Here is a 51,676-nt window from a genome sequence, read left to right as displayed (position 1 = left end):
CCGCGGAGCGATCGGCCTCGGCGGCCAGCTCGTCGTCCGCGACAGGGCGCCCCGACAGCGGCTGGTAGGCCGAGCGGGCGGTGCCGGCGAGGGCGCCGCCCTGCGCGGGTCCGGCGGGGCCGCCCTGGCCCGACGGGCCGGGGTTGCCCTGACCCGACGGTGCGCCGCCCGGGTTCGCGCCCGACGGGGGCTGCGGGCGCTGCGGCGGCTGGGATCCGGGGCCGCCCTGCGGCGGCACGACGGGGAACTGCGCCGTAGGTGCCGCGGGCGGGGGCACCGGCCGCTGGGGAGGCCGGGGCTGGGACGCGCCGCCCTCGGGGTGCGACGGTCCGCCCGCCCCGTTCCGCTCGTCCGTGCCACCCGGGTTCGTCACCGCTGGTCTCTCCGCTCGTCTTCCGTGTCGATCTTCGTTCTCCGCGCGGGGCCGTGCCCCGCCCCGGTCATCCGGGCGCCGCGCGTCTCTTGCGCTTGGGCCGCGGCGGCAGCCCGGCGACGTACGACTGGACCAGATGATTCCAGTTGCACGACCTGCAGACTTCCACGACATGCACGGAGAACTCCACCCGTGCGGATTCGAGCTCGGACAATTCGGCCTCGGTCCGCGCCGACCCGTTCGCCGTGCCCAGGGATTCCCCGAACACCCAGGAGACCAGTGTGAGCTGCTCCTTGCGGCAGATCGGGCACAGCACGTCCGACGGGCGGCCGTGGAATTTGGCCGCCCGCAGGAGATAGGGGTCCGCGTCGCACACCGACTGGACCGCCGTGCGCCCGGCGTTGACCGACGCGAGCAGCGATCGCCGCCGCAGCGCGTAGTCCACCGTTTGCCTCTGCGTCCGCACGGATCCAATGTACGTGGCCGGGCGCCTCATCGCCTCGACAAGGGCATACCGCCCTTCGCACGGCTCACGATCGCAACGACGACGATCCGTGGTGGCCCGGCGGCCCGGCGGCCACGATGCGAGCCCGATCACGCCACTGGGGTATCGTCGTATATATCGGCTCGATACAACTGTCGATCGATTCAGTAGATAGATCCACTCGCGTCAGCCGCGCCGCGGCTCGTCGCCGGAACGAAGGGAGGTGCGGTGCTCGAACTGGCAGTTCTCGGGTTGCTGCACGACTCCCCGATGCACGGCTATGAGATCCGCAAACGGCTGACGGAACTGCTGGGTCCGTTCCGCGCGTTCTCCTACGGTTCGCTGTACCCCGCCCTGCGCCGCGCGCAGGACGCCGGATACATCGCGGAAGAAGCCGCGCCGGGCCCCGTTGCGACCACTCGGAAGCGCCGCGCACGCCGTGTGTACAAGCTGACCCCCGCCGGCCACGATCGGTTCTCCGATCTGGTCGCCGATACGGGCCCGCAGAACTACACGGACGACGGGTTCGGCGTACATCTCGCCTTCTTCACCGCCACTCCCGCCCACGCCCGGCTGCGCATCCTCGAGGGTCGCCGCCGGCAGGTCGAGGAGCGGCGGGAGGAGCTCCGTCGGGCCCTCGCGGCCGGGGGCGTCAGCGAGACGTACACGCGGCAGTTGCACGAGCTGGGACTTGAAACGACGGAGCGCGAGGTGAAGTGGCTCAACGAGCTGATCGCCGCGGAATCCCGCTCCGAAATCCAGGATCGGCCCGGCGCCGACCGACTCACACCGACAGAAGGGAAGAACGGTGACTGACAACTCCACCACGGTGCGCGTTGCGATCGTCGGCGTGGGCAACTGCGCCTCGTCGCTCGTGCAGGGCGTCCACTACTACAAGGACGTGGCCGACGATGCCGAGGTCCCGGGCCTCATGCACGTCAAGTTCGGCCCGTACCACGTGCGCGACGTCGAGTTCGTCGCCGCGTTCGACGTGGACGGCAAGAAGGTCGGCTTCGACCTCTCGGACGCCATCAACGCCTCCGAGAACAACACCATCAAGATCGCCGACGTGCCCCCCACCGGGGTCACCGTCCAGCGCGGCCACACCCTCGACGGCCTGGGCAAGTACTACAAGATGACCATCGAGGAGGCGCCGGGTGAGGGCGTCGACGTGGTCCAGCAGCTCAAGGACAACGAGGTCGACGTCCTCGTCTCCTACCTGCCGGTGGGCTCCGAGGAGGCCGACAAGTTCTACGCGCAGTGCGCCATCGACGCGGGCGTGGCCTTCGTCAACGCGCTGCCCGTGTTCATCGCCTCCGACCCGGAGTGGGCCGCGAAGTTCCGCGACGCGGGCGTCCCGATCGTCGGCGACGACATCAAGTCGCAGGTCGGCGCGACCATCACGCACCGCGTGATGGCGAAGCTGTTCGAGGATCGCGGCGTGGTGCTGGACCGCACCTACCAGCTCAACGTCGGCGGCAACATGGACTTCAAGAACATGCTCGAGCGCGAGCGCCTGGAGTCGAAGAAGGTCTCCAAGACCCAGGCCGTCACCTCGAACCTGCGCGGCTCGCTGGCCGGCAAGGTCCAGGACCGCAACGTGCACATCGGCCCGTCGGACTACGTGGAGTGGCTCGACGACCGCAAGTGGGCGTACGTCCGCCTCGAAGGCCGCGCCTTCGGCGATGTACCGCTGAACCTGGAGTACAAGCTCGAGGTGTGGGACTCCCCCAACTCGGCCGGCATCATCATCGACGCCGTGCGCGCCGCGAAGATCGCCAAGGACCGCGGCATCGGCGGCCCCGTGATCCCCGCCTCGGCGTACCTGATGAAGTCCCCGCCGGAGCAGATCGCCGACGATGTCGCGCGCGCCCAGCTCGAGGAGTTCATCATCGGCGCGGACTAGTCCGCATCCGGTCCTCGCAGGCCCGTCACCCTGGTGGTGGCGGGCCTGCTGCGTCGTCCGCCGTCCGACGCGCGGCGGCGACAGCCTTTCACCCTGGGCGGAAAGTCCGGTTTCTTCAGTCTCCTGTAAGCATGCGGCCACGCTCCGTCGGTAGCGTCGGGTCATGGAATTCCTGCTCGTCATCGTCCTGATCGCGGTCGTCGCGCTGGTCGTCGTGAGCGTTTCGCGGGGCCGCCGCGCCAAGGCCGAGGCCCTCGCCGACGCCCAGGCCGACGCCCGCGCCGCCATCGAGCGCCTCTCCGGCCAGGTGAACAACCTCGTCGGCTCCAACGAGGCCGCGCAACAGGCCCTGGCCGACGCCGGGGAGCGCTACAACGCCGCCGGTTCGCAGATCGCCCAGGCCACCACGCCCGCGCAGGCGGGGTTGGCCAAGCAGACCGCGATCGAGGGCCTCTACTACACGCGCGCCGCCCGGGTCGCCATGGACATGGATCCCGGGCCGGCGATCCCCGAGCTCGACGGCCAGCGCGCCGCCGGCACCGTCGGGGAGGACCGTTCCGTCGAGGTGGAGGGTCGCGAGATCGCCGCGTCTCCGGCGCCGTCGGACCGCACCCCGAACTACTACCCCGGCGGCATGGTCGCGGGCCGCCCGGTGCCCGCGGGCTGGTACAGCGAGCCGTGGTGGAAGCCCGCGCTCGTGGCCGGCGCCTGGGGCGTGGGCAGCTACCTGCTGTTCAGCTCGCTGTTCGCCGGTATGGCCGGTGTCGGTCCAGCCGTCATGGCCGACGGTGCCGGCGCGGACGGCGGCTTCGACGGTGGCGACGCGGGCGGAGACGCCGGCGGGGACTTCGGTGGCGGAGACTTCGGTGGTGGAGACTTCGGGGACGCGGGCGGCGGCTTCGACTTCGGCGGCTTCGACTTCTGACCGCCGCTGCTGCGGCCCTTCCCGCGATCCCCGACTGCTCCCGCGATCACCGACTTCTCCCGCGACGCTTCCCGCGATCCCCGGCTGTTCCCGCGATCTCCATGGTGATCGCGGGAACAGTTCGCTGTCGCGGGAATCGGTGTCCCGTGGTGCCACTCACGTAGTGTGACGATGCATGAATCCGTTGTCCGTCGCCCTGGTGACCGCGGGCGCGACCGCGCTGGGCTCGATGATGACCGTGCTGGCCGGGATGGTGCAGGCCCGCGCGAACATCCGAATCGAGAGCCAGAAGCTCACGACGCAGGAGCGGCTCGCGCAGCAGGAGCGTTTCACCGCCCTGACCGCCGAGCGCCGGGCCGCCCTCGTCGACTTCGCGCAGAAGCTGCAGCAATTCGTGAACAAATCACGACCTGTGCGCCGTGCCCATGAAGCCGGCACCACACCGACGGAGGTCCGGGCCGCCGCGTTCGAGGACGCCTGGACTGATCTGACCCTCAGTCGTTCCGTGATCGAGACGCTTCTGCCCCACCGCATCCTCGGCGACGCGCTGCGCAGCACGAAGAACGCTCTCGCCGACTACCGCGATGCCTTGACCGCGGTGATCGAGGACCCTTCACTCCGGAACCCTGGCGACATCGACATCCTCGTTCGCAGAGTGATGATCGAGAAGAGGTACCTGGTCAACGTCGCCGCGCAGATTCTGGCGGGCGAGGAGTTCTCCGACGACGCCGACCCCGGATACGTGGCATTCGCGAAGGAGTCGCGCCGCGCCGAGATCGAGCGGTTGACTGAGGACTGACTGCTCGCGGCGCTTCCCGCGATCCCCGGCTGTTCCCGCGATCCCCATGGTGATCGCGGGAACAGCGGACCGCCGCGGGAATCGTTCCCGCGGCGGTCCGACGCCGGTGTTAGGCCTCCGTGGCGGCGATCTTCTTCGTCCGCAGGTACAGCACGGCCAGGATCCCCGCGAAGACGACGACGCCCAGCGCCTCGCCCCAGTGCAGGTAGCCCTCGCCGATGAACGGCAGGGCGAGCGGCTCGTCCTTGCCGGTGGCCACGACGATGCCCGCGTAGATCACGCCGAAGATCGACTCGCCCACGATGAGGCCGGTGGCCAGCAGGGTGCCGAGGCGCTTGCGGCCCTCGGCGTCGGACGACTTCTCGGCCCAGCGGTTGTAGTACCAGCCGATGAGGGCGCCGACGGGGATCATCAGCGTGACGCTCATGGGCAGGTACATGCCCATGCCCACGGCCAGCGGCGGCAGGCGGAACTTCGAGGTGCGGGAGAGCACCTCGTCGATCACGATGACCACCGCGCCGATGATGGCGCCGAGGCCGATGAGCCCCCAGTCGAGGTCGCCGCCGAACACGCCCTCGGACAGCTTCGCGAGCAGCGAGGCCTGCGGCGCGGCGAGGGCGTTCTCGCCCGCGCCGGGCGCGCCGGCGAAGCCGAAGCCGCTCTGCAGCAGGTCGAGCACCGGCGGGATGATGGCCGAGCCGAACGCCACACCGAGCACCAGGGCCACCTGCTGCTTCCACGGGGTCGCGCCCACCAGCTGGCCGGTCTTGAGGTCCTGGAGGTTGTCGTTGGAGATCGTGGCGATGGAGAAGATGATCGCGGCGGTGAACAGCGTGTACGCGACGAGCGCGGTGGCGGTGTCGCCCTGCGCCGGCCCCCACACCACGCGGATGAGCAGCGCGGCGGCGAGCACGACGAGAATGCCGACGCCGGAGACGGGGCTGTTCGAGGCGCCGATCAGGCCGGCCATGTAGCCGCAGACCGAGGCCACGACGAGGCCGAGCACCAGGATGAACACGAGGCTGAGCGTGATGATCCCGCCCGCGCCACCGTCGAGCGCGGTCCCGGAGGTGAACAGCCACAGCAGCACGCCGATCGGCACCATCGACACCAGCACGACGGCCGCGACGATGGGGAACGGGATGTCGCGCTCGGTGATGTCGACGATCTCGCCGTCGCGCCGCTTGCGCGAGGAGGCGATGGAGTCGGCGATGCCGCGCAGCACCGGGCCCAGGATCTTGATGAGCGTCCAGATGGCGGCCACGGCGATCGCGCCGGCGCCGATCAGCCGGATCTCGGTGGCGAACACGCCGGAGACGGCGTCGGCGATGTCGCCGGTGTCGGGCAGCTCGCCCGCGGTCCACATCGGCAGGAGCACGAAGTAGGAGATGACGAGGCCCACGATCATCGCGAAACCCACGGTGACGCCCACGAGGTGGCCCACGCCGATGAGCGCGAAGGAGAGGCCGGGCACGAACATGGTGCCGCCGTTGCCCACCCGGAAGGTGGTGGAGAGCCCCTCGGCGACGACCTTCATCTTCCCGAGCAGCGCGTAGGCCGCGGCCGCGAACGAGCCGAGCAGGATCAGCCGCAGGCCGCGCTTGTTCTCCTGCGCGCCCTCGGCGGTGTCGCCCACCTTGAGCACCTCGGCGGCGGCGACACCCTCGGGGAACGGTAGATCGGACCCCGTGACCAGGGCGCGGCGCAACGGGATCGAGTACATGACGCCGAGCACGCCGCCCACCAGGCAGACGAGGGTGGTGGTCCAGTACGGGAATCCGCTCCACCAGCCGATCATCACGAGGCCGGGGAGGATGAACACGATCGCGGACAGCGTGCCGGCCGCCGAGGCGATCGTCTGCACGATGTTGTTCTCGACGATGGAGTGGTTCGCGAAGTAGCGCAGCAGCGCCATCGAGATGACGGCGGCGGGGATCGACGTGGCGAACGTGAGGCCCACCTTGAGGCCGAGGTACGCGTTGGCCGCGGTGAAGACCAGGGTGATCACGGCGCCGAGGATCACTGCGCGAGTCGTGAACTCGCGGACGCCGGATTGCGGCGCGGCGGCGGGTGCCGGTGTGGACATGAGGTTGTATCCCTTCAAGGAAGCGTGGCCCTGTAGGACCGAACGAGCAAACCCTAGGACCAAGCAGGTGATCGTACGCCGCAAACGCGCAAGGTCCGTAGGCTGGCTACGTGAAATTCGGTGTCGTGATCCTTCCCCAGTACCCGTGGCCGGAGGCGCGCCGGCGCTGGCGCAAGGCCGAGGAACTCGGCTTCGATCACGCCTGGACGTACGACCACCTGTCCTGGCGCACGCTGGCGGATCAGCCGTGGACGGCGACGATCCCGCAGCTCACGGCCGCCGCCACCGCGACGGAGTCGATCCGGCTGGGAACCTTCGTCACGTCGCCCAATTACCGGCATCCGGTTCCGTTCGCGAAGGACCTGGCGGGGGTGGACGAGATCGCGGGCGGGCGGTTCCTGCTGGGCATCGGCTCGGGCGGTACCGGTTTCGACGCCTACGTGCTGGGGCAGGATCCGCTCACGCCGCGCGAAAGGCACGAGCGCTTCGAGGAGTTCACGCGGGACCTCGACGTGCTGCTGCGGTTCGAGCAGAACGGCCCCATCTCCTTCGACGGTCCGCGGTACCGCGCCGTGGACGCCCGGATGGTGGGCGAACCCGCGCAGTCCCCGCGTATGCCGTTCGTGTTGGCGGCCAACGGCCCCAAGGGGGTTCGGCTCGTGGCGGAGCTGGGGCAGGGCTGGGCGACCACCGGGCCCGACGGTGACGGTGGCGAGGCCTGGTGGTCGAGGGTGGCGGAGCTCTCGAGCCGGCTGGACGACGCGCTCGACGCGGTCGGCCGCGACCGCGGCGCCGTGGACCGGTACCTCTCGATCGACTCGGGCGGCACCTACAGCCTCAGCTCGCCGGACGCGGCGGACGATGCGGTGGGACGCGCCGCCGAGCTCGGCTTCACCGACGTGATCCTGCACTGGCCCCGCCCCGACGAGCCGTATCGGGGCACCGAGGACGCCCTCGACGCCTTCGCCGACCGCCACCTGGGGAGGTGACCGGAAACCGGACTCGTCGTGGGCTTATGCGGCGGCGCGGCACGGTGGGGCGTAGGTTCGATGGGCGAACGAGCGCCGCGCTGAGCGGCACCACCCCAGAGAAAGGCCCCCGTGTTCCTGCGGACTTTCGGAGTCTCCATCGTCGTGACGGTGCTGTCGCTGATCGCGGCGTTCCTCTACGGCGGCCCCCAGGCGCTGATCCTCACGGCGATCCTCGGCGTGCTGGAGGTCAGCCTGTCGTTCGACAACGCGGTGATCAACGCGACGATCCTCGGCAGGATGAGCCAGTTCTGGCAGACCATGTTCCTCACGGTGGGCATCCTCATCGCGGTGGTGGGCATGCGGCTGCTGTTCCCGCTGGCCATCGTGTGGATCACCGCGGGCCTCGATCCGGCGCACGCGCTGCAGCTGGCGCTGAACCCGCCCACCGACGGCTCCCCCACCTACGAGGAGCTGGTGACCGCGGCGCACCCGCAGATCGCGGCGTTCGGCGGGATGTTCCTTCTCATGCTGTTCCTCGACTTCGTGTTCGCCGACAAGAGCATCACCTGGCTCAGCTGGATCGAGAAACCTCTGGAGCGGATCGGCCGCCTGGACCAGCTCTCGGTGATCATCGCCGCCTGCGCGCTGCTGTACACGGCGATGTTCATCGCCCACGACGGGGAGCAGACCACGGTTCTCGTGGCCGGGCTGCTGGGCCTCGTGACCTACCTGCTGGTCAACGGCCTCGGCGAGATGTTCCACGTCGAGGAGGACGGCGAGATCGCCGATCTCGAGGGCACCGCCGAGGTGCCGGGCGGCGGCGGACCGTCGGAGCTCGCCAAGGCGAGCGGTAAGGCAGGCTTCTTCCTGTTCATGTACCTCGAGGTGCTCGACGCGTCGTTCTCGTTCGACGGGGTCATCGGCGCGTTCGCGATCACCGCGGACCCGATCATCATCGCGCTGGGCCTGGGCCTCATCGGCGCCATGTTCGTCCGGTCGATCACGGTGTACCTGGTGCGTCAGGGCACGCTCTCGGACTACGTGTACCTCGAACACGGCGCGCACTGGGCGATCGGTGCGCTCGCGGTGATCCTGTTGTACTCCATCGGAACTCCGGTCCCGGAAGTGGTGACGGGCCTCATCGGCATCGTGTTCATCGTGTCGGCTCTGATCTCCAGCGTCCTGCGCAACCGCAGGCTCAAGGACGCGGGAACCCCCGCGACCGTCTGACACATCCGCTCCCCGCGTTCACCGAGGCGTTGCCTGCTGATCACGTTGCACTTCTACATTGACGGCGATCAGCTCAGCCCACCCCCGTTCAGCCCGAGGGAGCACCATGCGTCTCAACCTGCGTCTGTTGGCCGACCACGACGGAAAGTCGGCCCGCTCGCACACCACCTGCAAGTACAAGTGCGGCAACCAGTGCTTCCGCGAGCACGACAACCAGTCGGACAACGAGTACTTCGGTGACATCACGCGCCGCACCGTGCTCCGCGGCGCGGGCATCGCGGTGATCGGCGCGGGTGCCGCGTCGGCGCTCGCGGCGTGCGGTGACTCGGGCAGCGGCTCCGCCGGCTCGTCGTCCTCGGCCGCGTCGGGCGCGGCGGGCGCGGCGGGCGGCGCACCGTCGGAGAACGTGAACGCACCCGGCCTGAACTTCCAGGCAGTGGCGCCCAACAAGACCGACGCGGTGACGGTGCCCGAGGGCTACGAGCAGGCCGTGGTCATCCGCTGGGGCGATCCGGTGGTGCCGGGCGCCCCCGAGTTCGACTTCGACAACCAGACGCCGGAGGCGCAGGAGAAGCAGTTCGGTTACAACAACGACTTCACCGAGCTGCTCCCGATCGACGGGAAGCCGAACGCCTTCCTCCTGGTGTGCAACCAGGAGTACACGACCGGCGAGCACATGTTCAAGGGCTACAAGGAGGGCGACCCCACCGAGAACCAGGTGCGCGTGGAGATGGCCGCGCACGGCCTCTCGGTGGTCGAGGTCAAGGGCGAGAACGGTTCGGGCAAGCTGACTCCCGTGCTCGGCGAGTACAACCGCCGGATCACCGCCACCACCCCGTTCGAGCTGCGCGGCCCGGCCGCAGGCACCTTCTTCACGAAGACCGCGGCCGATCCGGCGGGCAACCGGGTGCTGGGCACCATCGCCAACTGCTCCGGCGGCGTGACTCCGTGGGGCACCGTGATCTCCGGCGAGGAGAACTACACCAACTACTTCTCCGGCACCGAGAAGCCTCCGCTGGACGGCCTCGCCGAGGGCTGGAAGCGCTACGGCGTGGGCAAGGACGAGGACAACCACCACTGGATGAAGTTCGAGGACCGGTTCGACCTGTCCAAGGAGCCCAACGAGATCAACCGGTTCGGGTACCTCGTGGAGATCAACCCGCACGACCCGAAGTCGACCCCGGTCAAGCACTCCGCGGTGGGCCGGATGAAGCGCGAGGGCGGCAACATCTTCGTCACCCAGACCGGTGACGTGGTCACCTACTGCGGCGACGACTCCAAGTTCGAGTACATCTACAAGTTCGTCTCGTCGCGGAAGATCCAGCAGGGCAAGGGCGCCGCCGCCACGGAGGCGAACATGCGGATCCTCGACGAGGGCACCCTGTACGTCGCGAAGTTCGAGGGCGCGGCCGTGGAGAACGGCAAGGTGCCCGAGGGCGGGTACAAGGGCACCGGCACCTGGATCCCGTTGCTCACCACCAAGGCCGACGGTTCCGCGGAGTCGCACGTCGACGGGATGCCGGCGGAGAACGTCGCGCTGTGGACCCGCGTCGCGGGTGACAAGGTGGGCGCCACCAAGATGGACCGCCCCGAGGACATCCAGCCGAACCCCAAGACCGGCAAGATCTACTGCGCGCTGACCAACAACAGCGACCGCGGCGTCAAGGAGGGCCAGCCGGGCATCGACACGGCGAACCCGCGCGTGAAGAACAAGAGCGGCCAGCTCCTGGAGATCACCGACGATCACACCGGCACCTCGTTCTCCTGGGACCTGCTGCTGGTGTGCGGCGATCCCGCGGCCGCCGACACCTACTACGGCGGCTTCGACAAGACCAAGGTCTCGCGGATCAGCTGCCCCGACAACGTGACCTTCGATGCGCAGGGCAACCTGTGGATCTCCACCGACGGCACGAACGACACCTTCGACAGCAACGACGGCCTGTTCGGCGTCGTCCTCGAGGGTAAGGACCGCGGCCTCACCAAGCAGTTCCTCACCGTGCCCTTCGGCGCCGAGACGTGCGGCCCCGTCGTCACCGAGGACCGCGTGCTGGTGGCCGTGCAGCACCCGGGCGAGACGGACGACGCGGACGCCGAGAAGCCGTCCTCGCACTGGCCGGACGGCGGATCGTCCGAGCCGCGCCCCTCCGTTGTTGCGGTCTGGAAGAAGGGTGGGAAGGTCGGCTCGTAAGGGCCCCTTCGGTTTTCGTGGTTCGACGGTGCCGGGCCCACCTCCGGGTGGCCCGGCACCGGCCGTTCACCGCCTACTATCGACCCATGGCCCCCGCGTCCGAACTCTCCGGCGCACCGTCGACCCCGACGTCCGACGGTGCCATCGCCGACCTCGCCGCGCACCTGCGCTCGCCCCTGCTCCAGCTGCACTACCTGGTGAAACGGAACACCCCGGGGCCCGATCTGACGCCGGCACAGCAGGCGGCGCTGCAGAGCCTGCTGCGACTCGGACCCGTGCGGATGGGTGAACTGGCGCGGTTCCTGCGGATCCGGTTGCCCTCCGCGACGAGCGCGGTGGACGGCCTGGAGCGGCTCGGGCTCGCGCAGCGCAGCCCGGACCCCGACGACGGCCGCGCGGTGGTGGTGCAGCTGTCGGAGTACGGGCAGAAGCTCACATCGGAGCTCATCGAGGCGCGCAACGCCCTGCTCGCCGGATACCTGACCCAGCTGACCGACGAGGACCGCGCGCACCTGCAGGCCGCCGTGCCCGCCCTGGACAAGCTGCTGGAGCTGTACCGCGACGACGTCTGAGCTGCCGGTCCGCTGAGGAATGTGTCACAGCCGCTTGATCCGTGCCTCCCCTAATAGTTAGACTCTCGTAGTAATTCGAGAGGAGCCTGCACGTGACGACCACCGCCGCACCCTCGCAGTCGGACCACCAACACCCGAGTCTGCGTGACACCCTGTCCCATCAGCCGAAGGCGGTGTGGGTCACGGCCTTCGCCGCGGTGATCGCGTTCATGGGCATCGGCCTGGTCGACCCCATCCTGGAGTCGATCGCCAAGGGCCTCGACGCGACCCCGAGCCAGACCACCCTGCTGTTCTCCTCGTACCTCGGCGTCCAGGTGGTCGCCATGCTCTTCATCGGCTGGTTCACCTCGATGTTCGGCGCGAAGCGCACGGTGATCGCGGGCCTGCTGCTCATCGTGATCGCCTCCGGCGCGTGCGCGCTGGCCGGCTCCATCGGCGAGCTGGTGGCCTGGCGCGCCGTGTGGGGCCTGGGCAACGCGCTGTTCATCGCGACCGCGCTCGCCGTGATCGTCTCCGCCGCCACCGGCGGCCAGCAGGGCGCCATCCTGCTCTACGAGGCCGCGCTCGGCGTGGGTCTCGCGGTGGGACCGCTGCTCGGCGCCATCCTCGGTGACATCTCCTGGCGCGGCCCGTTCGCCGGCACCGCCACGCTCATGGCGATCGGCGCCGTCCTGTGCGCCACCATGCTCAAGCCCGATGCCGCGGAGGCGAAGCGCAAGCGCGCCGTGGAGGGCACCGTCTCGCCCCTGGCGCCGCTGCGCGCCCTGCGCCAGCGCGGCCTGTTCCTCACCGGCCTGGGCTCGGCCTTCTACACCGCCGCCTTCTTCACGGTGCTCGCCTGGTCGCCGTTCGTGCTGCACAAGAGCCCGTACTTCGTGGGCGCGGTGTTCGTCGGCTGGGGCCTGCTGGTGGCCGTGAGCGGCGTGTGGCTGGCGCCCAAGGTCGCGGCCACCCTGGGCGAGCGCCGGGGCGCGATCACCGCGGTCCTGGCGTACGGCGTGCTCCTGCTCATCGCCGCGATCGGGCACGAGAGCGTGGGCATCGTGGTGGCTGTCGTGGTGCTCTCCGGCATCCCGTCGGGAGTGCTCAACACCCTGTTCACCGGCACCGCGATGTCCATCGCCGACGCGCCGCGCCCCGTGGCGAGCGCCGGCTACAACTTCCTCCGCTGGCTGGGCGGCGCGCTGGCCGCGACCCTGGTGGCGCACATCGCGAACTGGCTCGGCAGCCCCGCCGCCCCGTTCTACGTCGGCGCGCTGTGCTGCGTGATCGCCGGCGTCGTGCTCACCCAGGTGCGCGACAAGGCCGCGGAGTCGCCGACGGTGCCCGAGGGCGCCGACCTCGTGGGCGAGGAGTTCTAAGCCTTCCGGACACGGCCGGGCCGCCCCGCAGGGACACGACGTCCCGGCGGGGCGGACCCGTTCTCGTGGGCCCGTTCCCGTGGGCCCGTCCGTCGTTTCCGCGCCCGACCGTTCCGCACCCGACCGTTCCGCACCCGACCGTTCCGCGGTCGACGGGGCGCCCGGTCAGGACAGCTCGGCGAACTCCTCGACGGCCTGCTGGCGCCCGGCGACGAGCAGCAGGTCGCCCGGCTCGATCACCGAATCCAGCCCCGCGGAGGTGAACTCGCCGTTGCCGCGCTTGATCGCCACCACGGTGATCTTGTACTTGGCGCGAAGGCCGCTCTGCCCCAACGGGACCCCGACCACCGACTGCGGCGCGCGGGTCTTCGCCATGACGTAGCCCTCCTCGAACTTCACGTAGTCGAGGAGCCGCTGGTCGCTCACCAGGTGCGCCACCCGCACGCCCATCTCCTGTTCGGGCAGGATCACGTGGTGGGCGCCGATGCGCTCCAGGATCCGCTGCTGCTGGGCGGTGGTCGCTTTCGCCCAGATGTCCGGGACGCCGAGGTCCACCAGCAGCGAGGTGGTGAGGATGCTCGCCTCCAGATCGGCGCCGATCGCCACCACCACGTGTTCGAAGGCGTCGATGCCCAGCTGCCTGAGCGCCTCGATGTCGGAGGTGTCGGCCACCGCCGACGCGGTGAGGATGTCGGAGTTCTGCTGCACCGCGGCGCGATCGGCGTCCACGCCCAGAACCTCGGTGCCCTGCTCCACGAGCTCGCCGGCGAGGGCGGCGCCGAAGCGCCCCAGTCCGAGCACCGCGACGCGGGCCGTGTCGTATACCTGTTTCCTAGCCAATGATCGGTCGCTCCTCCGGTCGGTCGAACCTGCGGGAGCGCTCGCGGAGCGCGAGCGCCGAGGCCAAGGTGATCGGGCCCAGACGCCCGATGAACATGAGCAGCACCAGGATCAGTTGCGCGGCGGCGGGCAGCTTCGGGGTGATGCCGGTGCTCAGCCCGACGGTGGCGAACGCCGAGATCGACTCCATCAGCACATCGTCGAGCCGGAACGGGGTGAGGTACTGCAGCGCCAGCGTCGACGCCATGACGGCACCGACGCCCATGAGCGCCACGGTGATCGCCTGCCGCTGCACGTCGGCGGCGATCTTCCGGCCCAGGATGTGCACGTTGGGCTCGCCGCGGACCTCGCTGTAGATGACGAACGCGAGCAGCGCGAACGTCGTGACCTTGATGCCGCCCGCGGTACCGGCGCTGCCGCCGCCGATGAACATGAGCACGTCGGTCACCAGCAGCGACTGCGTGTGCATGCCGCCGATGTCCACGGCGTTGAAACCCGCGGTACGGGGCGAGATCCCGGAGAACGTGCCCGCCACCAGCTTCGACCACACGTCCATGGGGCCGAGCGTGGCGGGGTTGGCCCATTCCGTGGCGGTGATCGCGGCGACGCCGACCGCCAGGAGCGCGAAGTAGGTGCTCAGCGTGAGCTTGGTGTGCAGTGTGAAGCGCCGCGGGGCGCCGGTGCGCGTGCGGGCGCGGGCCAGCGCGCGCAGCACCTCGAGGATCACGGGCAGGCCGAGCCCGCCCACGATGAGCGCGAACGCCAGGGGGCCGAGGATGAGCGCATCGCCGGCGAAGCCCATCAGGTTGTCGGAGAACAGCGCGAAACCGGCGTTGTTGTACGAGGAGACGGCGTGGAAGATCCCGAGATAGGCCGCGCGCCCGGCGCTCTCGTCGTAGTGCAGCCAGAACCGGAGCCCCAGGATCACCGCGACCGCGGCCTCCACAGAGAGGCTGATCGTCACCACCCGCAGCACCACGGTCCGCCCGCCGCCGAGCGTCGGGGTGCGGGTCTCGGTCTGCGCCACCATCTGCATCCGCAGGCCCAGGCGGCGGGCGACGACGAGGCCGAGCAGCGATGCCAGCGTCATGACGCCGAGGCCGCCGATCTGAATGAGGCCGAGGATCACGAGCTGCCCGAACACCGACCAGTGTTGCGCGGTGTCCACGACGGCGAGCCCGGTGACGCTGATCGCCGACGTCGCGGTGAAGAGGGCGGGGACGAAGCCCGTCGCGGTGCTCTCGGCGGAGGAGACGGGCGCCATGAGGAGCGCGGTCCCGAGCAGCAGGACCGTGCCGAAACCTGCCGCTATGAGCCGTGTGGGTGATTCCCTTCGTGCAGGCCAGCGCTGGCGCGACATCGGGTCACCTCCTCGGTCTCGGGGACAGCCTAGAGCCGCCGCTCCGGGATAGTACGGGTTCGCTACCGTGGGGCCATGACCGATCGCCCGATCGCCCTCGTCACCGGTGCCTCCCGCGGACTCGGCGAACAGATCGCCCGGCAGCTGGCGCCCACGCACGACCTGCTGCTCGGCGGCCGCCCCTCCCCCGCGCTCGACGCGCTGGCGTCCGAGCTGGGAGCCCGCACCTTCGCCGTCGACGTCACCGACCACGACGCCGTGGCCCGCGCCGCCTCCGAGATCGACCGGCTCGACGTGGTGGTGCACAACGCCGGCGTCGCCGCCATCGGCCGGATCGAGGACACCCCCGCCGCGGAATGGCGGACGATGTTCGAGGTCAACGTCCTCGCCGTGGTGGAGCTGACGAAGGCCCTGCTGCCCGCCCTGCGCGCCGCCTCGGGGCACGTCGTGCTCATCAACTCGGGCGCCGGCAAACGCGCCAACCCCGGCTGGAGCGCGTACGCCGCCAGCAAGTTCGGGCTCACCGCGTTCGCCGAGGCACTGCGGGCGGAGGAGCCGGACCTGCGGGTCACCAGCGTCTTCCCCGGGCGCATCGACACCCGGATGCAGGAGGGCATCTTCGAGGCCGAGGGGCGGAGGTACGCGCCCGAGGGGCTCCTGCGCCCCGAGACCGTGGCCGCGGCCGTGGCGCAGGCCGTACGCACCCCTGCCGACGCGCACCCCACCGAGATCGTCCTGCGTCCCCGCTGACCTTCACGTCCCCGCGGACCCGATCCCGGGCGTAGCGTGGCGGTGTGAGCACCGACGACGCGAACACCGAGAAGTGGTCCCGGACGGACGGCTACCTGGAGCGCACCGTCCTCCCGGATGCCGCCGAGCTGACGCCGATCCGGGACGCGCAGGCCGAAGGCGGCCTTCCCGACATCGCCGTCTCGGCCACCCAGGGCAAGCTGCTGTACCTGCTCACGACGATCGCGGGGGCGAGCCGGGTGCTGGAGATCGGCACGCTCGGCGGGTACAGCACCGCCTGGCTGGCGCGGGGCGTCGGGCCCGAGGGATCGGTGACCACGCTGGAGTTCTCCCCCGAGCACGCGGCGGTGGCGCGGGCCAGCCTCGACGAGGCGGGGCTCGGCGACCGCGTCCGGATCGAGGTCGGACCCGCGCTCGACACCCTGCCGTTCGTCACCGGGCCGTTCGGCCTCGTGTTCATCGACGCGGACAAGGCGAACAACCGACAGTACCTGGACTGGGCGCTGCGCCTCAGCGAGCCCGGCACGGTGATCGTCCTCGACAACGTGGTGCGCCGGCTCGACGAGGAGGGGCCCGACGCCGACGGTACGCGTGCCGCCCTCGAGCGCTTGGGTACCGATCCGCGCCTCGACGCCACCGCGTTGCAGACCGTGGGGATCAAGGGCTGGGACGGCCTGGCGATCGCGGTGGTGCGCTGAGAATCAGGTGTCGCGCAGGGTGATCGGCGATTTGTAGAGCGAGTTGACCCGCTCGCCGTCGAGCCACTCCCCCAGCCGCTGAGCCTCCTTCGCGAGCGCCCTTCTCGCCGCAACGGGCGTTCCCGGGCGCAGCACGAGGCCCACGTCGCCCGCATCGTCCTGGATGTACGCGCCCACGATCCGGCCGTCCCACCACGCGGTGGTCCCGGCGTTACCCGCCCGGTCGTAGATCTCCGGCGCGAACGCGCGGTCGAGGTAGAAGTCGCGCTCCTTCCAGCCCATGGGCGTGGGATCGAGCGCGGGCAGCAGAGCTGCCCAGGGCTCGACCGGCGGCACGGGATCCACGTCGTCCGGGAGGACCCAGCCCGTCTGCCCGCGTTCGAGTTCCACCTCGACCGCGGCCACGTCCCGCAGGGCCGCGCGCATCGCGGACTTGGTCGCGCCGAACCACCACACGACGTCCGTCTCCGTGGCGGGCCCGAAGGCGCGCAGGTACTCCCGCAGCAGGGCGGCGTAGCCCTGCTGCGGGTCCAGCGGCGCGATCGGGGCGCCGAACCACTCGTCGCCGCGGGCCCACAGGTTGCGGTTCACGCGCCAGTGCCCCGCGTTCCGGGCCCGCACAAGATCGCCTCGCGCGCCCAGCCACGTGAGGACGCGGGGCGCGAGATGCATGTCGCCGCCGTACTTCTTACCCTCGAACAGGGTGACCCGGCCCGCCAGCTCGGGCACCGTCTCCCGGAGCTCCGCGGCGCCCAGTTCCGCTCCCCCGGCGAGCCTCTCGAGCACCGCGGCGCGGGCGGTCTCCATCCATGCGGGGCCGTCCGGCGCGATGCCACCCGCCTCGGCGTCCTTTACCACCTTGGCGTGCTCCTGCGCGGCGACCCTGCTCGACGGTGCACCGAGCGCCGCGCCCAACAAGGCACGCGGGAAGACGAACATGGTGCGGCGCATCGCGAGTTGCTTGGCGTGCGAACGCCTCTCCCACAGCTCCTCCTCGTAGGCCGCGCGGGCGAAGCCGTCGATCCGGGCGTGCAGCGACAGGTACGGCGTGGCGGGTTCCGTGGCGTGCAGGGCCACCACCGAGCGGATGCCCTCCGCCACCGTGCCCACCCGGTGGCCCGGCGCGAGCGCGTGCCGCCGTGCGAGGCGGGCGCGCCGCTCCGCGTCGTCGATCAGCCGCATCGCCGGCCCTCCCCATGGAATCGTCGCGGGTATCGCTGGTCGATCATGGCAGCTCACGCCGCCTCGTGGGCGTGGGCCTCGCGGAGACGGTCGAGTTCCTCGTCGCGGCGACGCCGCCAGCGGCGCACGGCCTCCTCGTACAGCTCGTCCGGATGGTGCTGGTGATTGACGGCGCCGGGACTCCGCCCGCGCGTCCACACCGTGCGCCCCGCATACCGGTCCCCGGGCGGCGCCGCGGAGGTCGTCCAGCCCGGCGTTCCGACGGCCGCGCCGGGCGGTGGACGATCCAGGCTGTGGTGGTCGGCCGAACAGGCGAGCGTGAGGTTCTCGATATCGGTGGCGCCGCCTGCGGCCCACTCGTCGCGGTGGTGCACCTCGCAGTGCGCGCCCGGGCCGTCGCACCCGGGCGCCGAGCATCCGCGCTCGGATCCGAGGAGGGCCAGACGCTGGTCGGGGCTCGCGAGGCGCCGGGACCGGCCGAGCCAGAGCGGGCGCGACGAGGCGGACAGCAGCAGCACGTAGTACGGGTGGGTCCTGAGGATCTCCATCGCGTCCGGCACCGAGATCGATCCGCCGGTCGCGGTGGTGGCCACGCCGACCTCCGACTCGACCTGAGCGAGCGTCATGGTCACGATCGGGATCGCGGGCAGGCCGCGGTGCGTGCCCGTGATTCCCGCGTCGAGTGCGCCGGACAGAACCGCGACCAGCGCGTCGTGCCGGCGCTGCGCCGCGGAGCGATCGTCGCGGGCGGCGGCATCGGCCCGCAGCGCATCGTCGGACTCGTCCCCGGTCAGCCGCTCCTCGCCGTCCGCGGGGTTGTTGATTCCCCGCCGGGCGCCCTTGGCGAACACCGCTTCCAGGAGAGCCCTGAGCGGCGCGGTGATCACCCCGCCGAACTCGGAAGTGAGGTCCTCGTCGTCCTGCTTGCCGAGATCGAGCCCGCGCCTGGCCCGCGCGCGCCGGTCGTCGGGCTCCTCGCCCTGGGCGTCCAGCAGCGACAGCGCGTGCCGCCCCGCCCGCCAGAGCGCGAGTGGATCCGCGTCCTCCGCCGCGTCGACCAGGATCGACTCCATGAGCGCAAGGACCTCGGCGTCCGCGCCGGATCGGCGGGCCTTCGACAGCACCTTCTCGATCTCGGCGACCTGCGCTTCCGATACCGCGCCCGCTCGCTGCTCCTGCGCGAGCAACGGGTGCCGCGGCGGGCACACCGCGCCGCTCGGCTGCGGACGCGCGGCCCGATTCTGCACCCCGCGGACCCTGGCGGCCGCCTCTCCGCCGGTGAGCCGGAAGTGCCTCTGGAGCAGGAGCTTCAGATTGCAGTAGCCCAGCTGCCCCGGCACTCCGGCATCGTTCGCGGCCGCCGCGACGGCGATCTGTACCGCGGCGAGCCGCCGGGACACCGCCTCGATCCGCCCGAGCGCCTCCGTCAGTTCGCCCGGGGTCAACCGCGCGGGATCCTCCTGCAACGCCGCGCCGACGGCGTGTTCGAGCGATTCGATCGCCGCGACGTACGGATCGACATAGCTGCTGGTCATCGCCATCACCCCCCCCGGTGGATGACTCCATCCTACGCCTGATCTTCGCTCGTATCATCACGATTTGATAACGATATCGAACGTCATTCGAACGGGCTTCGAGCCGCCGACGACCCCGCCTCAAGCGCCCAGCAGAACCTTCAGCCCACCGGCGGAGACCGCAGCCACCTCCACCCAGCTGGCGGCGGCCCCCGTCAGGCCCCGAGGTTCCGGGTGAGGCGGTCCAGGCCCGGGCCGCGGAGGTCGGACAGGGCCGCCGGTCGCCCGGCCATCGCGAGCAGCACCGCCTCCGCGGGCCCGCGCACCTCGTCACCGCGCCCGAACGCCCAGTCGAGGTCGTCCGCCACCAGGCGCACTCCCCTGCCCCGCACCGCCCCGCGGATCGGCGGCGCCCAGACGGCGAAGTTCAGCGCGGGCCGGATCCGTTCCGCGGGAATCGTCCTCGGCAGGCCCAACGGCCTGCGGATGTCCTGCTGGTGGACCATGCAGTCCAGCAACGCGATCCGGCAACCGAAGCCGGTGGTCAGCCCCGTCGGGCGCAGGTGGTTCCGCACCATCTCCACGAGCTCGTCGGTACTCAGCGGCGCCATCTCGTCGATGAGCATCCCGTTCGGGCCACCCGGATGGGAACGGCCGGCGGCCATGCGCCGCACCGTCTCCCGTCCCGAGAGCACGTCGTACCCGACATGGTGCGCCACCACGTCGCGCACCCGCCAGCCGTCGCACAGGCTGGGCGCGAGCCACTGCTCCGCGCTCAGCCCCTCGATCAGCGCGAGCAGGCTCCGCCGCTCCTCGGTCGCTTCCTCGGCGACGGATCCGATCACGGCGGGCCTCCTCGGCTACGGAACGATGTTGACCAGCTTGCCGGACACCACGATCACCTTGCGCGGTGCGCCGTCGAGCAACTCGGCGATCTTCGGGTCCGCCAACGCCGCGGCCTCGAGCGCCTCGTCGGAGGCGTCCGCCCCCACCGTGATCCGCGCGCGGACCTTGCCCTTCACCTGCACCGGGATCTCGACGGTGTCCTCCACCAGCCACTGGTTCTCCGGCTGCGGGAACGGCCCGTGGGCGAGGGATCCCTCGTGGCCCAGGCGGTTCCACAGCTCCTCGGCGACATGCGGCGCCACCGGTGCCAGCATGAGCGCCAGCGGCTCGGCCAACGCCCGCGGGGCGCCGCCGGGGTAGGCCTTGGTCAGGTGGTTGGTGAGCTCGATGAGCTTCGCGATCGCGGTGTTGTCCCGCATCTCCGCGTAGTCCTCACGCACACCCGCGATCGTCTTGTGCAGCACCCGCATCGACTCGTCCGACGGCGTCTCGTCGGTCACCCGGACCGCACCCGTCTCCTCATCGATCACCGCGCGCCAGGCGCGCTGCAGGAACCGCTGCGCACCCACCACGTCCTTGGTGGCCCACGGGCGGTCCTGGTCCAGCGGGCCCATCGACATCTCGTACACGCGCAGCGTGTCGGCACCGTAGTCCCGGGCGATGTCGTCGGGCGCGACCGAGTTCTTCAGGGACTTGCCCATCTTGCCGTACTCGCGGTTGACCTCCTGATCGCCCAGGAAGTACCTGCCGTCACGCTCGACCACCTCGTCGGCCTGCACGTACACCCCGCGCGCGTCGGTGTACGCGTAGGCCTGGATCATGCCCTGGTTGAACAGCTTCCGGTACGGCTCGCGGGAGGTGACGTACCCCAGGTCGAACAGCACCTTGTGCCAGAACCGGGCGTACAGCAGGTGCAGCACCGCATGCTCCACGCCGCCCACGTACAGGTCCACGCCGCCCGGGTCCTTCGCCCCGTTGCGCTCCGGCCGCGGGCCCATCCAGTACGCCTCGTTCTCCTTGGCGCAGAACGTCTCCGAGTTCGTCGGGTCCACGTAGCGCAGCTGGTACCAGGAGCTGCCGGCCCACTGCGGCATCACGTTGGCGTCGCGGGTGTAGTCCTGCAGGCCGTCGCCCAGATCCAGGTCCAGGTGCAGCCAGTCGGAGGCCTTCGCCAGCGGGGGAGAGGGCTGCGAATCCGCGTCGTCCGGGTCGAACGAGACGGGCGCGTAGTCGTCCACCTCGGGCAGCAGCACGGGCAGATCCGCGTCCGGAAGTGCGTGCGGCGCACCGTCGGCGTCGAAGACGATGGGGAAGGGCTCGCCCCAGTACCGCTGCCGCGCGAACAGCCAGTCGCGCAGCTTGTACTGGACGGTGCCCTCGCCGGCGCCGGTGCGCTCCAGGTACGCGGTGATGGTCCGCTTGGCGTCGGCGACGGCCATGCCGTTGATGTCCACCTCGGCGTTGGCCGAGTTCACCGCCGGCCCGTCGCCGACGTACGCCTCGTCCTGCACCCCGGCCTCACTGCCGATCACCTCGATGAGGGGCAGACCGAACTCCGTCGCGAACTCGTGGTCGCGCACGTCGTGGCCGGGCACCGCCATGATGGCGCCCGTGCCGTAGCCCATGAGGACGTAATCGCCGATGAACAGCGGGATCTCGCGGCCGTCGACCGGGTTCACCGCGGTGCTGCCCAGGAAGACGCCGGTCTTCTCCTTGCTCTCCTGGCGCTCCAGATCGGACTTCGCGGCGATCGACGCGCGGTACTGCGCGACCGCCTCCGCGGGCGTCGCGGCGCCGCCGGTCCACCGCGGGTCGGTGCCCTCGGGCCAGGCCGCCGCGGTCAGGTCGTCCACCAGCGGATGCTCGGGGCTGAGCACCATGTAGGTGGCGCCGAACAGCGTGTCCTGGCGGGTGGTGAACACCTCGATCGTCCGGTCGCCCGACGGGAAGCGCACGCGCGCACCGTAACTGCGGCCGATCCAGTTGCGCTGCATGGCCTTGACCTTCTCCGGCCAGTCCAGCAGGTCCAGATCGTCGATCAGCCGGTCGCTGTACGCGGTGATCCGCATCATCCACTGCCGCAGCTGCTTCCGGAACACCGGGAAGTTGCCGCGCTCGCTCCGGCCGTCCGCGGTGACCTCCTCGTTGGCCAGCACCGTGCCCAGGCCCGGGCACCAGTTGACCAGCGAATTGCTCTCGTACACCAGGCGGAAGCCGTCCAGTACCGCGTTCTTCTCGGCCCGGCTCAGCGCGTTCCAGTCCCGGCCGTCGTCCAGGGCGCGTGCGCCCGAATCGAACTCGGCCTCCAGCTCGGCGATGGGCCGGGCGCGGTCCTGGGCGGCGTCGTACCAGGCGTTGTAGATCTGCAGGAAGATCCACTGGGTCCAGTGGTAGAACTCCGGGTCCGTGGTGGACACGCGGCGGCGCTCGTCGTGCGCCAGACCCAGGCTGCTGATCTGCTCCAGGTAGCGGGCCACGTTCTTCTCGGTGGTCACCCGCGGATGCGTGCCGGTCTGCACCGCGTACTGCTCGGCCGGCAGGCCGAACGCGTCGAAGCCCATCGTGTGCAGCACGTTGGCGCCGTTCATCCGGTGGTACCGGGCGTACACGTCCGTCGCGATGTAGCCCAGCGGGTGTCCCACGTGCAGGCCGGCACTCGACGGGTACGGGAACATGTCCAGGATGAACAGCTTCTCGGCGGGGAGCGGACCGTCGCCCTGGAGGGGCCCGACGGGGTTCGGGGCGTTGAAGACGCCCTTCTCGCGCCACTCGTCGCGCCACCGCTGCTCGATGGCGCCCGCGAGCTCCGCCGTGTACCGGTGGGCGGGGCTGGCGGAAGCGGTCTGTTCAACGTTCTGGGTCACCCCACCAGCCTAAATCCCCGTGCACCGATTCCCCCGCTCGGCCCCGCGCCGCCCCGGCGCAGCCCACCGGCGGCGGGTGCGCGCCCGATTTGCGCGGGTCCCTAGACTGGACGGGTGTTCGTGCTGGTTCTGATCCTCGCTCTGGCCGCCGTCGCCGCGATCGCGGTGGGCGTGGCGGCGTTCACCGGTCGCCTGCCGGAGAACGGCGTCGTCGGAGTACGCACCGAACAGACCCTCTCCGATCCGCTGCTGTGGCGCACCGCCAACCGCGTGGCCGGCCCGGGCCTCATCGCGGCCGGCGTGATCTTCGGCGGGGGAGCGCTCGCCGCGCTCGCGATCGACGGCCCCTGGTCCTACGTGATCGTCGCGGTGGTCGCCGTCGCCGGCGTCTTCCTCGCGGGCTTCGGCGCGCTGCAGGGTGCGCGGGCCGCGTCCATCCAGGCCCGCCTGCAGATGCCCCAGGCAACCTGCTGCAGCGAGGACGGCGCACCGTCGGGCGGCGCAGACGGCGCACCGTCGGACCCGGCCTCCGACTGCGGCGTGACCGGCGGATGCGGCGCCTGCGCCCTCAAGGGCATGTGCGACCACGAGGCGCACCCCGCGTAGCGCGATGAAGAAGCTCCTCGACAAGCTGTCCATCGACGGCTTCATCGTCGCGATCTTCGCGGCCGTCGGCGTCGCGGCCCTGTTCCCGGCCGAGGGCGGCGCGGTGCCCGTGGTCGACGGTGCCGTCACCGTCGCGATCGCGATCCTGTTCTTCCTCTACGGCGCGCGGATCCACCCGCGCGAGGCGATCGCCGGCCTCAAGCACTGGCGCCTGCACGCCGTGATCCTGGGCTTCACGTTCGTCGTGTTCCCGATCATCGGCGTGCTGCTGCAGTTCCTGCCCGAGGCCCTGCTCATGCCCAGCCTGTACGCGGGCGTGCTGTTCATGACGCTGCTGCCGTCCACCGTGCAGTCGTCGATCGCGTTCACGTCGATCGCGGGCGGCAACGTGCCCGGGGCGATCGTCAGCGCGTCCGTCTCCAACCTGCTGGGCGTGTTCGTCACGCCGCTGCTGGTGCTCGCGCTCATGGCCACCACCGGCGAGGTGCAGTTCCACAGCAGCTCGATCGTGGACCTGTGCCTGCAGCTCCTTCTGCCGTTCCTGCTGGGCCAGCTGCTGCGGCCGTGGATCGCGGAGTTCGTGACCAGGCACGCGGCGGCGCTGAAGTACGTGGACCGCGGATCGATCGTGCTCGTGGTCTACGCCGCGTTCTCCGCCGGCATGCGAGAGCACATCTGGAGCCAGGTGTCGTGGGTGGGCGTCGTCCAGCTCATCGTGCTGTCCGTGCTGCTGGTGCTGTTCATGCTGTGGCTCACCCGGTTCTCGGCCGAGCGGCTCGGGTTCGACCGCGCCGACATGATCGCGATCCAGTTCTGCGGCACCAAGAAGTCCATGGCCACGGGCCTGCCGATGGCCGCGGTCCTGTTCGCCGGGCAGCCCGTGGGCCTGCTCGTGCTGCCGCTGATGATCTTCCACCAGATCCAGCTCATGATGTGCGCGTGGCTCGCCGCCCGCTACGGTCGCGAGCTGGAACAGGAACCCGCCCGGGTCTAGCCCGTCACGGCACCGCCGGCTGGGTCTCCACCTTCGCCAGCAGCGGCTCCAGGCGCTCCAGGATCCACGCGCGGCTCAGCGACGTGGGCTGGTTCATCGAGACGATCGTGTGCAGGTCCGAGACCATCGTCGTGCCGCCGCGCACCTGGGGGAGGCCGGAGTAGCCGCCCAGCTTCGCGAGGTCGGCGTCGGTGGCGCCGTTGGGGTAGATGGCCATGAGGTTGGCGCCGATCGTCGGCAGCTGCTCGAGCGAGACGGGGGTGCGCCCGCCCTGCATGCCGGTGTCGCTCGAGAACGCGGGGTTCTCCCGGATCGACTTCGGCAGCGCCATGCCCAGCTCGGCGAAGAACCGGTTGGTCGCGTCCGCCGGCTGCGCGACCAGGTTGAACGAGTTCGACGACGCGAGGTACTGCGCCACGACCGCCGATTTCCCCTGCAGCCCGGGATGCCGCTGGCGGACCCGGTCGATGTTCGCCTTGTCGTCGGCGAGCACCTTCGCCGCCTCACCCTCCTTGCCGAGGATTCTGCCCAGCGCGTCCAACTGCGTGTCCCACGCCGACGCGGTGCCGTCCTTCTCGATGCCGCCGAGCACCTTCGTGATCGGCGCGAGCCTGTCGTAGTTGGTGTTCACCACGAAGTTGTCGCCCACGAACAGCTCGGGCCGGTACTTCGCGACCTCCTCGACCGGCACCGTCTGCTTATCGGGCATCCGGATGATCGGCACCCCGTCGAGCCTGTTCCCGTGCCACGGCGCCGGCAGCGGCACCTGGCCCTCGACGACGGCGGTGGGCTTGATGCCGAGCGCGAGCAGGTTGTCGATCGAGTAGCCGTTGGCCACGATCCGGGTGGGGCCCACGGGGAACTCGGTGACGCCCTTGACCTGGGTGATCGTCACGGTGCCCGACGGTGCCGCCCCGTCGCCCCCGGGATCGGCCGTGCCGCAGCCCGTCAGGACCAGGGCCGCCGCGCCCAGCGCGGCGAACAGCGACGCACGCCTCATCATCGACTCCCATCCGTAGGTGGAGGGGAGCCTAACCTAATGCGAACCGAGAGCGAAAGGCTCAGTTGGTGGAGACGTCCACCGGGTGGGTGGCGAGCAGCGAGGTGGGGTAGCCCTGCCGGCGGAGGACCTTGCCCCACAGGTCCACCCGCGGGGGAGTGAGAACGTCGGTGTGCACGGCACTGCAGGGGATCCAGTCGTCGCGCTCCAGCTCGTCGTCGAGCTGCCCCATGCCCCAGCCGCTGTATCCGGCGAACACCCGCACGCCGTCCAGCAGCTCGTCCATCATCTCCACATCGGAGTCCAGGTCCACCAGCACGATCCGTCCGGCGACGGGCTGCAGCCCGCGGATACCGCTCACGTCCTGCCCGGCCTTCGCCACACCCAGGCACAACGCCGCCGACTGATTCACCGGCCCGCCCACGAACACGGCCTTCGGCTTGGCGGCCAGATCGTGCCACTGGGGGAGCACCCCGTGCACCGCGGACTCGCTGGGCCGGTTCAGCACCACGCCCAGGCTGCCGGACTCGTTGTGCTCGATCAGATAGACGACGGTGCGCGCGAACGTAGGCTCGATGAGCTCGGGGGAGGCCACCAGGAGCGTGCCCGCGGACACGGAGAAGCGCGCCTCCGAGCTCTCGCCCGACGAGGCGTCCCGGGGGGCGGATTCGTTGGAGCGATCGGGACCCACGTCCCCATCATGGCACGCATCCCAGCTGCGGGGTTGCACAACCCGGCCGACCCTCCGGTCGATACGCTGAACGGCGTGACAGACAGCGGCCAAGCCGTGGGCCGCGGCGCCGGTCACGCCGCCTGGCGCTCTTTCCGCGACATCCCCGACCTGCTCAGGCTCCTCGGAGTGCGACTGCTCAGCCAGTACACCGAGGGCCTGTTCCAGGCCGCGCTGGGCAGCGCCATCGTGTTCAACCCCGAACGCAACGCGACGCCCGCCGCGATCGCCGGCGGCCTCGCGGTCCTGCTCCTCCCGTACTCGGCGATCGGGCCCTTCGCCGGCGCCCTGCTCGACCACTGGGACCGGCGCAAGGTGTTCATCGTCGCCAACCTGATCCGCACCGCGCTGATCCTGCTGTGCGCGGCCGTCCTCGGGGCGGGAGCGGGGGAGACCGCGATCTTCGTCGTCGCCCTCGCCGTGGGCGGGGCCGGCCGGTTCGTCGCGTCCGGGCTCTCCGCGGCGCTGCCGCACGTCGTGGACAGACCCCAACTGGTCGCGATGAACTCCGTGACCACCACCCTCGGTGCGGGCGCCACCGCCCTCGGCGCCGGCACCGCCGTCGGGCTGCGCGCGATCTTCGGCTCCGACGACGCAGGCAGCGGCGCCGTCCTCGGCTGCGCCGCCCTCGTCGCGCTGTGCGGCGCGGCGCTCTCGGCCCGCTTCCGCCCCGGCGTCCTCGGCCCCGACCACGACGTGAACCCGCCCGGCGTGCGGCCCACCGCGCTCCGCGACATCGGCGCCGGCCTGGCGCACGGCGCCCTCGCGGCGTGGCGCGCACCGTCGGTCACCGCGGCCCTGAGCGGAATGGGGGCGCACCGCACCGTCTTCGGGTTCAACACGCTGATGCTGCTCCTGCTCACCCGGCACCACTTCACCGACGGGACGCTGGGCCTCGCGGGCTTCGGCGCCGTCGCGGGCGCGACCGCCGTCGGCATGTTCGTGGCCGCCGTGATCACGCCCCTCTCCGTGGCCCGCTGGGGGCGGCGCACCACCGTGGTGGGCGCGCTCGTCGTGGCCTGCCTTACCCAGCTGACCGTGCTCACGCTCGACTTCCTGGTGCTCGTGATCGCCGCCGGCGTGCTCGGCGTCGCCGGGCAGGTGGTCAAACTCTCCGGCGACGCCGCGATGCAGCTCGACGTGCCCGACGAGCGGCGCGGGCAGGTGTTCTCGTTCCAGGACGCCCTGTTCAACACCACCTTCGTCGCCGCGGTCTCGTTCGCCGCCGCCGTCGTCCCGTTCGACGGGGCGAGCCGCCCCCTCGCCGCGTTCGGGGCCGTGATCTACGCCGTCTCCGTCGTGACGGTGCTCGCGCTGTACCGACGGAAGGGAACCCCCGCCCCCGCCGGCGCGTCCAATTGATATGGGGGACGAGCTGCTCGAGTACTGGTTCGGGGACGGGGCCGGGCCGGTCAGCACGTGGCGCTCGCCCGCGGTCCACGGTGCGGTGGTCCTCGATTTCGACGGGGACGGGCGCGTCGACGACGCCATGATCGACCTGGACTCCGACGGCCGGGCCGACGTCTCCGCCCTCGACCTCGACGACGACGGGACCGCCGAGGCCCGCTTCCGCGACGCCGGCGACGGGCTCTGGGCGCTCGCCGACGCGAAACCCGCCGAGCGGGGCGGCGCACCGTCGAGCTGCCCGGTGCCGGGCACCGGCGCGGCGTCCCCCGGGAAGGCCGAGCCCACACCGCCGGAACCTCCCGGGCCCCGCGTCACCGCGATCCCCGCGGAGCCGGGCCGGCCGCCGCGGCAGGCGGTCGTGGACGGCGACGGGGACGGCACGCCCGACGTGTTGCTGTTCGACACCGACGGCGACGGCACCGCCGACGGCGCGGTGCACAGCGGAAAGGAGCGACCCGAATGACAGCGCACCACGTCGCACCCTCACCCGACACGACCGGCGAAGCGCTACGCACGGAGTCCGGGCTTCCACCCCGCTGATCAGCCCCGGCGCTCGGCCCACCACTTCTTCAGCTCGGCCTCGGCCTCGTCGCGGTCGAGGGGGCCGCGGTCCAGGCGCAGCTCCTTGAGGAACTTCCACGCCGCGCCCACCTCCGGACCGGGCTGCAGCCCGAGGAGCTCCATGATCGCGTTGCCGTCGAGGTCCGGGCGCACCCGCGCCAGATCCTCCTTGGCGGCGATGTCGTCGATCCGGCGCTCGAGCCCGTCGTAGGTGGCCTGCAGCCGCGCGGCGCGGCGCTTGTTGCGGGTCGTGCAGTCGGCGCGGACCAGCTTGTGCAGGCGGGGGAGCAGGGGACCGGCGTCGGTGACGTACCGGCGCACCGCGGAATCGGTCCATTGCCCGTCGCCGTAGCCGTGGAACCGCAGGTGCAGGAACACCAGCTGCGCCACGTCCTCGGTCACGGCCTTCGGATAGGCCAGGGCCCGCATCCGCTTGCGCACCATCTTGGCGCCGACCACCTCGTGGTGGTGGAACGAGACGCCGCCGTTGGGCTCGTGCCGGCGGGTGGCGGGCTTGCCGATGTCGTGCAGCAGCGCGGCCCACCGCAGGATGAGATCAGGATCCGACTCCTCCAGGTCGATGGCCTGCCGCAGCACGGTCATCGAGTGCCAGAACACGTCCTTGTGCTGGTGGTGCTCGTCGATCGCGAGCTTCATGCCCGGGATCTCGGGGATCACCCGTTGCGCGAGCCCGGTGTCCACGAGCAGCACGATCCCGTCCACGGGGTGCTCGCCCAGGATCAACTTGTCCAGCTCGGCGCGCACCCGCTCGGCAGTGATCCTGTCGATCTCGGCGGCCATGTCCGTCATGGCCGCGGACACCCGCGGCGCCACCTCGAACCCCAGCTGGGACACGAACCGGGCGGCGCGCAGCATGCGCAGGGGATCGTCGGAGAAGGACTCCTCCGGCGTGGCGGGGGTGTCGATCGTTCCGGCGAGCAGCGCATCGATCCCGTTCAGCGGGTCGTGGAAGTCCTCCGCGCCGTCGCGTCCGATGCGCACCGCCATGGCGTTGATGGTGAAATCGCGCCGCACCAGGTCGTCCTGGAGGCTCTCGCCGAACTTCACCACGGGATTGCGCGTAACGCGGTCGTACGCCTCGGCCCGGTAGGTGGTGATCTCGATCTGCTGGTCGTGGAACGAGGCGCTCACGGTGCCGAACTCGATGCCGGTGTCCCACAGCGCGTCGGCCCAGCCGCGCAGCAGGTCCTGGACCTGCTCGGGGCGGGCGTCGGTGGTGAAGTCGAGGTCGCTCGTCAGCCGGCCCAGCAGGGCGTCCCGCACCGAGCCTCCCACCAGGTACAGCTCGTGGCCGGCGTCGGCGAAACGCGTGCCCAGGGGCGCCAGCACGTCCGACAGCTGCTGCAGCGCGATGTGCGCGGCCGCCAGCAGGCGGGTAGCGCGCTCGGCACGCGCGTCGCCGGAGGTTTCTGTCACGACCGGCCAGTTTACCGGGCGACTCAAATCGCGGCGTGCGCATAACCGCGCCGACCGGCCAGTAGCATCGGGGGGTGACCTCAGCAGAATCAGCCGACTCCCCGGGGCGCCCGCAGCGGCCGGGTCCCGTCGGCGACTCTGCGAACTCCGGGGGCGGACGGCCCCGCCGGCGGCGTCGCCGCGGGGGCCGGGGGCGGGGCCGCGCGCAGCTCGCCGCCGTCACCGAACAGAAGACCGACACCCCGAGCCCGAAGGCACCGTCGAACCCCGAGAAGAAGGCCAAGTCCGACGGTGCGCCCAAGCAGAAGCGCCCGCAGGCCCAGCGGGGCCGCGCCCGGCCCGACGCGCGGGTCCGGACGGTCCGGGAGACGTCCGCCGGCGGCCTCGTGGTCGCGGGACTCGACGGTGACCGGGGCGAGCTCCGCGCCGCGCTCATCGGCCGCGTGGACCGCCGCGGGCGCACCCTGTGGTCGCTGCCGAAGGGGCACATCGAGACCGGCGAGACCGCCGAGGTCACCGCGATCCGGGAGATCGAGGAGGAGACCGGCCTCACCGGCGCGGTGCTCGCACCGATCGGCAAGATCGACTACTGGTTCGCCGTCGAGGGACGGCGCGTGCACAAGACGGTGCACCACTTCCTGCTGTCCTGGAAGAGCGGTGACCTGTCCGCGGACGACTACGAGGTCTCCGAGGTGGCCTGGGTGCCGCTGGATCAGCTGGCGGCCCGCCTCACCTACTCCGACGAGCGCAAGCTCGTGGCCACCGCGCGCTCCGTGATTCGCGACCTCTCCGCGGACCCCGCCGAGTTCGCGGCCCGCGTCGCCGCGGAACCGCGCACCGAGCCGTCGGCCTACGAGAAGGCCGCCGCGGAGCGCAACGCCGTCCGCAACGATCCGCCGAAGCCCCGGCGCAGGCGCGGCGGCAGGCGCTCGCGCGGGCGCCGCGGAGGCGGAGGCGGGAGCGGTCAGACGTGATCCGGTCGGCCCGCCTGCTGTGCGTGCTGACGCTTCTCGTCGCGCTGACCGGCTGGGCCGTCCCGGCCCGTGCGGGGATGCCGGACGCCCAGTTCGTGCGGATCTCCATCGACGAGATCACCCCGCAGGTCACCGAGGACTCGCCCAACGAGGTCACGGTGCGCGGCACGGTCACCAACTTCGGGGACCGCGACGTCAGCGACCTGGACCTGCGGGTGCAGCGCGCCCCCGCCGTGGCGACGTCCGCGCAGCTGCGCTCGGACCTCGTCGCCGACAACAACGCCTACGACACGCTCGGCCGGTTCGAGCCGGTCTCCAAGGTGCTCAAGCCCGGCCAGAAGACCGGTTTCCGGATCTCCATCCCGGTCCGGCCCACCGACAGCGGCGGCGGCCGTGACCTTGGCATCGACCGGCCGGGCGTCTACCCGATCCTGGTGAACCTCAACGGCAAACCCGCGTACGGCGGGGTCGCGCGCCTCGACGATTCCCGCACCATGCTGCCCGTGCTGTCGCTGCCGCAGGGCGGGACGCGGGCGCCGGGCACCGTCGAACGCCCCGTCACGAGCTCGCCCACCCAGATGACCATGCTGTGGCCCCTGGCCGACAACCCCAAGCTGGCGGGCGGCGTGCCCGGCGGCGGTGAGACGCCCGTCCGGCTGGTCGACGACGCTCTGGCCGACTCCCTCAAGGAGGGCGGCCGGCTCGACGGGCTGCTGCGGGCCTACGACGAGGCCACCCGCGGCCCGGACCCCCGGCGCACCGCGATGCGCTCCTCGGCGTGCCTGGCGATCGATCCGGACCTGCTGGTCACGGTGCAGGCGATGACTGCGCCGTACCGGGTGTCGAAGGACCCCTCGGATCCCAAGAGCCCCAGCACCGCGGGCGCGGGATCCGACGCCGCGACGGGGTGGCTGGACGAGCTCAAGCGGATCGCGGGGGACTCCTGCGTGGTGGCGCTCCCGTTCGGCCAGGCCGACCTGGAGGCGCTCGGCCGCTCCGGGGAGCCGTCACTGCAACGCGCGGCGATGGACACCCCCGCCGACGTCATCGATTCGATCCTCGGTGTGAAGTCGGTGCGGGGCATCACCCTCCCGGCGTCGGGGGTCCTGCTGTCCGACGGTGCGCGGCAGCTCAAGGCCTCCGACTCGACGGCCACGGCGGTCGCGGCGACCGCCGTCGGCGGGCCCGCGCAGGGACGCGCGGCCGCGTCGGGCATCGTCCCCGTCGGCCAGGGCATTGGGGCGGCGCTGTTCGACCCGTACGTCACGACCGCGCTCGCGGCGATGGGCGGCGGCGAGGAGAAGGGCGTCGACCCCGGGACCGTCGGCGCCACCCCGCAGTCGGTGGTGTTCGACCTGGCGGAGGAGTCCCGGGTTGCGCGCCGGCAGGCCGCGGTGGGCGCGATCCAGGCCTCCGCGCTCGATCCGACCCAGCGCTACGCGCCGGCCGACGGCTGGGCCGCGACCACCGTGAACGACCCGATCTCGACGGTCACCGGCCGCACCGCACTGGTGATGCCGCCGCAGGTGTGGGCCGCCGGGTACGACGACGCCCGCGCCGTGCTCGACGCGGCGTCGTCGCTGTTCGAGGAGGGGCTCGCGGGGCCGCGCACGTTCCGCGACGTGGTCGCCTCGGCGCAGTCGGCGGGCCGGGATCCGGTGCGGGCCGCGGACCCGTGGACGCTGCGGCAGCCGAACGGCACGACCACCTCGCGGGTCTCCGACCGGATCACGTCCTCCGCCGCGGAGCACGTGCGGCAGGTCGACCGTCTCGGGGCGTCGCTGCTGCCGCTGCCGAAGACGCCGCTCACGCCGCGCATGTACACCTCGCCGCTGCGCGAGGACGCGGTGCGCGCGCTGCGCTGGTCGTCCTCGAGGTCCGCGGTCGACGGTGACGCCACCCTCCGGATGGCGGCGGCCCGGACGTCGCTGACCTCGCAGCTGTCGTCGGTGCGGTTCCTCAACCCGGGCGGCTCGTACACGCTGGCCTCGGACAAGTCGCCGCTACTCATCGTCGCCCGGAACGATCTGCCGCTGCCGATCCGCACCGTGATCCACCCGTCGGCGCCGCCCGGCGTCACCATCGACACCTCCGAGGTGCAGGAGCTGCCGGCGCGCGGCACCCGGCAGATCGAGCTGCCGACCACGGTGAACTACTCGAAGAAGATCGACGTGCAGCTGTCGCTGCGGACCAGCTCCGATATGACGCTCGGGGACCCCATCCGGGTGTCGGTCCACTCGAACGCCTACGGCCGCCCGCTGTTCATCATCACGTGCGCGGCCGGCGTGCTGCTGGTGCTGCTCGCCGGACGCCGGCTGTGGCACCGGTTCCGCGGCACCCCGGACCCCGCCGACGAGGACCGGCCCGACGCGGACGAACACGACCGCATCCTGGCGAACAGTTACGCTGCACACCGTCACCCCGTCGACGCGCTCGACGAGGACGAAGCAGAAGACCCGGACCCGAAGGACCCATGAGCCGCGCCCAGCCCCGGCAGATCCCCCCGAGCGAGGGCGGCGACGCCGCCCAGAGCTCCGGGGCGACGAACAGCCTGCTGCGCTCGACCGGTTCCGTCGCCGTCGCGACGCTGACCTCCCGGATCACCGGCTTCCTCCGCACGGTGCTGCTGGCCGCCGTGCTCGGCCCGGCGATCGCGTCGGCCTTCTCCGTCGCCAACACGATGCCGCAGCAGGTGTCGGAACTGGTGCTCGGGCAGGTACTCGCCTCCCTCGTGATCCCGGTCCTGGTGCGGGCCGAGATGGAGGACAAGGACCGCGGCCAGGCCTTCTTCGAGCGCCTGTTGACGATGTCCCTGGCGGTGCTGGGCATAGCTCTGGTCATCTCGCTCGCCGTCTCGCCGTTGCTGGTCGACTGGCTGGTCGGGGGCAGTAAGGTCAGCGAGCCCCTCACCCAGGCCCTCGTCCTGCTGCTGCTCCCGCAACTCGTCTTCTACGGCCTGTCCGCGCTGTTCACCGGCGTCCTCAACGTGCACGGCGTGTTCAAACCCGGCGCCTGGGCGCCCGTGGCCTGCAACGTCGTGCAGATCAGCACGCTGGCGCTGTTCTACCTGATGCCCGGCGAGCTCACGCTGGACCCGGTCCGGATGGGCGATCCGAAGCTGCTGGTACTGGGCATCGGCAGCACGCTGGGCGTGGTCCTGCAGGCGTTCATCCAGATCCCCGCGATGAAGCGGGCCGGGGTGAAGTTCCGCCTGCGCTGGGGCATGGACGACCGGCTCAAGCACTTCGGGACGATGGGCATCGCGATCGTCGTGTACATCGCGATCTCGCTGGCCAGCTACTACGTGTCGACGCCGATCGCGGCGGACGCGACCGAGGGCGGCCCCGCCATCTACCAGTACGCGTGGCTGGTCCTGCAGCTGCCGTACGGCGTGCTCGGCGTCGCCCTGCTCACGGCGGTGATGCCGCGGCTCGCCCGGCACGCCGCATCGGGCAACCGGGCCGCGGTGATCGACGACCTGTCGGTCGCCACCCGGATCACGATGATCGCCCTGGTCCCGATCACGGCGTTCATCACCGTGTTCGGGCCGTCCATCGGCCGCGCCCTTTTCAACTTCGGCAACTTCCCGCCGGAGGCCGCCAACAACCTGGGCACACTGCTCTCGTTCGAGGCGTTCGTGCTGATCCCGTACGCGATGGTGCTCATTCATCTGCGCGTGTTCTACGCGCAGGAGCGGCCGTGGACACCCGTGGTGATCGCGCTCGTGATCACCGTGGTCAAGGGCGCGCTGTCGTTCGCGGCGCCGCTGGTCACCGACGACGGCAACCGCGTGGTCGAGCTGCTCGGCACCGCCACCGGCCTGGCGTACGCCGCCGGCGCCTTGATGGGCTGGATCCTGCTGCGCAGGTCCATGGGGCCCATGCAGCTGACCAACGTGGCGCGTGTCCTTCTCCAGACCACCGCGGTCTCCGCGCTGGTGGTGCTGACCATCTACGCGGTCATGCAGATCGACGGTCTGCAGAAGATGGACAAGAGCGGACCTTTCGGCGCACTGGTCTACCTTGCGATCGCAGGCGTGCTATGCATGACGCTGATCTATGCGCTACTCGCGTTGTGGCGTGTGCCGGACGTGCTGGCGATCCTGGCACCCCTGCGGCGCATCGTCGCCAGGTTCGTTCCGGCGCTGCGGCAGCCCGCGCCGCCGGAGCCCGCCGCGCCGGCCAGCAGCGTCCCCGACACCCGGGAGATGCGTCTCGACGAGCTGGAGGCGTTCGCCAACCTCCGCCGCGAGGAGATCACAGCCCAGCTGCCACGGATCGCCGACGACATCGGCCTCCCGTATGCTGGTCAAAGCCATGTTCCCCGCCGGTCGCAGGCCCGTGCCGAACATTCGACCGCGGGCCTCAGGTACCGCAGAAGAGGAGCATTCGCAGTGACCGAGGACGACTCCGCACGCCACTCCGGGCCCGACGCTTCGAGCACCGGTCAGATGCGCCTGCCGTCCACGCAGCCGCCCGCCCAGCCGGACGGACCCGCCGCCCTGGAGTCGGGGGACGACGCGCCCCGCGGCCCCGAGCTGATCCCGGGTGCGGTCGTCGCCGGCGGCCGCTACCGCCTGATCGAGCACTACGGCGGCATCCGCGGCCTCCAGTTCTGGCAGGCGCGCGACATCAACCTCGACCGCGACGTCGCGCTGACCTTCGTCGACTCCGAACAGCGCTCACCGGCGCCGGACCGCGGCGCGCAGATCAGCATGCGCGGCGAGGGCCCGCAGTCCATCCTGTCGCGCACGCTGCGCCTGGGCCGGGTGCACTCGAACGGTCTGGCCCGCGTGCTCGACGTGGTGCGCGGCAGCTCGGGCGGCATCGTCGTAGCCGAGTGGATCCCCAGCAGTTCCCTGGCCGACGTGGCCGGCACCCACCCGTCGGCGATCGGCGCGGCGAAGGCGGTGCGGGCGCTCGCGGGCGCCGCCGAGGGCGCGCACCGGGCCGGGGCGGCGCTGTCCGTCGACCATCCGGACCGGGTGCGCATCTCCCAGGACGGGCACGCGTACCTCGCGTTCCCGGGCACCCTGGCGGACGCGTCGAAGGAGTCCGACGTCCGCGGCCTCGGCGCTGTGCTGTACGCGCTGCTCCTCGAGCGCTGGCCGCTCGACGATGCGACGGGCCGCGTGGTCACCACCGGCACGGGCACCGTGGCCGGCATCCGGCAGGCCGACGCCGATCAGAACGGCAACCCGGTCGAGCCGCGGGACGCCAAGCGCGACATCCCGTTCGAGATCTCGGCGGTGGCGACGCGCACGCTGGAGGGCGGCCAGGGCATCCGCACCGCGGCCACGGTGCAGCAGCTGCTCGATCAGGCGTCCGTCGTCGATGTGAAGACCGATCTGCTGGCGCCGGTGCGGGCGAACACCGAGGCGCCGCGGCAGGCTCCGCAGGCGGTGAACGCGGCCCCCGAGCCGAAGCCGGACGCGCCGCGGCCGTCCCCGGCGCAGCGGCTCCAGTCGGCGAAGGCCGCCACCCTCGGCAAGGGCGAGAAGCGCAAGAAGAACGTGCCGCTGCTGGTCGTCGCGGCCTGCGCCGTGGTGCTGCTGCTGATCATCCTGTTGACCCTGTTGATCAGCAAGCTCACGTCGGGCGGCGACACCCAGTCGAGCGTGGGCTCGCTGTACACCTCGAGCGCGCCGGCGGCCACCGATGCGGCGGCGCCCGCCGCGCCGGGCATCGGTGCCGCGGTGAAGGCGTCGTCGGTGAAGCTGGTGGATCTGTCGTCCGGCGCCGCCGACTCGTCCTCGAACATCAAGAACGTGCTCACCGGGGAGAGCCCGGGGTGGAAGACCGACACCTACCGCGCCGGGCCGATGTTCGGGAACCTCAAGAAGGGCGTCGGCCTCATGGTGACGCTCGACAAGGCGGTGTCGCTCACCGGCGGCACGATCACCTCGCCCAGCCAGGGCAGCACCGTCGAGGTGCGCTCGTCCTCGAAGGACACGATCAAGTCGCTCGACGAGACCGCCCTGGTCTGGTCGGGCGCCATCCGCCCCGGCGGCGAGAACAACTTCCACGTGAGCACGGTGGCCCCGCGCACCAAGCACGTCCTGGTGTGGATCACCGGCCTCACCAAGGTGTCCTCGAACGAGTGGTACACCACCATCAACAAGGTGTCGTTCCAGGGCTCCTGAGCCCCTTCGCCTTTCGCCCTCTCGGACCGGTATCCCGAGCCGCGCCTCAGTGCACGGGCCAGTGCTCGTCCACCGCGACGGGGCCCACATCGGGCACCCGGATCGACAGCGGCCGAGCCGAATCCGCGTCGCGGTAGTCCAGAAACCGTATCTCCCAGCCTGTTCGGGTTCGCATCGCCGATTCGACGCGCACGTCGTCGGGGATCTGCAGACCCGAGCGTTCCGCGAATTCCGCTGCCAGCGCGCGTGCCTCGTCCGGGGAGCGGCCCACCACGTGGTCCGTCACGGGCCCGTCGCCGGACCACTGCGTGAGCCCGAAACCGACCAGCGCGTCCCAGGACTCGGCCACCAGCCGCGGCGCGCCGGCGTGCCCGAACGCGGCCCGCCAGGCGGGCGCGTCGAGCCATTCGTACTCGGTCATCCGCACCAGGTGCACGAGCGCCGCGTCGGACCGCGGACCGTCGGCGTACCGCGCCCCGAGCGCGTCGGCGGTGGCACCGGTGCTCAACACGGGCGGGAGGGCCGCACCGGGCTCGGGTCCGGCGGTGCCCGACCATCCGTGCCCGTCCCAGAACGCGATCCAGCCGTAGTGGTCCCGGACGGCCCGGTGGTCGACGACGCTCGGGTGCCCCGCCCACGACGGTCCGCGGCCCACCAGCCCCGAGGCGCCCGGCGCACCGGGGATCCGCCAGCCCGCGTCGCCACAGGTGAGCACCGCGCGGTCGTCGTCCAGGAGGGCGAGGGTCGCGCCGGCGGTGGCGGACGCGTCGTACCGGGCGACGGCGGGGCGCGCACCGTCGACCAGCACCCGGAACGGCAGCGGCGCACCGGCGGCCGCCAGGATCGGTTGCGCCGCGGCCAACAGGCACCACCGGGCCCGGACCAACCGCAGGGGATCGATGCCGACGCTCATGCCGCGAGAATCGCACCCTCCGCTGAACGGGGGCTTGGCGCGTACTTGTCGGCGGCCCGCGATACGGTGCGGTCGAGGGCCCGGACCTGGGCCGAGATCGATCGGGGGATGCGATGAGCGAGCAGGAGAGCGGAGTGGTGGTGGGCCCGGACGGGCTGGCGCGCCCGGCCTGGGCGGCGGCGGACGGGCTGCTCCAGGAGTACTACGACACGGAGTGGGGCATGCCCGTGCGGGACGAGCGCGGCCTGTTCGAGCGGATCAGCCTGGAGGGTTTCCAGGCGGGTCTGTCGTGGGCCACGGTGCTGCGCAAACGCCCGGCGTTCCGGGAGGCGTTCGCGGGATTCGATCCGGATGCGGTCGCCGCGTTCGGCGACGCCGATGTGGAGCGCCTGCTGGGGGATCCGGGGATCATCCGGAACCGGCAGAAGATCGAGGCCACGATCGGTAACGCGCGCGCCACCGTCGCGCTGCGGGAGAGCGGGGGCCTGCCGCGGCTGATCTGGTCGTATCAGCCGGAACAGACCCCCGCCCCGCGCACCATGGCGGAGGTGGCCGCCACGTCCCCGGAGTCGGTCGCGCTGTCGAAGGAGCTGCGCCGCAGGGGCTTCCGGTTCGTGGGGCCCACCACGATGTACGCCCTGATGCAGGCGGTGGGCATCGTGGACGATCACCTGGTGGGCAGCCACCGCCGCGGCAGCTCCGGCGTCTGGGGCCCGGGACCGGGTGAGCGGGCCTAGCCGTTGCCGCCCGAGATGTGCCCGTAGCGGTGCCGGGTGGTGCTCACGGCCTGCTCGCGCAGCACCGTGAGCATCTCGCGGCGCCCCTCACGGAGCACAGGTCCGGGCAGCACGCTGTGCCCGTGCGCCGCGGCCGCGGCCAGCACCTCCGGTTCCGGTTCGCCCAGGAGGCGGATCCGCACCGGCTCGGTGCGGCGGCCCAGCCCCTCGGCGTAGCCGGCCGCGTCGTGTTCCGGCGCCCGGAACGGCATCGCGGGGGCCCCCGGCGCGGCGGTCACGTCGAGCCGGGTCCCGGTCATGGCGGCGGCGAGCTGCAGCCGCACCAGATCGCGCGGCTTCGCGCCCGCGGTCACGCGCACCTCGAGGTGGGGGAGCGGCCGGTAGCGGAACACGTTGGACTCGCAGGCCAGGCCCGTCGGATCGTGTTCCACGCCGAACTCCGCGTCCCAGGCCCGGTTGTCCGAGGCCGCGGCCGCATGCAGCCAGCGCACGTCCTCGTCGGGCAGATCCCCTGCGGCACCGATGATCCGCTCGCTGAAGTGTGAGGGCGCGGCGTGCGGGGCGTCAGCGGCGGGGGAGTCGGACCAGCGGCCGAACTGGGCCACGTAGTTCGGTCCGCCGGCCTTGGCGCCGGGGCCGATGGAGGAGCGCTTCCAGCCGCCGAAGGACTGGCGCTGGACGATGGCGCCGGTCATGTGCCGGTTGATGTAGAGGTTGCCGGCCTCCACCTTCTCGCGCCAGCGGTCGATCTCCTCGGGGTCGAGGCTGTGCAGGCCGGCAGTGAGGCCGTAGCCGGTGGAGTTCTGCATCCGGATCGCGTCGTCGAGTGTCGCGGCGCGCATGATGCCGAGCACCGGGCCGAACAGCTCGGTGGTGTGGAACCAGCCGCCCTCCGTGACGCCGTCGAGCACGCCGGGCGTCCAGAACCGGCCCTCCTCGTCGAGGCGGCGCGGCTGCACGAGCCAGCTCTCGCCCGGCCCGGTCTCGGTGAGTCCGCGCAACAGCTTCCCGGACGCGGGCTCGACGAGCGGGCCCATGCCGGTGCCGAGCTCGTACCCCTCGCCCACGACGAGGGTGCGCACCGCGTCCTCGAGCTGGCCCAGGAACCGCTTCGAGGTGCCGACGCTGCCCACGGCGATCACCAGCGAGGCCGCGGAGCACTTCTGTCCGGCGTGACCGAAGGCGGACCGCACCAGATCGTTCACCGCGAGGTCGGGATCCGCTGCGGGAGTGACGATCATGGCGTTCTTGCCGGAGGTCTCGGCCAGCAGGTCCAGATCGGGCCGCCAGCCGCGGAACAGCGCCGCGGTATCGCTGGCGCCGGTGAGCACCACGGCGTCGGCGTCGGGATGGGTGATCAGGCGGCGCCCGGCGTCGGCCTCGTCGGCGTTGACCAACTGCACCAGTTCGCGGGGCACACCCGCGGCGTGCAGCGCGGCGATGCCCGCGGCCCCGCAGCGCTGTACCTGCGGGGCCGGTTTGATGATCACGGCCGAGCCCGCGGCGAGCGCGGCGAGCACGCCGCCCAGCGGGATGGCGACCGGGAAGTTCCACGGCGGCGTGACCACCACGAGCCGGTGCGGCGCGAACTCCGCACCGTCCTGCACGTCCAGCGCCAGGGCGCTGCCGGCGTAGTAGCGGGCGAAGTCGATGGCTTCCGAGATCTCCGGATCCGCCTCCGCCACAGTCTTTCCCGCCTCGTGCGCCATGACGCCGAGCAGCTCGCCGCGGCGCCGGGACAGCTCGTCGGCCACGCGGTGCAGCAGGGCGGCGCGCTCGGCGGCGGGCTTCGCGGCCCAGGCGGCCTGTGCGTCGAGCGCGGTCGCGACGGCCGCGTCGATCCGCGCGGGGTCGGTCACCCGCTCCGGCACCTGCACCGCTGCCGGTTCCCGCAGGGCCCGGGCGGCCCAGGCGCGGTTCGCGGGCGTCGACGGATCGGTGTCCGGCTCGCCCGTGAACTCCCCGGCGCGTGGCGCGAGGGGATCGGAGGCGCGGTCCTGCACCCGGTTGGGTACGGCCTGCGCATCGGATCGCTGCGCCAGGGCGGTACGGAATCGCTTCTCCTCCAACTCGATCGCGCCGCGGTGCGGGCTGAACATGGAGTAGAGGAAGTTGTCGCTGGACGAGTTCTCCTCGAGCCGGCGCACCAGGTAGGAGACGGCCACGTCGAAATCGCCCGAGTGCACGACGGGGGTGTACAGGATCAGCGTGCCCACGTCGGCGCGGACGGCGGCGGCCTCCATCGGCGCCATGCCCTGCAGCATCTCAATGTCCAGCTGGCGCTGCACGTTCCGCTGTTCGGCGAGCTCCACGGCGTACGCCACGGAGAAGAGGTTCTGCGAGGCGACGCCGATGCGGAGGGCGTCGGCGTTCTCCTCGCGCAGCGCGGTGTCCACGAGGCGCAGGTAGTTGGCGTCCACCTCGGCCTTGGTGCCGTAGGTGGCGAGCGGCCAGTCGTGCAGCTCGGCGTCCACCCGCTCCATCGCCAGGTTGGCGCCCTTGACCAGGCGCACCTTGATCGGTGCGCCGCCCTCGGCCACGCGGCGGCGCGCGAACTCGGTGAGCCGCTGCAGCGCGCCCGCGGAATCGGGCAGGTAGGCCTGGAGAACGATTCCCGCTGTGAGGGAACGGAACTCCTCCTCGTCGAGGAGGGCTGTGAACACCTCCAGGGTGAGGTGGAGGTCCTTGTACTCCTCCATATCGAGGTTGACGAACTTCCCGCCGTCGCGGGCGGTGCGGTACAGCGGGCGCAGCCGCTCGACGATCCGGTCCCGGTTGCCCTCCAGGTCCCACGGCACCAGCTGTGCGACCACGGAGGACACCTTGATGGAGACGTAGTCCACGGACGGATCGGCGAGCAGCTCGTGGGTGCGGGCCAGCCGCCGATCGGCCTCGGCCTGGCCGAGCACGGCCTCGCCGAGCAGGTTGAGGTTGAGGCGGACCCCCACGTCGCGGGCGCGGTCCAGGCGGCGCCGCAGCTTGTCCCCGTCGGCGTCGAACACCAGGTGGCCGACGAGCTGTCGCAGGCGCAGCCGGGCCACCGGCATCGCGATCGACGGGGCGATGCCCGCGGCCACGGTGCCGGCGCGGAGCATCGCCGCGTCGAACGGGCTCATGAACTTGGTGCCCGGTGCGCCGGCCCCGGCGGGGGAGACGAGCCGCTTCAGGGCGGTCGCGGCCACGCCGTCGTCCTCGGGGCGGGCGACCTGGTCCACGAATCCCATGGTGAACTCGACGCCGTTCGGATCGTGCAGCAGCGCAGCCAGACTCGTGGTGGCGGCGGCCTCGCGACGGCCGACCTCGGCGGGCCGCGGTCCGGCACTCGCGCGCAGCCAGCGCTGGGCACGGGCCACGGTGGCGGCGGCGATCTCGCCGTCGGTGGGGCCGGCGGCCGGCGAACGACCGGCAGCGGGGGAGGAAAGAGGGGTGGGGTCGACCATGACAGGCCTCCTGTAGCTCGATGCGGAGTGTGAAGAATCCACAGCGACGGGTGCGCCACCTGGCCTGCATCCAGTGTAATACGGATCACCGGTCTGCACGAGACCCGAGATCCGCCCGCTCCGGGCAATGTATGTGATCGCAAATCTCTCCACTCCGGGATTGCGGTGAGCAAATGCCGAAGAACCTGTCGCGGAACAGGATTGCGCGCCCTAGCATCCGTGCATGACCGAGCGGGGGAACATCATGTCGCGGTCGTTCGAGGACGAGGATGCGGATCCCGGCGCGGGCGAGGCGGCGGGGGAGTCGTCGCGCGCCCCCGTGGCGCAGCGGCGCCGCGAACCGTCTCCCGAGACCGACGAGACGTTGCTGCTCCGCGCCTCGCGGGGCGATCACGAGGCGTTCGCCCAGCTCTACCGGCGGCACCGGCGGCAATTGCTGGCCACCGCGCTGCGGACCATCCGTTTGCACGCCGACGCGGAGGACTGCCTGCAGGACGCGATGCTCCGCGCCTACCAGTTGTCCCCGACGTTCCGTGGGGACTGCAAGGTGGCCAGCTGGCTGCACCGGATCGTCGTGAACGCCTGCCTCGACCGTGCCCGCCGCAACCAGGTGCGGGCCGCGCTGCTGATGCCCGACGACCTGAGCGCGCTCGGCTCCGACGAGGGCCGGGGCGCGGAGGAGCTCGACGTGCGGCTGTCGGTCGACGCCGCGCTGCGCCTGCTGCCCGAGGACCAGCGGGCCGCCGTCATCGCCGTCGACATGCACGGACTGTCCGTGGCGCAGGCAGCGGAGGTGCTGGGCGTGGCCGTGGGCACGGTGAAGAGCCGCCGCGCGCGGGCCCGTGCCCGTCTGGAACGCCTGCTGTATTGACCGACCGGCGCGTCGCGGACCGTCGCCGGGCCTCGCCCGGCGGACTCGCCACCGCGGCACCCGCGGCCGCCTCGGGACCGTTCGGCCGCCGCGGGCCGCACCTCCGCCCGGTTCCCGGGTGGCCGACACCCATGCGCACATCGTGATGTGAACTCGAGGGAACCGATCGCGCCGCTGGTGCGTCCAATTGATGAGAGGAGGTTGCACACATGGACCGACGAGCGCCCGGCGCGAACGACGACGACCACGACAACGACCACGACACCGCGAGCGGCGCACCGCTGCGCCCCGCCGGCGCCCACCCCGCCGACGGGCACCCGCGCGCCGCCCGCCCGCCCCGGAAGCCGGCCGCGGCGCTCGACGCGGCGCTCGCGGAGTACCGGGACCGGACGTACGCCACGTGGTCCGCGCCGGACGATCCCGGTGCCGACGTCTCCCTCCTCGCCGATCGGCGGATCGAGGCCGCGCTGCGCGCCGCCCCGTCGCCCCAGGTCCACGGCCGCCGGATGCGGTACGGCCTGGCGGGCGCCGCCGCGGCCGTGGCCACCGTGGCCGCCGTCGCCGTGGCGCTGACCGTCGTGACGCAGCCGGAGACCGTGGAGCCGGGGAACGAGGTGCTGCTGGCCGCCGCCACCCCGGGCGGGGATCGCGGGCCGTTCGCGGAGATGGCCGCGCTCACCAGGTGCCTGGACGCCGCGCGGGTGCCCCCGGCGCAGCGCACCCTGCTGGGCGCCGGCCCCGTCGAGATCCGCGGGGACGCCGCCACCGCGCTCCTGCTCCCCGGCCGGACCCTGGGAGACCTGCTGGTGCTCGCCGTCACCCCGTCGTGCGCGGACGGGGCGGCATCGTCGGTCCTGCTGACCCGCACGCTCGCCGCAGCGCGCCCCACCGCCCCCGCCACCGGCGGCGTCCGCACCCCGTAACCTGGAGGAAGGCGGCCCGGGAACATCCGAACACCCGCGGCTGTTGGCACACATGTCGGCCCGGACGGCCCGGGCACTTTCTTTCGAGGCAGGTAGGTAGATGACTGCAGCTGGCATCGACGTCGCGGACGTGATCATCATCGGATCGGGTCCCGCGGGATACACGGCGGGCGTGTACGCCGGCCGCGCCGAGCTGAAGACCATCCTGTTCGAGGGCACCAGCTTCGGCGGCGCCCTGATGACCACCACCGAGGTGGAGAACTACCCCGGCTTCAAGGCCGGGATCATGGGCCCCGAGCTCATGGACGAGATGCGCGAGCAGGCCATCCGGTTCGGCGCCGACCTGCGCATGGAGGACGTCGAGAGCGTCCAGCTGGACGGCGAGATCAAGGAGGTCGTCACGGCGGAGGGCAGCTACCGCGCCCGCGCCGTGGTCCTCGCGATGGGCGCCGCCGCCCGCTACCTGGGCATCCCCGGTGAGGAGGCGCTCCTCGGCCGCGGCGTGAGCGCCTGCGCCACCTGCGACGGCTTCTTCTTCCGCGAGCAGGACATCGCGGTGGTCGGCGGCGGCGACTCCGCGATGGAGGAGGCCATCTTCCTCACCAAGTTCGCCAAGACCGTGACCGTGATCCACCGCAGCGAGAACTTCCGCGCGTCCAAGATCATGCTGGACCGCGCCCGCGCCAACGAGAAGATCCGCTTCCTCACCGACACCAGGGTCACCGCGGTGCAGGGTGAGAGCTCGGTGAGCTCGCTCGCGATCGAGAACACCGTGACCGGCGCCGCCGACGTGCTCGAGGTCACCGGCCTGTTCGTGGCGATCGGCCACGACCCGCGCTCGGAGCTGGTGCAGGGCCAGGTCACCCTCGACGAGGACGGTTACGTGCAGGTCGAGGGCCGCAGCACCGCCACCGGCGTGCCCGGCGTGTTCGCCGCGGGCGACCTGGTGGACCACACCTACCGCCAGGCGATCACCGCCGCCGGCAGCGGCTGCAGCGCCGCGATCGACGCCGAGCGCTGGCTCGCGCACCACCGCGAAGCCGCGGTCGCCCAGTAAGCCCCCTTCCAGGTCCCTCAAGGAGAGAACCATGGCCGATTCCGCCACCACCGCCACCGTCACCGTCACGGACGCCACGTTCAAGGAGCAGGTCCTCGAATCCTCGAAGCCCGTGCTCGTGGACTTCTGGGCCACCTGGTGCGGCCCGTGCAAGGTGGTCGCGCCGGTCCTGGAGCAGATCGCGCAGGAGCACGGGGACAAGCTGACCGTCGCGAAGGTCGAGGTCGACCAGAACCCGACCGCACCCCGCGACTACCAGGTGCTGAGCATCCCCACCCTGATCCTCTTCCAGGACGGCGAGCCCACGACGAAGCTGATCGGGGCCAAGAGCAAGTCGGCGATCCTCAAGGCGCTCGACGGCGTCCTCTGACACGTCCGTCGGCCGCATTGGTCTTCCCCGGCCGCGGGGCCGTATCGTGTACACGATTGAAGTCCCGGGGCGGCACGCGCCGGGGAAGCGACTGAAGGATTCGTCATGCCCCGCATCAGCCTCGGTGACCACGGTGGAGCCGTCGCCGAGATTCGTGGCATCCTCGCCGACCAGGGCTTCCTGCCCGATTTCGTCGCGCCCACGGAGCTCACCACCGGCGGGTGGACGGTGCCGGAGGCGGTCTTCGACCGCCGTCTCGACCGCGCCACCCGCGCCTTCCAGCAGCAGCGCGGACTCCTGGTCGACGGTGTCGTCGGCCCGGCCACGTACCGCGCGCTGCGGGAGTCCACGTACCAGCTGGGCGCTCGCACGCTGAGCTACGTGGCGTCGGCGCCCCCGTCGGGCGACGATGTGGCGGCCCTGCAGGCCCGCCTGCAGAACCTGGGGTTCTACGCGGGGATGATCGACGGCCTCTTCGGCCCGCAGACGCATCTGGGGCTCACCGCGTACCAGCACGAGTTCGGGCTCGTCGCCGACGGCATCTGCGGTCCGGCGACGCTCCGCTCGCTCACCTTCCTCGGTTCGCGCGTCACGGGCGGTTCGCCGCACGCGATCCGCGAGGAGGAGCACGTGCGCCGGTCCGGTCCGCGGCTCTCCGGCAAGCGGATCGTCATCGATCCGGGCAGGGGCGGACCGGACAGCGGCACCGCGCTCACCGGCCCGGACGGCCGGCCCATCACCGAGGAGGAGATCCTCTGGGACCTGGGCGCCCGCCTGGAGGGCCGGATGGCCGCCGCGGGTATGGAGACGTACCTGTCGCGGCCGCGCGGCATGGACGCCTCGGACGCCACCCGCGCGTACACGGCCAACACGTTCGACGCCGATCTGATGATCGCGCTGCGAACGGCCCACTACCGCAACGAGAACGCGAACGGCGTCGCCTCGTTCCACTTCGGTAACACGCACGGCTCGATCTCCAACATCGGCCGCAACCTGGCCGGTTTCATCCAGCGCGAGATCGTGGCCCGCACGGGGCTCACCGACTGCCACTACCACGGCCGCACCTGGGACATCGTGCGCCTCACGCGCATGCCCACGGTGCAGATCGACGTTGGATACGTGACCAACCCCGGGGACGCGTCGGTGCTCGCCTCGCCGCAGATGCGCGACACCATCGCCGAGGCCATCCTCGTGGCCGTCAAGCGCATGTACCTGCTGGGGGAGAACGACCGCCCCACGGGCACATACACTTTCGCGGAGCTGCTCAAGCTCGAGGAGACCGCCGACAAGTAGGCCGCGCGGGTGGCGGGCGCCCCCCACCCGACGGTCCTCGGAACCCGCCGCAGCGACGCTCCCCGGCGGAGTTCACGCATCCGGTCCTGTCCCGTTCGGCGGGACGCCCGGGCGACGCGGGGGCCGAGCGGGGCTGAGCGCGCCTCAGCCGGTGCGGCCGGCCCGACCCCACCCCAGCCGCCCGACGGGCGCGGCGGCGTCTCCCGTGCCCTCCAGGGCCTCCCGGAGGGCCGCCTCCGCGGCGCCGGCCGCCAGCAGTTGCTCCAGCGCGTGTTCCACGCCCGCCTTCCAGCCCAGACCCTCGGAGAGTTCCAGCCGAAGGCGCGGGAACCGGTGGTGCGGCGCCACCGTCTCGAATCCGACTCCCTCCAGGAAATCGACATCCGTCAGGGGCACCGTCTTACAGCCACACGGACCGCAATCTATTTGTGCCACAACGCTTTCCGTGGTCTGGCCGACGGGGGTGAGCAACGCGAAGGCCTCCACAGCCCGGACACCGCGACGCGCCAGGTCGGTGAGCACGGCGGACAGCAGCTCCTCCCGGGCCCGTTCGTCGGCGCCCGGCTCCGCGCCGATCCAGGTGAGCAGCACGGCGTCGGGGCTCACGGGAGCGGTGGGGAACAGGCGCGCCCGCGGGACGCTGCTGGGCGGGGCGTAGAACGCCACGCCCACCACGCGGGCACTGCCGTCGAGGCCGTGGTCGATCGCCATCTGCCCGCAGGAGCCCCACTGCAGCATGAGCATCGACAGCCACGCCTCCTTGTCGAACTCGGTGTCCGTGAGGGTGTCCGAGCCCGGGTCCACCTCCCAGTAGACGCATCGACGGATGTGCCTCGGGAGGTCGTCGAAGCCGCCCAGGGTGAGGGGGACGATGGTGAGGCTCATGGGCTCTTACCGGCCGGAGAGTAGGCCGACGATCCGCTCGAGATCATCCGCCGAGCCGACCTCCACGACGATCTTGCCCTTGCGCTTGCCCATCGAGACGGACACCTTCGTATCGAGCCGGTCGGCGATCCGGTCCGCGAACTCCCGCAGCCCGGGGTCGGCCTCCTGCCGCCGCTTGGGCGCCGGGGGAGCGACGGCCCCGTCCCGGTTGGCCAGGGTGACCGCCTCCTCCGTCGCGCGGACGGAGAGCCCCTCGGCGATGATCCGGGCCGCCAGGTTCTCCTGCGCCTCCGCGCCCGCCTCGAGCGACAGCAGGGCGCGCGCATGGCCGGCGGAGAGCACGCCGGCGGCCACGCGGCGCTGCACCGCGACGGGCAGCCGTAGCAGCCGGATGGTGTTGGTGACCACGGGGCGGGAGCGGCCGAGGCGCGCGGCGAGCTGGTCGTGCGTCACGCCGAACTCCTCCAGCAGCTGCTGGTACGCGGCCGCCTCCTCGAGCGGGTTCAGCTGCACGCGGTGGATGTTCTCCAGCAGGGCGTCGCGGAGCATGTCGCCGTCGGCGGTCTGCCGGACGATCGCGGGGATCGTCTCGAGGCCGGCCTCCTGGCTGGCACGCCAGCGGCGCTCGCCCATGACCAGCTGGTACCGCACGTCGCCCTCCGGGGAGGGGAGGGGACGCACCACGATCGGCTGCATCAGGCCGAACTCGCGGATCGAGTGGACGAGCTCCGCGAGCGCCTCCTCGTCGAACACCGAGCGCGGCTGGTGGGGGTTGGGTTGGATCTCGGCCGGCGCGATCTCGCGGTAGACGGCGAGATCGTCCGCCCCGGCGCCGTCGCCACCGTCGTCGCCGTCGGCGGCCGAGGCGCGGGTACGGGTGGCGGCGGGCTTGGACTGCTTGAGCTTCCCGGGCGTCGACGGTGCGCTGCCGGACGACCGTTCCGCGGGCCGGGCCCCGATGATGACGTCGGCGGCGTCGTTGCCGAGCCGCGGACCCTCGTCGGGGCCGGTGGGGATGAGGGCCGCGAGGCCGCGACCGAGGCCGCCCTTCTTCTGCGTCGCCATCGTCAGACCACCTGTTCCGCGCCGCGGTAGGCGAGCTCGCGCGCGGCGTCGAGGTAACTCATCGCGCCGCGGGAACCCGGGTCGTAACCGAGGACCGTCGTGCCGTAGCCCGGGGCCTCGGACACCTTGACGCTGCGGGGGATCGTGGCGCCGAGGACGGCCTCACCGAAGTGGTTGCGCACCTCGACGGCCACCTGGTCCGCGAGTTTGGTGCGCCCGTCGTACATCGTGAGAAGGACCGTGGAGACGTGCAGGTCGCGGTTGAGATGCGACTGGACGAGGTCGATGTTGCGGAGCAGCTGCCCCACCCCCTCGAGCGCGTAGTACTCGCACTGGATGGGGATGAGCACCTCGGGCGCCGCGACCAACGCGTTCACCGTGAGGAGGCCCAGCGACGGCGGGCAGTCGATGAACACGTAGTCGATGCTCTCCGCGGCGGGGGAGTCGAGCGCGTTCTTCAGCCGGGCCTCGCGGGCCACCATGCTGACGAGCTCGATCTCCGCGCCGGCGAGGTCGATCGTGGCGGGGACGCAGAAGAGGTTCTCCGAGTGCGGGCTCTGCGCCATCGCCTCGTCGAGCGTCGTCTCGCCCAGCAGGAGCTCGTAGGTCGACGGGACGCCCGACCGGTGGTCGACGCCGAGCGCGGTGCTCGCGTTGCCCTGGGGGTCGAGATCGATCACCAACACCCGGAGCCCCTGCAGCGCCAGCGCCGCCGCGAGGTTGACGGCGGTGGTCGTCTTGCCGACGCCGCCCTTCTGGTTGGCGATCGTCAGCACGCGCCGGGCACGGGGTCTGGGGAGTGTTCCCGTCCCGCCCGGCGTCAGGACTTGGCTCGCACGCCGGGCTGCCGCGGCGATCGGGGTGTCGTCATCGGTGGTTCCACGTGAAACGTCGAAGCCGGAATCGTGATCAGTCACGCGCTCTCCTCAGCTGTCTGCACCCATCCTAGTGACTCCGCCCGACACCGCCAGCCCGGCACCCGCGGACGTCCGCTTCGCCGTTCCACCGTCACCGGATGGACATCCCGTCGGCCCACGGGCGCCGGTCCCCGGGACGATGTTTCCCGTGAAACCACGCGGCGGTGGCCGGCGGTGGGACGCCCGTGTGCCGCCGCACCCGGCCCGGATCGATCGCCTCCGTGCGTCCCCTCGGGCGCCGATCCTCCGCAGGACCCGGCGCCCCTGCCCCGCGGCGGCCGTGTCCGTCGCACACCGGCCCGACGAATCTCCCGCCGTGGTTCCGGTCTCCGTGCCCTCGGGCACGCGCACGGCAGTGTCCGTGCGCCCACCCCGTGGTGGGGGAGCGGCCCCGGTCTCCGGACAGCTGTCGCGCCGCGCGGCGCGCGGCTCCGGAGACGTGACGCCGCCGTCTCCGTCCGAGCGTTCGGCATCACGCCCGACGGGACGCCGCAGCGGGGGGTGTGCGCGAGGCCGGAGTCGCGGAGGGTGGCCGCAGTTCCGATGAGCAGCCTGCCGTTGCGCACCGCGAGGATCTCGCCGTTCCACGTGAAACCTCTCTCACGCGCCCACGCCGAGCCCGGGCGCCAGGACGCGGGCGGCTCCGACACCGCGCCGCGTACCGGCGCCTCGGCGCTTTCCGTCCGGCGTCCACTGCCCGAACGGGGCACCGGCGGCGCCTCGCCCGCTCGCGGTGATCTCCGGCGTCTGACGGTTCTCCCCGTGCCGCGGCACCTCGCCACCGCGCAGAGCTCCGCGTCGCCGCCGCATGCCGATCGCGCTCTCCTCGCGGACTCCGTGCACCGGCGGCCGCGGCACCGCTCCGGTACACCACGGCATCCGGCGGCCCGCGATTCGCCCGTCCCGCGACGGGCGCGACGCTCCACGCCCGCCGGCGACCGAACGCCGCGTTCCACGTGAAACGACGATCCGCGCCGGACCGTCCTCGCGTCGACCAGTCCTCGGGCGGATGTCGCCCCACGCGCCCGACTCCCGGAAGAATTGCATGTTCCCCGTGAAACGACGAGACGTCCGCCTCTCCGGGACGTCGTCGTCGACGGTGCCCGTGAGGCCGCTATCCGTTCCTGCGCTGTACCCACGCGCCAACGCAGCGTCTCCCTCGTCGGCGCTCCGGCGAATCCTCCGCGGTTCCGGGCGAGCACGTCTCTCCACGAACTGCTGGAGTTCGTGCGCCGCATTCACGACGCCGGCCCACGAAGGCCACGCGCCTCTCCTCGCGCCGGAAGTCCGCACCCGTCGCCCCCTGCGGCGCGGGGACGCGGACGCCGCGCCTCACCTCGCGCCACTCGGCACACGACGCTCGCGGCCGCACCGTGATCCGCGGAGAGCACGGGGCAAGCGACTCCGCGGTCTCTCCGTCCCGCAGACGCGCGCTGGCCGGGCCCCGGTGAGCCGGCTCGCCGCCCAGGATCCGAACAGCGAGTCTCTCCGCTCCGACGGCGCCGCACCACGCTCCGGTCCCGGTCCACCGTTCCTCGAGTCCGCCCGGCACCTCCTCGAGTCCGCCCGGCACCGTTGTTCGATCGATCCTCGCGGGTACGCATCCGCGACGTCGCCGCGAATCGGTCGCCCACTCTCGCGGGCGGAGGGGGCCGGTCGGCGCAGTCGCTTGAACGGGGGCCGTCGCCGGCACTCCCCGCGGGACGCCCATGTCGCCGGACCCGCCGGAGGTCTCTCCTCACGCCTCGGCCTTCCCTGGGCGCCTCGGCCCGGCGTCTCCCGACATCGCTCCACCGCCATGGGCCGGCATCTCCGACGCGCGTCCTGAGGGTCGGCGGTTCCCGGCCTCCGCCGGTCGTCGCGCCTCTCCCGACCGCCCCCTCCCGACCGACGGTTTCACGTGGAACGAACGCCGGGGGAGCGGACCCCACGCTGTCCACGGCCTTCCACCGCAAGGCCGCCGCGGGCCCCGCCACAGCAGCTGCGCGGTCTGCGAGGCGGTATCGAGAGACCCTCCTAGGCACGCTCGCGACCGTTCCACGTGAAACCCGCACCGGCGTCGTGCGTTCGTCGGTGGCGGTGGCTGGCCGTGGCCGTGGCCGTGGCGGGGGGTAGCGCTCGGGATCCTCGTCGATCGCCGCGGTGCCCGCCGGGAGTCCCCGTCTCACCGCACCCCGCCGACCCCTCCCGCGGCGAGCCACCAGTCCCGTGCGCGCGTCTCTGCGTCCGCGGGCGGGCCTCCGCTCGCTCCCTCGTTCCACGTGAAACTCGCCGCAGCCCCTCCTCCCGCTGCCCAGTGGCGCCGATCCCCGCCTCACGCTGCGCCGGCCGAACGAACCCGGAACCTCACCCGCCTCCTCGCCCCGCCGCCCCGGCGCTCCGCCGCGCCGCGCCGCGCCCGCCGA

At 71.8% G+C, this 51,676-nt stretch carries 40 protein-coding genes and 1 pseudogene; 24 read left to right on the top strand and 17 right to left on the bottom strand.

The window, feature by feature from the left end:
- Both BN39_RS23435 and BN39_RS06475 read right to left on the bottom strand, forming a co-directional pair.
- A pseudogene (locus tag BN39_RS23435) lies at window positions 1-373 on the bottom strand (penicillin-binding protein); the annotation flags it as partial.
- A gap of 67 nt (window positions 374-440) precedes the next feature.
- Window positions 441-869 carry a DUF5318 family protein gene (locus BN39_RS06475; RefSeq protein WP_051158838.1) on the bottom strand — a complete coding sequence of 143 codons (429 nt, stop codon included), beginning with the start codon at window positions 867-869 and terminating at the stop codon, window positions 441-443.
- A 216-nt stretch (window positions 870-1,085) separates the two neighbouring features.
- Between BN39_RS06475 and BN39_RS06470 the strand changes: the two genes are divergently transcribed.
- The 4 genes from BN39_RS06470 to BN39_RS06455 all read left to right on the top strand — a co-directional run bounded on the left by BN39_RS06470 (window position 1,086) and on the right by BN39_RS06455 (window position 4,487).
- Window positions 1,086-1,673 carry a PadR family transcriptional regulator gene (locus tag BN39_RS06470; protein WP_019201554.1) on the top strand — a complete coding sequence of 196 codons (588 nt, stop codon included), beginning with the start codon at window positions 1,086-1,088 and terminating at the stop codon, window positions 1,671-1,673.
- The gene (locus BN39_RS06465) at window positions 1,666-2,763 is read left to right on the top strand and encodes an inositol-3-phosphate synthase (RefSeq protein WP_019201553.1); all 1,098 of its coding nucleotides are present in this window, start codon (window positions 1,666-1,668) and stop codon (window positions 2,761-2,763) included. The genes BN39_RS06470 and BN39_RS06465 overlap by 8 nt, the downstream gene beginning before the upstream one ends.
- Window positions 2,764-2,926: 163 nt before the next feature.
- On the top strand, window positions 2,927-3,688 hold the full coding sequence (locus tag BN39_RS06460) for a hypothetical protein (RefSeq protein WP_019201552.1): 762 nt from the start codon (window positions 2,927-2,929) through the stop codon (window positions 3,686-3,688).
- Between the two features lie 232 nt (window positions 3,689-3,920).
- Window positions 3,921-4,487, top strand: coding sequence for a hypothetical protein (locus BN39_RS06455; protein ID WP_148281430.1), 567 nt, complete (start codon window positions 3,921-3,923; stop codon window positions 4,485-4,487).
- A gap of 109 nt (window positions 4,488-4,596) precedes the next feature.
- Here the strand turns inward: BN39_RS06455 and BN39_RS06450 are convergent, their stop codons facing one another.
- Window positions 4,597-6,573: an OPT family oligopeptide transporter gene (locus BN39_RS06450; RefSeq protein ID WP_019201550.1), complete on the bottom strand. Its 1,977-nt coding sequence runs from the start codon at window positions 6,571-6,573 to the stop codon at window positions 4,597-4,599.
- Between the two features lie 110 nt (window positions 6,574-6,683).
- Between BN39_RS06450 and BN39_RS06445 the strand changes: the two genes are divergently transcribed.
- From BN39_RS06445 to BN39_RS06425, 5 genes are all read left to right on the top strand, one after another.
- Window positions 6,684-7,562 carry an LLM class flavin-dependent oxidoreductase gene (locus BN39_RS06445; RefSeq protein WP_019201549.1) on the top strand — a complete coding sequence of 293 codons (879 nt, stop codon included), beginning with the start codon at window positions 6,684-6,686 and terminating at the stop codon, window positions 7,560-7,562.
- A gap of 111 nt (window positions 7,563-7,673) precedes the next feature.
- Entirely contained in the window at window positions 7,674-8,774 is a 1,101-nt protein-coding gene (locus tag BN39_RS06440) for a DUF475 domain-containing protein (RefSeq protein WP_019201548.1), read from the top strand.
- Between the two features lie 106 nt (window positions 8,775-8,880).
- On the top strand, window positions 8,881-10,962 hold the full coding sequence (locus BN39_RS06435; protein ID WP_019201547.1) for a PhoX family phosphatase: 2,082 nt from the start codon (window positions 8,881-8,883) through the stop codon (window positions 10,960-10,962).
- 86 nt (window positions 10,963-11,048) lie between these two features.
- Window positions 11,049-11,534 (top strand): MarR family winged helix-turn-helix transcriptional regulator, encoded by a 486-nt coding sequence (locus tag BN39_RS06430; RefSeq protein ID WP_019201546.1) that lies wholly within the window; start codon window positions 11,049-11,051, stop codon window positions 11,532-11,534.
- 92 nt (window positions 11,535-11,626) lie between these two features.
- Entirely contained in the window at window positions 11,627-12,895 is a 1,269-nt protein-coding gene (locus BN39_RS06425) for an MFS transporter (RefSeq protein ID WP_019201545.1), read from the top strand.
- A 165-nt stretch (window positions 12,896-13,060) separates the two neighbouring features.
- Here the strand turns inward: BN39_RS06425 and BN39_RS06420 are convergent, their stop codons facing one another.
- Window positions 13,061-13,735: a TrkA family potassium uptake protein gene (locus BN39_RS06420; RefSeq protein WP_192814837.1), complete on the bottom strand. Its 675-nt coding sequence runs from the start codon at window positions 13,733-13,735 to the stop codon at window positions 13,061-13,063.
- A complete protein-coding gene (locus BN39_RS06415) occupies window positions 13,728-15,095 on the bottom strand; it encodes a TrkH family potassium uptake protein (protein WP_040765936.1) in 1,368 nt (455 codons plus the stop codon). Before BN39_RS06415 ends, BN39_RS06420 begins: the two co-directional genes overlap by 8 nt.
- A 75-nt stretch (window positions 15,096-15,170) precedes the next feature.
- Here BN39_RS06415 and BN39_RS06410 point away from each other — a divergent pair, with 75 nt between their 5' ends.
- Together BN39_RS06410 and BN39_RS06405 are read left to right on the top strand one after the other, a co-directional pair.
- The gene (locus BN39_RS06410) at window positions 15,171-15,845 is read left to right on the top strand and encodes an SDR family oxidoreductase (protein WP_019201542.1); all 675 of its coding nucleotides are present in this window, start codon (window positions 15,171-15,173) and stop codon (window positions 15,843-15,845) included.
- A 44-nt stretch (window positions 15,846-15,889) separates the two neighbouring features.
- A complete protein-coding gene (locus tag BN39_RS06405) occupies window positions 15,890-16,543 on the top strand; it encodes an O-methyltransferase (protein ID WP_019201541.1) in 654 nt (217 codons plus the stop codon).
- 3 nt (window positions 16,544-16,546) lie between these two features.
- Here the strand turns inward: BN39_RS06405 and BN39_RS06400 are convergent, their stop codons facing one another.
- The 4 genes from BN39_RS06400 to leuS form a co-directional block, all read right to left on the bottom strand.
- Window positions 16,547-17,725: a winged helix DNA-binding domain-containing protein gene (locus tag BN39_RS06400; RefSeq protein WP_019201540.1), complete on the bottom strand. Its 1,179-nt coding sequence runs from the start codon at window positions 17,723-17,725 to the stop codon at window positions 16,547-16,549.
- A gap of 53 nt (window positions 17,726-17,778) precedes the next feature.
- The gene (locus BN39_RS06395) at window positions 17,779-19,260 is read right to left on the bottom strand and encodes an HNH endonuclease signature motif containing protein (protein WP_040766721.1); all 1,482 of its coding nucleotides are present in this window, start codon (window positions 19,258-19,260) and stop codon (window positions 17,779-17,781) included.
- 194 nt (window positions 19,261-19,454) lie between these two features.
- Window positions 19,455-20,081 (bottom strand): maleylpyruvate isomerase family mycothiol-dependent enzyme, encoded by a 627-nt coding sequence (locus BN39_RS06390; protein ID WP_051158968.1) that lies wholly within the window; start codon window positions 20,079-20,081, stop codon window positions 19,455-19,457.
- Between the two features lie 18 nt (window positions 20,082-20,099).
- Window positions 20,100-22,949, bottom strand: a complete 2,850-nt coding sequence (leuS, locus tag BN39_RS06385; RefSeq protein WP_019201537.1) for a leucine--tRNA ligase — start codon at window positions 22,947-22,949, stop codon at window positions 20,100-20,102.
- A 114-nt stretch (window positions 22,950-23,063) separates the two neighbouring features.
- Here leuS and BN39_RS06380 point away from each other — a divergent pair, with 114 nt between their 5' ends.
- Together BN39_RS06380 and BN39_RS06375 are read left to right on the top strand one after the other, a co-directional pair.
- The gene (locus tag BN39_RS06380) at window positions 23,064-23,555 is read left to right on the top strand and encodes an SdpI family protein (RefSeq protein WP_019201536.1); all 492 of its coding nucleotides are present in this window, start codon (window positions 23,064-23,066) and stop codon (window positions 23,553-23,555) included.
- 4 nt (window positions 23,556-23,559) lie between these two features.
- Complete coding sequence (locus BN39_RS06375; protein WP_019201535.1) at window positions 23,560-24,549, top strand: bile acid:sodium symporter family protein; 990 nt, start codon at window positions 23,560-23,562, stop codon at window positions 24,547-24,549.
- Window positions 24,550-24,553: 4 nt separating this feature from the next.
- On the opposite strand, the gene BN39_RS06370 is transcribed toward BN39_RS06375, so the two are convergent.
- The gene (locus BN39_RS06370; RefSeq protein ID WP_019201534.1) at window positions 24,554-25,552 is read right to left on the bottom strand and encodes an ABC transporter substrate-binding protein; all 999 of its coding nucleotides are present in this window, start codon (window positions 25,550-25,552) and stop codon (window positions 24,554-24,556) included.
- A gap of 58 nt (window positions 25,553-25,610) precedes the next feature.
- A complete protein-coding gene (locus BN39_RS06365; RefSeq protein WP_019201533.1) occupies window positions 25,611-26,240 on the bottom strand; it encodes a YqgE/AlgH family protein in 630 nt (209 codons plus the stop codon).
- A gap of 75 nt (window positions 26,241-26,315) precedes the next feature.
- Between BN39_RS06365 and BN39_RS06360 the strand changes: the two genes are divergently transcribed.
- Both BN39_RS06360 and BN39_RS06355 read left to right on the top strand, forming a co-directional pair.
- Window positions 26,316-27,641, top strand: a complete 1,326-nt coding sequence (locus tag BN39_RS06360) for an MFS transporter (protein WP_051158836.1) — start codon at window positions 26,316-26,318, stop codon at window positions 27,639-27,641.
- Between the two features lies 1 nt (window position 27,642).
- The gene (locus tag BN39_RS06355; RefSeq protein WP_019201531.1) at window positions 27,643-28,149 is read left to right on the top strand and encodes a hypothetical protein; all 507 of its coding nucleotides are present in this window, start codon (window positions 27,643-27,645) and stop codon (window positions 28,147-28,149) included.
- Between the two features lie 77 nt (window positions 28,150-28,226).
- Here the strand turns inward: BN39_RS06355 and BN39_RS06350 are convergent, their stop codons facing one another.
- Entirely contained in the window at window positions 28,227-29,684 is a 1,458-nt protein-coding gene (locus tag BN39_RS06350) for a CCA tRNA nucleotidyltransferase (RefSeq protein ID WP_019201530.1), read from the bottom strand.
- A 74-nt stretch (window positions 29,685-29,758) separates the two neighbouring features.
- On the opposite strand from BN39_RS06350, the gene BN39_RS06345 reads away from it, so the two are divergent.
- From BN39_RS06345 to murJ, 3 genes are read left to right on the top strand one after another with little or no spacing between them, the layout of a single operon-like run.
- On the top strand, window positions 29,759-30,658 hold the full coding sequence (locus tag BN39_RS06345) for an NUDIX hydrolase (RefSeq protein ID WP_019201529.1): 900 nt from the start codon (window positions 29,759-29,761) through the stop codon (window positions 30,656-30,658).
- Window positions 30,655-33,135, top strand: a complete 2,481-nt coding sequence (locus BN39_RS06340; RefSeq protein ID WP_019201528.1) for a hypothetical protein — start codon at window positions 30,655-30,657, stop codon at window positions 33,133-33,135. Before BN39_RS06345 ends, BN39_RS06340 begins: the two co-directional genes overlap by 4 nt.
- Entirely contained in the window at window positions 33,132-36,800 is a 3,669-nt protein-coding gene (gene murJ / locus BN39_RS06335; protein WP_019201527.1) for a murein biosynthesis integral membrane protein MurJ, read from the top strand. Before BN39_RS06340 ends, murJ begins: the two co-directional genes overlap by 4 nt.
- A 46-nt stretch (window positions 36,801-36,846) precedes the next feature.
- Here the strand turns inward: murJ and BN39_RS06330 are convergent, their stop codons facing one another.
- Window positions 36,847-37,713: a hypothetical protein gene (locus BN39_RS06330; RefSeq protein ID WP_019201526.1), complete on the bottom strand. Its 867-nt coding sequence runs from the start codon at window positions 37,711-37,713 to the stop codon at window positions 36,847-36,849.
- Between the two features lie 113 nt (window positions 37,714-37,826).
- Between BN39_RS06330 and BN39_RS06325 the strand changes: the two genes are divergently transcribed.
- A complete protein-coding gene (locus tag BN39_RS06325; RefSeq protein WP_019201525.1) occupies window positions 37,827-38,450 on the top strand; it encodes a DNA-3-methyladenine glycosylase I in 624 nt (207 codons plus the stop codon).
- On the opposite strand, the gene BN39_RS06320 is transcribed toward BN39_RS06325, so the two are convergent.
- The gene (locus BN39_RS06320) at window positions 38,447-41,890 is read right to left on the bottom strand and encodes a bifunctional proline dehydrogenase/L-glutamate gamma-semialdehyde dehydrogenase (RefSeq protein WP_019201524.1); all 3,444 of its coding nucleotides are present in this window, start codon (window positions 41,888-41,890) and stop codon (window positions 38,447-38,449) included. The genes BN39_RS06325 and BN39_RS06320 overlap by 4 nt on opposite strands.
- 223 nt (window positions 41,891-42,113) lie before the next feature.
- Here BN39_RS06320 and sigM point away from each other — a divergent pair, with 223 nt between their 5' ends.
- The 5 genes from sigM to BN39_RS06295 all read left to right on the top strand — a co-directional run bounded on the left by sigM (window position 42,114) and on the right by BN39_RS06295 (window position 46,404).
- On the top strand, window positions 42,114-42,761 hold the full coding sequence (gene sigM, locus BN39_RS06315; protein ID WP_019201523.1) for an RNA polymerase sigma factor SigM: 648 nt from the start codon (window positions 42,114-42,116) through the stop codon (window positions 42,759-42,761).
- A 209-nt stretch (window positions 42,762-42,970) separates the two neighbouring features.
- Window positions 42,971-43,684, top strand: a complete 714-nt coding sequence (locus tag BN39_RS22120; protein ID WP_019201522.1) for a hypothetical protein — start codon at window positions 42,971-42,973, stop codon at window positions 43,682-43,684.
- Window positions 43,685-43,784: 100 nt separating this feature from the next.
- Window positions 43,785-44,741: a thioredoxin-disulfide reductase gene (trxB, locus tag BN39_RS06305; RefSeq protein WP_019201521.1), complete on the top strand. Its 957-nt coding sequence runs from the start codon at window positions 43,785-43,787 to the stop codon at window positions 44,739-44,741.
- 31 nt (window positions 44,742-44,772) lie between these two features.
- Window positions 44,773-45,111 carry a thioredoxin gene (gene trxA, locus BN39_RS06300; protein WP_019201520.1) on the top strand — a complete coding sequence of 113 codons (339 nt, stop codon included), beginning with the start codon at window positions 44,773-44,775 and terminating at the stop codon, window positions 45,109-45,111.
- A gap of 105 nt (window positions 45,112-45,216) precedes the next feature.
- Window positions 45,217-46,404 (top strand): N-acetylmuramoyl-L-alanine amidase, encoded by a 1,188-nt coding sequence (locus tag BN39_RS06295; RefSeq protein ID WP_019201519.1) that lies wholly within the window; start codon window positions 45,217-45,219, stop codon window positions 46,402-46,404.
- Window positions 46,405-46,548: 144 nt separating this feature from the next.
- Here BN39_RS06295 and BN39_RS06290 read toward each other — a convergent pair whose 3' ends face one another.
- The 3 genes from BN39_RS06290 to BN39_RS06280 are packed head-to-tail and all read right to left on the bottom strand — an operon-like array spanning window position 46,549 to window position 49,271.
- Window positions 46,549-47,289, bottom strand: coding sequence for a hypothetical protein (locus BN39_RS06290; protein ID WP_019201518.1), 741 nt, complete (start codon window positions 47,287-47,289; stop codon window positions 46,549-46,551).
- A 6-nt stretch (window positions 47,290-47,295) separates the two neighbouring features.
- Window positions 47,296-48,354, bottom strand: a complete 1,059-nt coding sequence (locus BN39_RS06285; protein ID WP_019201517.1) for a ParB/RepB/Spo0J family partition protein — start codon at window positions 48,352-48,354, stop codon at window positions 47,296-47,298.
- 2 nt (window positions 48,355-48,356) lie between these two features.
- On the bottom strand, window positions 48,357-49,271 hold the full coding sequence (locus tag BN39_RS06280) for a ParA family protein (RefSeq protein ID WP_051158832.1): 915 nt from the start codon (window positions 49,269-49,271) through the stop codon (window positions 48,357-48,359).
- Window positions 49,272-51,676 lie beyond the last annotated feature (2,405 nt).

Source organism: Tsukamurella sp. 1534 (assembly GCF_000312385.1).
GTDB lineage: Bacteria > Actinomycetota > Actinomycetes > Mycobacteriales > Mycobacteriaceae > Tsukamurella.
Note: the sequence above shows the minus strand (reverse complement) of the source record. Positions and strands in the feature narration are given on the sequence as shown.

Bases quoted from the DNA above. Each gene is read 5' to 3' on its own strand.
- BN39_RS06475 (WP_051158838.1), bottom strand. From the start codon at position 869: ATGAGGCGCCCGGCCACGTACATTGGATCCGTGCGGACGCAGAGGCAA.
- BN39_RS06460 (WP_019201552.1), top strand. From the start codon at position 2,927: ATGGAATTCCTGCTCGTCATCGTCCTGATCGCGGTCGTCGCGCTGGTC.
- BN39_RS06455 (WP_148281430.1), top strand. From the start codon at position 3,921: ATGACCGTGCTGGCCGGGATGGTGCAGGCCCGCGCGAACATCCGAATC.
- BN39_RS06450 (WP_019201550.1), bottom strand. From the start codon at position 6,573: ATGTCCACACCGGCACCCGCCGCCGCGCCGCAATCCGGCGTCCGCGAG.
- BN39_RS06435 (WP_019201547.1), top strand. From the start codon at position 8,881: ATGCGTCTCAACCTGCGTCTGTTGGCCGACCACGACGGAAAGTCGGCC.
- BN39_RS06430 (WP_019201546.1), top strand. From the start codon at position 11,049: ATGGCCCCCGCGTCCGAACTCTCCGGCGCACCGTCGACCCCGACGTCC.
- BN39_RS06415 (WP_040765936.1), bottom strand. From the start codon at position 15,095: ATGTCGCGCCAGCGCTGGCCTGCACGAAGGGAATCACCCACACGGCTC.
- BN39_RS06410 (WP_019201542.1), top strand. From the start codon at position 15,171: ATGACCGATCGCCCGATCGCCCTCGTCACCGGTGCCTCCCGCGGACTC.
- BN39_RS06400 (WP_019201540.1), bottom strand. From the start codon at position 17,725: ATGCGGCTGATCGACGACGCGGAGCGGCGCGCCCGCCTCGCACGGCGG.
- BN39_RS06395 (WP_040766721.1), bottom strand. From the start codon at position 19,260: ATGACCAGCAGCTATGTCGATCCGTACGTCGCGGCGATCGAATCGCTC.
- BN39_RS06375 (WP_019201535.1), top strand. From the start codon at position 23,560: ATGAAGAAGCTCCTCGACAAGCTGTCCATCGACGGCTTCATCGTCGCG.
- BN39_RS06370 (WP_019201534.1), bottom strand. From the start codon at position 25,552: ATGATGAGGCGTGCGTCGCTGTTCGCCGCGCTGGGCGCGGCGGCCCTG.
- BN39_RS06355 (WP_019201531.1), top strand. From the start codon at position 27,643: ATGGGGGACGAGCTGCTCGAGTACTGGTTCGGGGACGGGGCCGGGCCG.
- murJ (WP_019201527.1), top strand. From the start codon at position 33,132: ATGAGCCGCGCCCAGCCCCGGCAGATCCCCCCGAGCGAGGGCGGCGAC.
- BN39_RS06330 (WP_019201526.1), bottom strand. From the start codon at position 37,713: ATGAGCGTCGGCATCGATCCCCTGCGGTTGGTCCGGGCCCGGTGGTGC.
- BN39_RS06325 (WP_019201525.1), top strand. From the start codon at position 37,827: ATGAGCGAGCAGGAGAGCGGAGTGGTGGTGGGCCCGGACGGGCTGGCG.
- BN39_RS06320 (WP_019201524.1), bottom strand. From the start codon at position 41,890: ATGGTCGACCCCACCCCTCTTTCCTCCCCCGCTGCCGGTCGTTCGCCG.
- sigM (WP_019201523.1), top strand. From the start codon at position 42,114: ATGACCGAGCGGGGGAACATCATGTCGCGGTCGTTCGAGGACGAGGAT.
- BN39_RS22120 (WP_019201522.1), top strand. From the start codon at position 42,971: ATGGACCGACGAGCGCCCGGCGCGAACGACGACGACCACGACAACGAC.
- trxB (WP_019201521.1), top strand. From the start codon at position 43,785: ATGACTGCAGCTGGCATCGACGTCGCGGACGTGATCATCATCGGATCG.
- trxA (WP_019201520.1), top strand. From the start codon at position 44,773: ATGGCCGATTCCGCCACCACCGCCACCGTCACCGTCACGGACGCCACG.
- BN39_RS06295 (WP_019201519.1), top strand. From the start codon at position 45,217: ATGCCCCGCATCAGCCTCGGTGACCACGGTGGAGCCGTCGCCGAGATT.
- BN39_RS06290 (WP_019201518.1), bottom strand. From the start codon at position 47,289: ATGAGCCTCACCATCGTCCCCCTCACCCTGGGCGGCTTCGACGACCTC.
- BN39_RS06285 (WP_019201517.1), bottom strand. From the start codon at position 48,354: ATGGCGACGCAGAAGAAGGGCGGCCTCGGTCGCGGCCTCGCGGCCCTC.